This is a genomic window from Dactylosporangium salmoneum (assembly GCF_039532525.1).
Classification (GTDB): Bacteria; Actinomycetota; Actinomycetes; order Mycobacteriales; family Micromonosporaceae; genus Dactylosporangium; species Dactylosporangium salmoneum.
Genome location: NZ_BAAARV010000120.1, coordinates 1 through 45,844 on the forward strand (window position 1 = coordinate 1; position 45,844 = coordinate 45,844).

Here is a 45,844-nt window from a genome sequence, read left to right on the forward strand (position 1 = left end):
TGCTCCCCTCCGCCCCGCCCCGCCCCGCTCCGCCCCGGCCCCGCCCCGCTCCGCCCCGGGCCTGCTCCCCTCCGCCCCGGCCCCCTCCGCCCCGGCCCGCTCCGCCCCGGCCCGGCATTGCCGCGCCCGACCCGTCGGCCTTCGTCAGTTGCCCGGGTTCGGGTTCCGCTTCGGACCCGGGCTGTCGGCGTCTGGCAGATCGGGTTCGAGCGGGGCTGGGGGTTCGGGGAGCTCTTGCGGACCGCGTCGGCCTCACGTCGTCGGTTGTCCGGGTTCGCGTTCCGCCTCGGACCCGGGCTGTCCGCGTCTGGCCGATCGGGTTCAAGCCCGGGCGCCTGAACCCGATCGGCCCTGAGGCTCGCCGCTGGCCCCTTGCGTCACTCTGCCGTAGGCGCCCGTTCTTGCCGGTCCTGGTCAGCGGGCTGTGCGTTCTTGCTTGCCGTTCCTGGACGGTGGGCGCGTTCTGCCCACCGTTGGCCGGAGCCGCCAAGCGCAGGGCGTAAGGCCTCACGATAAGTCGGGCGCTCCGCGCCACGACTTATCGGATTTTTCGCCTGTCGGGTTTTATGTTCGAAAAGCCAGACTGACGGCTCGGGCGCTCTCATGCCTCCCTTATGCCGCCTGTCAGAGGATAAATCCGACATGTCTGCCTGACGGTGGGGATCTGGATTCTTTGTTGGCGGTGGATGGGGGTTCGGTATACGGTGTATAGAGTTTGAGGTGAGGGAGGGGTTTTGCGGATCAGTGCTTCTGCTGTGTCGTTCAACGTTCGGGATGTTGCGGCGTCCAGCCGGTTTCTGCAGGAGTGGTTCGGGTTTCGGGAGGAGATGGCGGCGGACGGGTTCGCGTCGCTGAGCCGGGAGGACGTCGGGCACAACGTGGTCTTCTTGCGGCAGGGGTTGGGGACGCTGCCCGAGGATCAGCGGGACGTGCATGCCGCCGGGGTCATCCTCGCGTTCGTGGTCGACGATCTCGAAGGGGAGCTCGCCCGGCTGGAGCAAGGGGGAGTGTCGATCACGATGCCGCTGACCGTTGAGGAGTGGGGGGAGCGGGCGTTCCAGGTCCGCGATCCCAACGGCGTGATCGTTCAGCTCGTGGACTGGAACGGGGCGGCGGGGTCGTGATGCCGGGTCAGACCCGCCAGATCCAGACGTCCATGACGTGCTCGGCGGGGCGGCCGAAGAGCTGATCGCCGGCCTGGTGGATGGCGTCGCTGTTGCCCTGGCGGTCGGGCAGGATCACGAAGTCGGCCTTCCAGTAGTCGGCGTCCGCGCGGGCCTGGGCCTGCTGTTCCGCGGTGATCTGCGGGACGTTGCCGTCGTTGCCGACGCTGCCGAGGAGGCTCAGCGTCGGGCGGCCGACGGCGCCGTACATGGCTGTGCCTTTCGGGTCGTTCGGGTCCGGGGCCAGGAAGTAGCCGCCGACGATCTTGATGTTCAGGCCGGTCTCGGTGGACCACTGCATCGCGTCCAGGGCGGTGTACCAGTCCAGCGGGGCCGGCACGACCGTCGAGCCGGCGGGGATGGTCTTGCGCCAGGCGCCGCTGGTGAAGAACGCCGGCACGGCGCCGCGTTCGGTGGCCGGCTGCGGGGTCGGGATCAGCGGGAACAGGGCCACCGCCAGGGCCACGGCCCACAGCCAGCGGGCCGCGGGCGTGGTCTCCCCGTCGTCGTCCGGCCGGGACGGCGAACCCAAACCCAAAGTCGAAGCCGAACCCAAACCCAAAGTCGAAGCCGAAGCCGAAGCCGAATCTGAAGCCGAAGCCGAATCTGAAGCCGAAGCCGAAGCCGGAGCTGAATCTGAAGCCGGAGCTGAATCTGAAGCCGAAGCCGAAGCTGATATGTCCGAGATGTCGGCGCCCGTGCCCCTAGCGCGGTGGGCGGGTTCCAGGGAGCCGGCACGGGCGAGGTCGGCGGCGGAGGGCGGCGTAGCCGTGGCCGTCGCGGCAGAGACGAGGGCGGGCCGTGGGCCGACCACGTACCGGTCGATGAGCAACGCCAGGAAGACGCCGAGCAGGGGCGTGACGACGAGGGCCAGGCGGGTCGGCACGACCGAGTCGAACAGGGGCAGCTCGTGCACCCAGCGCCACGGCCCGCTCCAGCCCGTCTCCTGGCCCTTGTACCTGATGTCCGTGCCCAGCGACAGGGCGGCGAAGACCAGGGCGGTGATGATGACCGCGCGGGCGGCCCGGACGCGGAAGAGGGCGACCGCGGCGGCGGCCAGGAGGCCGACCAGGGGCAGGCCGAGGAAGGTGTTCTCCTCCGTGAGGCCGCCCATCTTGTCGGTCCAGTCGACCTTGTCCGGCGCGAAGATGGACCGGCTGCTGAACCGGGTGAACGACGCCAGGTCGGTGCTGAAGGTGTGCACGAAGTCCGGCAGGCCGTGATACGCCTCCGGGCCCGCGAACTGGTGGTACAACGGGTAGGCCAGCAGCACCGCGGTGAGCATCACCCCGATGCCGAGAGCGGGTGCGGCGTTGCGGATCGCCGCGGCATAGTCGCGCGGGTGCAGGTACGCCAGCAGGAAGATCAGCAGGGCGACCGCGGTGAAGAAGAGGATCTCCTCGTTGATGAAGCATTGGGCGAGCACCACTGCGCCGAGTGCGAGCCCGCGCCGCAGCGGGGGGCCGGGGTCGCGCAGGCGCAGGACGTTCCACACGATGAACGGGATGAGGAACTGGCCGGCGATGTTCGGGTGCGAGGTGCTCTGCGAGATCATCGATGGGGCGAAGCCGCAGAACAGGCCGCCGACGTACGCGGCGATGCGGGAACCGACCACGTGCCGGGAAAGCACGAAATACCACGCGCCGGCCGTGGCGGCGAGCGCTATGGTATCGATTAGCACAAATGTCGTACCGGCGCCGAACAATAGCGTGATCGGGGCCAGGGGCAGGCCGAGCCCGAGCACGGAAGTGTTCGCCATGAGATTGACGCCCAGCGGTGCGTTGAGCTGGTCGGTGAAGAACGGGTTGTCGCCGTGCGTGAACAGGCGGGCCGCATGGGTCAGTACCCATTCGAAGAACACCTGGTCCTGGCCGTTGTCGGTCATCAGGCGCCGTTGGGGAGCGGCCCAGAGGTGCTGGAGGACCACCACGGCGAACGCCACATAACTCAGCAGCGCGGCCGACAGCCAGCGGCGATCGACGGCCTTCTCCCCAGAATTCACCGTGTCACCATAGTCGCTGCTGGTGGCCGATCCCAGGAGTGGCGTGGGGCCTATCGGCGCCGATACACTACGCCAGTTCCCGCCAGACACGATCGGCTTTCACGTAGGGGTGCGACAGTGCCGGACCCGAACGCGGCCATCCTAGGTGATCAGGGCATCCAGTCCGAGGTGCTCGAAGGCCTCGCGATGGCCAAGAACCACCGGAAGTGGTTCGTCGCCTTCGCGACGCCCTACCTGGGCGACGACCCCATCGAGGTCAGCGCCGGACTGGGCGACTACGCCGCGGAGTGGCTCGAGCACACGTCCCGGATGACGCTCACCGAGGCGGACGCGGGGCGGATCGTGGCGCTCAAGGAGCGCTTCGCCGACCACCCCGGCGTCACCGTGCGCGAGCTGCTGCTGCCCAGCGAGGTCAGCGGCGAGCACAGCGCGGCCATCTCCTACAACGTGCTCGAGCACATCGACGACGACATCGGCGGCCTGCGCACGATGCGCTCCCTGGTGCGCCCCGGCGGCCACCTCGTCATCGTGGTGCCGGCCTTCCCGTTCGCGATGGGCCCCGCCGACATCGCCACCGGCCACGTGCGCCGCTACACGAAGAAGACCATGCGCGAGGCCCTCGGCGCGGCCGACCTGGAGATCGTGAAGCTGCACTACGCCAACTCGCTGGGCCTCATCGGGTACTACGTGTCGACCTGCCTGCTCAAGCAGATGCCCGGCCCCGGCCCGATGGTCAAGTTCTACGACACCACGGTCGCCCCGCTGACCCGGCTCATGGAGCGCGGCTTCCGGCCGCCGTTCGGCCAGTCGGTCATCGCGATCGCCCGCCGTCCGCTGGAGTCCTGACCGATAGCTGGCCGCGCGGCTGGTGCAACTTTCAGGCTGGCACCTCCAGCGCGAGGCGAAGTTCCACGCCGAGCGGGCGGGGCAGACCAGTCGCCGCGTGCCGGGGTAGCAGCGGCCGCTCTCGGGCGGCCGTGCCGGCGGGCGTCTGAAGATCCCGGCGGCCGTCTCCCGGTTCGCGTACTTCTCGGTCGTCATACCTCGGGGTACGAGCCGGACTGCGGCCGGGATCAACGACCCGCCGCCTTCGGTGACCGCCGACGAGTCAGTCCGCCGCCAACGGCAGGCTGACGTGGAGGACAAATCGCCCGGCAGCCATGCCCGCCGCAAACCGGCCTCCCGCCGACTCGGCGCGTTCCCGCATGCCGATCATGCCGTGGCCCGTGCCCGGCCCCTGCACGCCCGGCCGGGCCGGATTGGCGATTGTGATGTCGAGCGTGCCGGCGCTGTATGTGAGGTCCAGGTCCACGGCTCCCTCGCCATGTTTGCGGGCGTTGGTCAGTGCCTCCTGCACGATCCGGTAGGCGGCGAGGTCGGCGGTGCCGGTGAGCGGTCGCGGGTCGCCGGCAAGGGTCAGGCGGACCTGGAGCCCGGCCTGGCGGAATCCGTCCAGCAACGCGTCGAGCCCGGCGAAGGTGGGTGCGGGTTGCCGGTTGTCCGGCTCGTCGTCGGCACGCAGCAGGCCGACCGTCGCCCGTAGCTCGTCCAGGGCCGCCCGGCTGGTGTCCTTGATGCCGGCGAGGGCCTGGTAGGCGCGATCCGGGTCGGTGAGCAGCAGGTGGTGCGCGACGCCCGCCTGCGCGTTGACCAGCGTGATGTGGTGGGCGACGACGTCGTGCAGGTCGCGGGCGATACGGACGCGCTCGTCGCGGACCTGCCGCCGGGCCTCCGTTTCACGGTCTCGTTCGGCCTCTGCCGCCCGCCGGCGTTCCTGAGTCAGGAGCTTGCGCTGGTTGCGCACCGAGTCGCCGATCGCGACCGCGGCGGCGACGTAGTTCAGCGGCAGGACGTTGCGGATGTCGAAGAGATGCCCCGGAAGCCACCACATGGAACTGCCGGTGAGCAGCAGCACGGCGCCGGCACCGTACGCCGCCGCGGTGCGCCTTCCGGCCTGCAGCGCGAGGGTGTACAACGCCACCATGGTCGGCACGTCCGCCAGCACGAGGTGCGGCGGAAACGCCGGCAGGGCCGCACCGCACAGCACCGTGACGACCACGACCGCGCGGGGGTAGCGCCGCCGCACCAGCAGCGCCCCGGCCCCAACCAGCACGAGCACGACCTGGGGAATCGTCGGCTTGAACAACCCCGGGCCGTGGCCGTAGGCGATCTCCGCCATCCCGATCAGCGCGACCACCAGCGAGAGCCCGACGGCTCGCAACCCGCGCACGGTCAGCTCCGCCCGGGTGTGACGAGACCCGTCTCATAGGCAAACACCACGAGCTGGGCGCGGTCTCGCGCGCCGATCTTCATCATGGCGCGGTTGACGTGTGTCTTGGCGGTCGCGGCGCTGATCGACAGCCGCCGGCCGATCTCGTCGTTCGACAGTCCCGTGCCCGCCAGCGCGACGATCTCCCGCTCTCTGGTGGTGAGCTCGTCCAAGCGGGCGTCGGCACCGACGGCGGCCTGATCCGGGACCGCGAGGAACCGGCCGATCAGCGCGGTCGTCGCGGCCGGTGACAGCAACGACTCACCCGCGGCGACAGTGCGGATCGCCTGCAGGAGGTCGGCGGGGTCGACCCCCTTGCCGAGAAAGCCGCTGGCCCCGGCGCGCAGTGCGGCCAGGACGTGCTCGTCGGTCTCGAACGTGGTGAGGATGAGGACCCGGGTGCCGGTCAGGGCCTGCGCCCCGGCGATCCGACCGGTGGCGGCGATACCGTCGCTGCCGGGCATCCGGATGTCCATCAGCACCACGTCCGGGCCGCTCTGCAGCGCTTTCGCGACGGCCTCGTCGCCCGTGGACGCCTCGGCGACGACCTCGATGTCCGGGGCGGCGTCCAGCAGCAGCCGGAAGGTGGCCCGTAGCAGCGCCTGGTCGTCGGCGAGGAGGACGCGGATCGTCACGTGCGATGCCTTCCCTGTCATACGGTCGGTTCCATCATCCGTCGACGGCAGGGTGCCCGGGCACTGGCACGCCCGGGCACCCTGCGCTGGACTCATCCGACGGCGGCCGGCTCCCGCTCCTGTGCCGGGTGCGCCTGCGGGGTTCCCTCGACCGCCACACGCGGCGTGATCTTCTGCGCCCAGCGCGGATACCACCAGTTGTACCGGCCGAGCACCGTCATCAGCGCGGGGATGAGGGTCATCCGCACGACGAAGGCGTCGATCAGCACGGCGACCGCCAGGCCGACGCCGATGGCCGAGACGATCCGCTGCCCGCCGAACGCGAAGGAGGCGAACACACCGACCATGATCAGCGCAGCGGTGGCGATGACCCGGCCGGTCTCGGTCACGCCGACCCGCACGGCCCGGCGGTTGTCGCCGGTGTGCGTCCACTCCTCATGCATCCGGCTGACCAGGAACACCTGGTAGTCCATCGACAGACCGAACACGATTCCGACGATCATCACGGGGACGATGTACATGATCGGCGCACCGGAGCCGACCTGCATCAGCTCGCCGCCCCAGCCGAACTGGAACACGGCGGTGATGGCGCCGAGGCCGACAAGGATGCTCGTGATGTTGCTCAACGCCCCCACCAGCGGCACCAGGAGGCTGCGGAACGCCACGGCCAGCAGCAGGAACCCGAGGATCGCGATGATGCCCAGGTACAGCGGAAGCCTGCCCAGCAGGGCGTCGGCCAGGTCCTGGCTCGAGGCCGCCTTCCCTCCGACGTACGCGCGCAGTCCGGTTCCGGCTTGCGCGGCCGGGATGACGTCGCCGCGCAGACGCTCGATGAGATCCGCGGTCTCCGCGGCCTGCGCGCTGCTGGCGGGGACGATCGTCGTCATACCGACCGTGCCGTCCGCCGACGCGTGCACCGGAGTCACCGAGACCACACCGGGCACCGCGACGAGCCGGTCAGCCAGCTCCGCGAACGCTCGCTTCGACGGGGCGTCAGGGGTGCTCGCCGCGACGACGAGCGGGTTGTCGAAGCCGGCGCCGAATGCGGACGATGTCATCACGGCGTACCGGTGCGACTGCGATCCGGACGGGTCGCTGCTCGCGTCGGCGTCACCGACGCGCATGTGCAGGACCGGTGCCGCGAGCACCACGACCGCCACCAGCGCGAGCGGAACCACCAGCCACGGCGCCCGCTGGACCAGCCGAGCCCACCCGGCGGCAAGGCCGCCCGGCTGGTGGTCCTCGACGACACCGTCGGCCCGCTGCGCGCGCTGCCGCTTCGACAGCACCTTCGCCCCCAGCTTGCCCAGCAACGCCGGCAGCAGCGTCAAGGCGGCCAGTACCGTGCACGCCACCGTCACCGCGGCGGCCTCGCCCATGCCGGTGAGCACCCCCATGCCGACGACTCGGATCCCGAGCAGCGCCACGATGACGGTCAGCCCGGCGAAGACGACCGCCCGGCCGGAGGTGTCGACCGCCCGCGTCACCGCATCCGCGACCGACTGACCGGCGAGCAGTCCCTTGCGGGTGCGGTTGACGATGAACAGCGCATAGTCGATGCCAACGGCCAGACCCATCATCGACGCCATGGTGATCGAGGTCGAGTCCAGCGTGACGACGTGCGAGCCGACCGCGACGAGCAGCAGCGACACGACCACACCGGCGATCCCGGTGATGAGCGGCAGCCACGACGCCCACCACGACCGGAACATCAGCATCAGCAGCACCAGCGCCACGATCAGGCCGACGGCCTCACCGCCGTGGCTGGGCTTCGGCTGGTGATCGAACGCGGTACCGCCGTAGGTCAGCTCCACACCCTTGAGCTCGGCCTGGTCCAGCACCTTCTCGACGCCTGCGACATCTGCGTCGGACCGCAGGATCACCTGGGCAAATGCCGTATTCGCGGACGATGCCACCTGTCGAGCGCCGGCCTCGCTGTACGGACTCACGACGGAGACCACGCCCGGCTGCTTGCCGACCTCGTCCAGCAGACCACCGATCTCCTGCCGCACCTGCGCCGACGTCACCGAACCGGCCGTCGCGTGCCATGCGACCTTGCCCGTGGACGTGGCCTCACCGGCACCGCCGGACATCCGGGCGAGCAACGCATACGCCTTCGACGACTCGCTGTCGGGCATCTCGGCAGAGGTCTTGAACGCCGTCCCGCCGGCGACTACCAGGGCGAGCAGACCCGCCACCAGCAGCAGCCAGCCGGCGAATACGGCCTTGCGGTGCCTGACGCACCAGCGTGCCAGAACAGACACGGAGCGGATCCCTTCGTCACCACGGTGGAGCAGAACGCCTCCACTGTCGCGACCGGACCCGTCCCACGTCGTCGGCCAACCACGGTGATCGCACGTACCGCGGTCGCCGCAGCCGGACCCGGCGTACCGCCGATGCGGTACCTGGCGTGTCCTTTCAGGGGGTGGGTTGCCAGCCCAGGGCCGGGCCGAGGCGGGTGGCGATGTCGGTCAGGATCTGCACGTAGTCGTCGGGCTCGAAGGTGAAGGGCAGCGCGAAGGCGACCTCGTCGACTTCCTGGTACCCCGCGTGCGCCTCCAGCTGCTCCGCGATCCAATCCGACGGCCCGACCAGGTCCGGTGCGAACATCATCCGGCCCGGGCCCTGCGGCGTGGCGGTCCGCGGCAGCCGCTGGGCCACGTACGCCTCGTACCTGGCGCGCTGGGCCGCGGAGGCGCCGTCCGTGGGAATGACCACGAGGCCCTGCGAGACCCGCCCGCCGGGGTGGGCCGCGCCGAGTGTTTCATGTGGACGGTGTATGGGCATCGATCGGACCATGTCGACTCAAGCCGTGCTCTACATCATCGCCATCATCCTGCTCGCCGTGGCGGCGCTGCCCGTGCCGACCCGCGGCGTCAACACCGCGCTGCTCGGCGCCGCCGTCGCCCTGCTGGCGTTCGCGTGGCCGGTCGTGAGCGCCTAGCCGAGCCCCGGGCCGGCCGGGAGCGAGACCCGGCCGGTCGTGAGCGCCTAGCCGGGCCCCGGGCCGGCCGGGAGCGAGACCCGGCCGGTCGTGAGCGCCTAGCCGAGCCCCAGGCCGGCCGGGGGATGAGGCCCGGCCGGTCGTGAGGGCGCCGGGAAGCGTTCACGGACGGGGTCGGCCCGAGGCGTCGTAGGAGGCCCGGGCCGCGTCCACGGTGGACAGATGCTCGGTGGCCCATTCGGACAGCGAGGCGAACAGCGGGCCCAGGCTGCGGCCCACCTCGCTGATCTCGTACTCCACCCGCGGCGGGATCTCGGGCGTGTAGGTGCGCACCACCAGGCCGTCGCGCTCCAGCTGCCGCAGCCGCTGGGTCAGCACCTTCGCCGTGATGGTGCCGATCCGCCGTTCCAGCTCGCTGAACCGCATCCGCCCGTGTCCGTGCAGGGTCCACAGGATCGGGGTCGTCCACCGGCTGAAGACGATGTCGACGACCGGGGCGATCGGGCACGCCAGCTCCGGCGTGGTCTCTTCACGCATAGCCACTTTCCTCTAGGTACCTACTGTCTCCCCGATGCTAGCTTTCCCTTCGAAAGCAACGCAACGGCACAAAGGAGCAGGTCATGATCGTGGTGACAGGGGCGACGGGCAACGTCGGGCGACCCCTCGTGGCGGGGCTGGTCGAGGCCGGCGCCGAGGTGACGGCGGTTTCCCGCAATGCACCGGATGTCGTACCGCGAGGAGCCCGCCACGTCCGCGCGGACCTCGCCGACGCGGGGAGCCTGGTGGAGGCGCTCGACGGCGCCAAGGCCTTCTATCTGCTGGTCGCGGGGGCCGGCGCCCACCTCGACGGCAAGGCCATCGTCGCGGCAGCGAGAGCCGCGGGCGTACGGCGCATCGTCCTGCAGTCGTCCCAGGCCGCCGGCACCCGCCCGGACGCCCCCTCGCACGCCCCGCTGCGGGCGCTCGAGGACGTGGTCAAGGACAGCGGGATGGACTGGACGATCCTGCGCCCGGGCGGCTTCGCCAGCAACGCGTACGCCTGGCTGCCGTCCATCCGGGCCGAGCGGGCCGCCTATGCGCCGTACGCGAGCGTCGCCCTGCCCATGGTCGACCCGGACGACATCGCGGCCGTCGCCGCGGCCGCCCTGCTCGACGGGCGGCACGCCGGGCAGACGTACGTGCTCACCGGCCCCGAGGCGACCACACCGCCGCAGCGGGCGGCGGCCATCGGCGAGGCGATCGGCGCGCCGGTCCGGTTCGTCGAGCAGACGCCGGAGGAGGCCCGGGCGCAGATGCTGCGGTTCATGCCCGCGCCGGTCGCCGACGGCACCCTGGAGATCCTCGGCCGGCCGACCCCGCAGGAGCGGGCGGTGAGCCCCGACGTCGAGCGGGTGCTGGGTCGCGAGCCCGGCTCGTTCGCGCACTGGGCCCGGCGCAACGCCGGGCTGTACAGCGCCACGTAAGGCCTTCGGCTGGTCGGGCCGCCGATCAGGCGATGTCATATGCCCGACTTGCCGATCATGCCTACGGTGAGCAACAGGTACAAAAAAGGTTGTACGCCGAGTTGCTCTTCGATAGGGGTCGTCTGCCGATGGCTGGCATGGTGCCGTTCACCAACAACTACTCGGACCACTCGACCCGAGAGGGTTATCAGTTCGAGTTCAACTGCATGCGATGCGGGAACGGGTACTCCTCGTCGTTCCAGCACTCGGTCACCGGCTTCGGCGGGCGCCTGCTGCGCATGGGCGGTGACCTGCTCGGTGGCGAGATCGGCTCCAAGGCCTCGCAGATCGGCTGGGACGCCGAGTGGATGCGCGACGGCACGCGCGGCTCGACCCGCGACAAGGCGCTCGCGAAGGCCGCTCAAGAGATGCAGGTGCACTTCAACCAGTGCCACCGCTGCGGCCAGTGGGTCTGCCAGCAGGTCTGCTGGAACAACGAGCGCGGCCTGTGCACCAGCTGCGCCCCGCGCCTGGACCAGGAGATCGCCGGCATGCAGGCCGCCGCGCAGGTCAACCAGCTGCACGACAAGATCCAGCAGGTGGACTGGACGCGGGACGTCAACTACCGCGACCAGGCCGTGGGCCGGTGCCCGTCGTGCATGAACGAGACCGGCGGCGGCAAGTTCTGCCAGCACTGCGGCACGCCTCTGGCCGCGGCCCCGGCGCAGCAGAGGAAGTTCTGCGGCAACTGCGGCACGCCGACCGCACCAGGCTCGATGTTCTGCGCCGAGTGCGGCCAGTCGACGGCCTGACGTGCACTTCCGCCTCATCGCCGACGGCGGTGCCTTGCTCGACGAGGGCGACGGCACCGCCGAGATGGCCGGCGGCGCGCTGATCGTGACGCCGCAGGCGGGCGCCGTGCTGCGGGTCGCGCCCGGGGACATCGTCCAGATCGACGAGCCGCAGCCGTACGTCATCGGCCTGCACCTCTCCGACGGAGCCCGGCTGGAGCTCAGCCGGCTCGGCAACATGCGCACCCAGGTCCTCGCCGAGCTGGCCGAGGCGCGGGTCACCGACACCGAGCAGGTCCTGCTGCTCGACGGCGTCGGCACCCCCGAGTCCTTCCCGGGCGCGGCCGACGGCGCCCCGGCCGACCTGCGCCTCTACGACGACGCCCTCGTCATCGTGCCGGCCGGCGGGCTGGCCGAGAAGATCCCGTACCCGTTCGTCCGGGGCCTGACGACCGACGCGTCGGGGTACACCATCCTCGTCGAGGTGCCGGGGCGGCCCCCGATCGCGCTCGGGCGCCTGGCCCGCCGCACCAGCGAGTTCCTCGACCTGCTGCGGGCCCGGGTCGGCGCCGCCTCCGGCCGCACCGCGCATTTCCTCGCCGCCCTCCTGCCCGGCCTCGGCCCGGTCGCGCTGCGCTCGGTCGCCGCCCAGCTGCGCGACGGCCTGGCCGCCGCCCGCCCCGACCTCGAGGCCGTCGAGCCCACCGTCTTCCCGGCCCTGCTCGACGCGGCCTGCGCGCCCGACCGGGCCGCGACCGCCCGGCAGCTGCTCGGCCGGGGTCAGACGTGGCTCGGGTTCAAGCAGACGGTTTCGGTACAGCGGGAAGGCTCCGGCGCCGGCCCGTGGCGCGACTCCGCCCGCCCGCCGGTGTTCGACCACGATGGTGGCGGGGGCTACTTCGCCTCCGGGGCGTCCGGCATGTTCGCCGCCGGCATGATGTCGGCCGGCCCGCCGTACGCCATGGGCTTCGACGGCCCGTTCGCCTCCCTCGGCCCGGCGCTGGCCTACGGCATGCTCGGCATGGGCGGCCTGCAGGGCGTGTCGGCCGGCGGCCCCCACGTGCCGCGCTCCGTCTTCCCGCACGAGAACGTGACCCCGGCCCACACCGACTACGCCGCCCTCACCGCCGCCGACGACCCGGCGGTGCTCGCGTTCCTGCTGTGCCTGACCCCGTCGGGGCACCTGGTGTACGAGGTGCTCAACGCGCCCGACCACGCCACCTACGTGTTCGGCTGCCGCGACGCCGACCAGGCGGCGCAGCTCAACCGGGCGCTGGACCTGCTGGGCTTCCGGGTCGAGGGCATCTACGCCGACGCCTCCTCGGCCGGCTCGCAGTACCGCAAGGCGGCCGAGCGCCTGCCCGCGCTGCGCATCCTGCGGGAGCGGTTCGTGGGCCGGGTCATCCACACCGACGGCTGGGACGCGAAGCTCGCCGACCTGCTGCGGTAGCGGCCGCCTCAGGCCGCCGTCACGGCGTGACCAGCCGGTCCCGGAGCCGGTAGACGTAGTCCTCGCGGTCGCGTCGCCCGGCGGGGCCAGGTCCCTCGCGGGGCACGAACAGGCCGGCCTCCGCGCGCGTCCACTCGCGGGAGGCGTACCGCTCCAGGATCCGCCATTCGCCGTCGCGGCGCTCCACGATGTCGACGTAGCGGAAGCCGCTGGTGAAGTTCAGCTGCGGGCTGTCCGACGGCGTGCCCCAATGCACCGCCATGCCGTACGTCTCCGACAGCGCCCGGTCGCCCACGACCTCCACGAGGTGGTTGGCGACCAGGTGCATGGTGCCGTCGAAGCCGCGCAGCTTCGGCTCCACCCAGGCGATGTACTCCTCGACCGGGCCGTCGAAGCCGGTGTGGTGGTCGATCGCCCCGGCGTGGTAGCAGGACCGGACCAGCTCCATGTCCAGCCGGTCGATGCCCCGGCAGTACCGGCACACCAGCTCGCGGATCGCATCCTCGTTCGTCATGAAACCTCCTCGGCGGCGAGCCTGGTGCGATCCGGGCTCGCATGGATAAGCTACCAAGCACTTGCTTGGTTCTGAATCGGTTGGCTGGCAACGGAAGCGGGGTCGCGATGGCGCGGTTGGGCTTCAACCTCATGGGTCTCGACGAGCTCTACGGCGGCCGGTTCGCCGGGCTGCTCGAGGCGGCCGTGCTGGCCGACGGGATGGGTGTCGACCTGCTCGTGCTGCCTGACCACGTGACGATGAGCGAGCGCGCGCACCGCGAGCGGGTCACCCTCGGCTTTCCATACCCGATCACGACCAACTGGTACGAACCCCTGACCGCACTCGCGGCCGTCGCCGCTGTCACCGGACGCGCCCGCCTCGGCACGAACGTGCTCGTTGCGCCGGTCCGGCCCGCGGTACTGCTGGCCAAGCAGCTCGCCACCCTCGACGTCATCTGCGGCGGGCGCCTCGACGTGGGGCTCGGGGTCGGCTGGCAGGAGGAGGAGTACCGCACCACCGAGCGCGCGTTCGAGGGCCGCTTCGGCTACCTCGAGGAGCAGGTCGCCGTGTGCCGGGCGCTCTGGGCCGGCGGGCCCGCGGCGCATGCCGGGAAGCGGCTGGAGTTCACGGACCTGCACAGCATGCCGGTCCCGGTGCAGGGCGCGGATCTGCGGCTGTCGTTCGGCTTCAACCCGACGCCCCGGGCGATCGAGCGTATTGTCCGGCTCGGGCTGGGCTGGTGGGCGGCGCCGATGCCGATCGAGGCCGTCAAGGCCGCGATCGCGGGCCTGCGCGCGGAGTGCGAGCGGGCCGGCCGGGACCCGGGCTCGGTCGTCGTCACCGCGGCCACGACCCTGGTGGCGCACGGGACGACGGCCGAGGAGGCCGGCGTCATGCCGGTCCTGGAAGAGGCGCGGGCGCTGTGGGACGCGGGCGCCGACTGCGTCATCGTCCACCCGCTCGCGTTCATCCGGGCGCCGCAGGAGCTGCCGGCCTTCCTGCAGCCCCTGCTCGACGCTCGGGATGAGCACGAGGCTCACGCCGCCTCGACGACGACCTTGAGCTGACCCGCGCGCGGCGCGGCCGCGAGATCGTAGGCCTCCTGGACGCGGGTCATCGGCAGGCGGTTGGTGACGTAGGCGTCCAGGATCGCCGGGTGGTCGCGCAGGTACTGCTGCGCCAGCCGCAGCACCCGCGGCCGGTCCTTGGTCGTGCCGGCCCGCAGCGTCAGATCCTTGCGGAAGAACGCGTGCATCGGCACCGGGTACACCAGGTCGTCCGGCACCCCGAAGTAGTACACCAGCCCGCCGCCCGCGGCCGCGTCGATCGCGCAGGCCAGGGTGCCGACCTGGTGCCCGATGGACTCGACGACGACCTGCGGCCGGTCGGCGGGGCCGAGCGACTCCGCCCACCGGTCGCAGGACGCGTGCACGAACTCGTCGACGCCGAAGGCGGACGCCTCGGCCGAGCGGTCCACGCGGTCGACGCCGATCACGTGGGCCGCCCTGCCGAGCGTCTTGAGGACGTGGCTGAACAGCACACCGATCGGGCCTTGGCCGAGAACAGCGACCCGCTGCCCGGACACGTCGCCCATCCGCTCGACCGCGTAGATGACGCAGGCCAGCGGCTGGGCCACGATCGCCTCGGCCGGGGGCAGCCGGCCGTCGTCGGGGACGAGCGAGTCGCCCTCGGTGACGACCAGTTCGGCGATCGCGTCCTGGCCCAGTGCCCAGCCGACCGCGGTGGCGCCGGGCTCGAAGCCGGGATGGCGGGAGGCGAGCACCTCGCCGACGACCTCGTGCATCGGACAGCCCACGCCCGGGGGCGCGCCGTCGGGATGATTGCCCAGGCCGCCCTGGCGCTGGATGGCGCCCTTGAACAGCGGCATGTCGCTGCCGCAGATCGCGCCGGCGCGCACCCGTAGCAGCACCTCGCCGGGGGCGAGGGCCGCCGCGAGCGGCGCCGGCACGCTCACGTGGGCGAACGTCGAGGGAGCCACGAGCCGGGCCGCCCACATCTCGCGCATGACAGCACTCCTAGGTTCGCATCGATTCGACGTACCGCCGGATGACCTCGATGCCGTCGAACAGTTCGGTGAACGTCCACTCGCGGGGCGCGTCCGGGGCCGCCCGCAGCATCGCCAGCAGCGCCTCCTCACTGGCCGCGTTCGCGACGATCATCCGGCCGCCGCCGGCCATCGAGTACAGGCAGTCGAACGTTCCGTCGGCCAGCCGCGCCGAGATCCAGCCGACGGCCTCGTCGGCGATGCGCAGGCCCAGCTCCGGATCGACCGGCCCATGGTGCCCGATCGCCAGGTACTTGCCCATCGCTACGCCGACACCGCGGTCTGCCGCGGCCGGTCGTCGAAGATCTGGGCGTCCGAGAGCGGCTTGTCGAAGTTGACGATCCCGCCGATCCCGGCCCAGGCCGTCTCGATCGGCGCGATGTTGCCGACCGGGAACTTGAAGTCCGGGTCGAAGATCAGGCTGGAGGGCCCGGACAGCGACTCCTCCTTCGCCTCCATCGACTTCACGAGACCCGCCTTGACCTCGGGGTTGCTGCGGTAGTCGCCCTGCAGGTACGTGCGGCTGGTGCGGACCAGCGCGCGCAGGACGGCCGCGGCCACGTCGGGCTTCTCGGTGCGGATCTTGCCCATCCAGTAGCTCGTGATCGAGGCGGTGAACGGGATGATGAGCTTGTGCCCGTTCTTCTCGGCGGTGGTCCAGACCGGGTCGCTGAGGTTGCCGGCGTCGACGGAGCCGGACTCGAGCCCGGCCAGCAGGTCGGCGCCGCCGAGCGGGACGATCTGCACGTCCTTCACGGTGAGGTTGCAGGTCTTGAGGTACGCGGCCAGCTCGACCACGGCCGGCGAGCCCAGCCCGGTGGCGGAGCCGGTCGACACCTTCTTGCCCTTCAGGTCGCAGGCGCTGAAGGTGCCGTCGGGCTTGAGCAGGGTCTTGCGCACGTAGTAGCCCTGGTGGTTGGCCGGACTCCAGCTGACGCCGCCGCCGATGCCCTTGATGTCGGCGCCGCCGGCGATGGCGTTGAACAGACCTGCCGAGGGCGCGGCCGGGGCGAAGTCGATGTCGCCCTTCTGCATGAGCACGACCAGGTTGTTCGTCTGGACGAGCTGGATATTGATCTTGATGTTCTCCTTCTTGAACTCGCCGAAGTACTCGGCGAGCAGCAACGGCGCGTACGCCTCGATGTTGCGGAAGGGGATCGAAGCGTTGACCGTGACCTCGTTCGGCAGCGGCTTCGGCGCGGGGGTGTTCGGCCCGGTCGGGCCGGCGCTGAGCGCGGTCGTGGGCTGGTTCGCGGTCGAGTTCGCGGCCGGGGTCGTGCCGCCGTCGCCACACGCGGACAGCAGCGTGGCGGCGAGCGCGGCGACGGCGACGAAGGATCTGGCGGCTAATCGGTGCACGGCGGATTCCTTTCGCGGAAACGGGGGTGTGGGGGAAAGTCAGAGAAGGTTGCGGTCGCCGCCTTCGATCTCGACGCGCGCCCAGGGCAGCACGAGCAGCGACACCCACTTGACGATGTTGCTCAGCAGCAGGCCCATGAGGGCGACGGCGACGATCCCGACGTACATGCGCGGCGCCTGGAAGAGCGTCCAGGAGTACCAGATGAGATAGCCGATGCCCTTGTTCGCCTGGGTGAACTCGACGCCGACCATCATGAGCACGGCGACGCTGACCGACATCCGCAGGCCGATGAACATCTGCGGCAGCGCGGCCGGGAACATCACGTGCCGGAAGGTCTGCCACGGCCCGGCGTCGAAGCTCTGCGCCACCTCCCGGTGCCCGGGACTCACGGCCAGGAACGCGGTCATCGTGCTGACCCACATGAAGAAGAAGACCGTCATGCCGATGGCCACGTTCAGGGCGGTGTCGGTGAGGCCGAAGATGAGCAGCAGCAACGGGAACACGGCCAGCTTCGGCACCGTGTACAGCGCCGAGAGCAGCGGCTCGAGCGTGGCCCGGACCCAGCGGGAGGCGCCGAGCGCGACCCCGGCGGCCACGCCCGTCACCACGCCCATGCCGCAGCCGATGAGCACCCGGGTCAGGCTGACCCACAGGTGCTCGAACAGCTCGCCGCTCTTGATGAGCTCGACCGCGGCGTCCCAGACCTTGGTCGGGGCCGGGAAGAACAGCGGGTTCACCGCGCCGCTCGTCGCGGCCACCTGCCACAGCACGAACAGCACCACCGGAGCGCCGAAGCCCAGCACGATCTCGGCGATGCGGCGCCGCCGGCGGCGGCCCGCGGCCCGCTCCGGGGTCGTCGAGGCCTCGCGGCGCACGAGCCGCCCGTTGGCCTGTTCGTCCGGCGGCACGATTGCGGTCACCTGGGTCATGGCTACTCCTCTCCCGCCGCCAGCGAGGCCCGGACCTCGTCGCGCAGCACATCCCAGACGTTCTGGTGCAGCGCCGCGAACTCCGGCGTCGCGCGCAGGTCGCTCGGGCGCGGACGGCCGAAGGGGACCGTGATGTCGCTGACCACCCGGCCCGGCCGGGCCGACACGACGACCACGCGGTCGCCCAGCACGAGGGCCTCCTCGAGGCTGTGGGTCACGAAGATGACGGTGCGCCGGTCCTCCTCCCAGACCTTGAGCAGCACCTCCTGCAGCACGACGCGCATCTGGGCGTCGACGGCCGCGAACGGCTCGTCCATGAGCAGAATCTGCGGTTGTACCGCGAGAGCGCGCGCGATCGATACGCGCTGCCGCATGCCGCCGGAGAGCGTCGCCGGGTACGCCTTCTCGAAACCGGCCAGGCCGAGCCGGCGGATCCAGTCCATCGCCCGCGCGTTGGCCTCCCGGCGCGGCACCTTCGCCATGTCCAGCCCGAACCGCACGTTGGCCAGCACCGTCTTCCAGGGCAGCACGCCGTAGTCCTGGAAGACCATCGACGTCGCGGCCCGGCCCTCGTCGAGCCAGAGGTCGAGCGTGCCGGCGGTCGGCGGCAGGAGGCCGTTGACGATGCGCAGGAACGTCGACTTGCCGCAACCGGACGGGCCGACCAGGCAGACGAACTCGCCGTCGGCGACCGTCAGGTCGAGCGGGCCGAGGGCGTGGACCTTCTGCTTGCCGGAGATGAACTGCCGCTCCACGCCCGATGCGAGCAGCTTGGCGCCGGTGGGTCGGGCCGGCGCAGGCGGGGGCGGCGCCGTGGGCCGTGTCTGTGTGTCCACTGTGCTCCAGGTGTCTTCAGGGGTGGGCGGATAAGCGGGCTCAGCCGAACCACTGGCCGGCGTTCACGTCGAGCGTCTGCCCGGTCACGCCCGTCGAGGCCGGGGAGCCGAAGAAGGCGACCACCTCGGCCACCTCCCGCGCCGTCACGAACCGGCCCAGGCAGGTCGCGGCCTCGGCGTCATGGCGCGCCTGTGCGGTGCCGGCGCCCGAGCGTGCGCCGGCGTCGGCGAAGAACGCTTCCAGGTTGTCGGACTCGATGTAGCCGGGGACCACGGCGTTGACCCGGATCCCGTGCGGGCCGAGCTCGCGGGCCATGACCTGCACGAGGGTGAGCATGGCCGACTTCATGGCCGCGTAGATGCCGGACTCCGGGTAGGGCTGGCGGGCGGAGATGGAGCTCACCAGGACGACTGAGGCCGAGCGGCCCTTCATGAGCGGCAGCAGCTCGTAGAGCAGGTTGGTGGCCGACAGGAGGTTGCCGTCGACCGCCGCGTGCCATTCCGCGGGCGTGCGCTCGCCCAGCGACCCGAGCGGCGGGCGGGCGAACGCGTTGTGCACCAGGACGTCGAGCGCACCGTAGTGCTCGCCGACACGCCGCGCGGCCTCGGCGCAGCGGGCCCGGTCGGTCAGGTCGGCCGGCAGGCACAGCGCCGCCCGCCCGGCCGCGGTCACCTCGCCGGCGACCTGCTCCAGGTAGGAGGCGCGGCGAGCGAGCAGGGCAAGGTCGGCCCCGGCCGCGGCGAAGGTCACGGCAAGCTCGCGGCCCAGCCCCGGGCCGACGCCGGCGATGGCGGCGTAACGTCCGCTCAGGTCCATGCCGCGACCACCTCGTCCACCGTGGACAGCCAGGCCAGGTGGCGCAGGCTGTACCGCAACACGTCCGCGGCGTACCCGGCCGGGGAGCCGGCCACCGCGTCGGTGGGGACGACGACGCGGTACCCGAGCCCGACCGCCTCCACCGAGGCGCCCGGGATGCCCATGTTCAGCGAGACTCCGACCAGCACGATCGTGCGCACGCCGAGGCCACGCAGGGTGGCGTCGAGCTCGGTGCCGGTGAACGGGGTCACGCCGTGGTGCCGCTCGACCGTGACATCGCCGGGCTCCGGCCCCAGCTCGGCCAGCACCTGTGCCGAGACCGAGCCGATGCGCAGGTTGCCGGGCATCGCCTCGGCCCGCTGCAGGATCGGGGCGTTGGCACCCGCCGGGCGGCCGCCGGGCCGGTGGGCCACGGTGGCGTGGACGACCGCGACCCCGGCCGCGCGGGCCGCGGCCAGCAGGCGGCGCACGGCGTCGACGCCGCCGACGGCCCGCAGTTCGTTGCCGAGGTCCGGCACCAGGCTCTCCGGGCCGACGATGCCGCGCTGCAGCTCCATCGTCAGCACGGCGGTGTCGGCGGGCCGGACGAGGCCGGGATCGAGTCGTCGGCTCATCGCGCTCCTCCGGCGGTGACGGTGACGGTGCGGCGCTGCTCGGCGGAGGCCTGGACCGCCTCGATGACGCGCAGGACGGACAGGCCGTCGGCGAACGTCGCGGGGCGGGGGAAGCCCGGTGCCGGCGGCTCGTCGGGGTTGTCGAGGCGGTGGTGCAGCCAGCGGGCGAGGCCGGTGTAGGCGGCGATCTCCAGCGCGGTCCAGGGCCGCGGGTCGGCGGCGTCCGTGGGCGGCGGTGCGGGCGGTTCCGGGGTGAGCCGTCGCGTGCCGTCCGCGGTGGCGAGGAACGTGTGACCATCCACGATGGACACGGTGCCGGCGGTGCCGGCGACCCGGGTCACCTCGACCGGTTCTCCCCAGACCGCCGCGCACTCCTGGAGCACCCCGGTCGCGCCGGTGGCGGTGCGCAGCAGCACGCTGTAGCCGTCGTCGGCGTCGCCGGCCGGCCGGGGCACCGCCTGGCCGAGCGTGGCCGACACCTCGGCGATCGGGCCGAGCCACAGCTGGATCTGGTCGAGCAGGTGGGTGCCGTTCGCGCGCAGCCAGCCGCCGCCGCGCGCCGGGTCGAACCACCAACCGGGGGCGCCCGCGTCGGCGGCGGCGAGGATCGGGTACGAGCGGATGACCGTCGCCGTGTGCGGGCGGCCGACGAGACCCGCGGCGAGCGCCGCCCGGACCGCCTCGACCGCCGGGTCCCAGCGGAACTCGGTGCCGACCAGGGCCGTGAGCCCGGCCGCGGCGGCCGCCTCCGTCACCGCCTCGGCCTGCGCGACGGTGAGCGCCAGCGGCTTCTCGCAGATCACGTGCCGGCCGTCGGCGATCGCCAGAGCGGCCAGCTCGGCGTGGGTGTCCGGCGGGGTGGCGATCGTGACGACGTCGGCGGCGGTGGCCCGCAGCGCCGCCGGCAGCGAGTCGAACCCGGCCGCGACGCCGATCCGCTGCGCGCGGCGGGTGGTCCGCTCGGCGTCGCGGCCGACGAGCGCGGCAACCTCGAACCCGGCCGCGCGCAGGGCCGGCACGTGCACGCGCAGGCCGAAGCCGGTGCCCGCGACGATCGCCCGGCGGCCCACGTCAGGCCCCGTCCGCGGCGAGACCGAGCACCCGCAGGGCGTTGGTGCGCAGGAACTTCTCCCACACGTGCTCGTGCAGCGGCAGGTCGTCGAGCTCGGTGAAGATGCGCTCCAGGGACAGGCCCATCGGGAAGTAGCCGGCGTAGAGCACCTTGTCCGCGCCGCGGGTGTTGGCGAAGTCGAGGATCGCCTTCGGGTAGTAGCGCGGGGCGAAGGCGCTCGTCGAGTAGTACAGGTTCGGCCACTTCAGCAGCAGCTTGACGGCCAGGTCGACCCACGGCTCGCAGCCGTGGCGGGTGACGAAGCGCAGCTCGGGGAAGAACCAGCAGACCTCGTCGATGAGGGCGACGTCCTGGGCCGCGAACGGCACCCGGGGCCCGGGCACGCCGGCGCAGACGAAGATCGGGATGTCCAGGTCGATGCAGGCGGCATACAGCGGGTAGAAGCGCTTGTCGTTGATGGGCACCGGCGGATTGCAGCCGCTGGGCATCGCGCTGGCGGCGACCACACCCAGTTCCTCGACCGCCCGCCGCAGCGCGCGCACGCCCTCCATCCCGGCGTTGGGGTCGACCGGGTAGGCCCCGAGAAATCGGTCGGGGTGCTCGCGCAGGGCCGCGACCGACAGCGGGTCGTCGAAGCTCACGGTGATCATGCCGCGCTCGACGCCCCATCGGTCCATCTCCAGCAGCACGGCCTTTGCCCCGTCGGCGCTGAACCGCTCGCCGGGCAAGCTCTTGTACATGTACTCGGCGGGAAACCGGTATGTCTCCCGGCTCTCCTGGTCCCGCAGCTGGCTGCCGAGGAAGCGGCGCCAGCTGTCGTCGCCGGGTCCCTTGGGGATTCCCATCATCAGGTCGACGACGCCGATGTCGGTGGGCCTGGGCATCGCCTCACCACCCCCGGAAGACCGGGTCGCGCTTCTCGGCGAAGCTGCGCAGCCCCTCGGCGCTGTCCTCGGTCCACACGTTCATGGCCACAGCCATCTCCTCCCGGTCGAACGCCGCGACCCGGTCCGAGTCCAGCGACTGGTTCAACAGGCGTTTCGCCAGGCCGATCGCGACGGTCGGCCCGGCCGCGAGCCGGGCCGCGAGGGCACCGGCGGCGGCGTCGAGCTCGTCGGGCTCGACCACCTGGTGCACGATGCCGAGCCGCTCGGCGTCGGCGACGGACAGGTCGCCGCCGAGCAGCAGCAGGCGCTTCGCCCGGTGCAGCCCCAGGACACGGGGGAGCAGGTAGGCCGCCGCGGCGTCGGGCACGATCCCGCGGGTGACGAACAGCTCGGCGAAGCGGGCCCGGGCGGAGGCCACGACGAAGTCGGCGGCGAGCGCGAGCTGGGCGCCCATGCCGGCGGCGACGCCGTTGACGGCGGCGATGACCGGCTTGGGGCAGTCGAGCACGGCCGCGATGAGGGCCTGCGCGCTGCGCACGGCGGGCCCGGTCGCGCCGACGATCCGGGCCGGCCGCCCGTCCGCGGCCGGCGGAGGGCCGGGGCGGCTGAGGTCGCCGCCGGCGCAGAAGGCCCGGCCGGTGCCGGTGAGCACGACCACGCGTACCTCGACGGTCGAGCCGGCCTCGTCCAGCAGCGCGATGAGCCGCTCGCGCTGGGGCGGGCCGAGCGCGTTGAGCTTCTCGGGGCGGTCGAACACGATGCGCGCCGTACCGTCGGCGACCGTGTAGCTGATCTGCCGGGTGACGTCCTCGGTGGCGGTCATGCGCGGGCCTGCCGTTCCCGGGGCAGCCCGAGGTGCCGCTCGGCGATGATGCCGCGCTGGATCTCGCTGGTGCCCGCGTAGATGGTGGTCACGACCGAGTGCCGGAACTCGTGCTCGATCCAGCCGTCGGCCGGCGCCCCGGTGCCGTGCCCGGCCAGCAGCCCGTCCGCGCCCAGCACGTCCTCGAAGGACGCCGCGGCCCGCATGAGCGCCTCGGAGCTGAACAGCTTGGCCAGCGAGCCCTCGGTGTGGGGCAGGACGTCGCGGGCGGTGAGCCAGGTCATGCGGTAGCCCATGAGGCGGCTCACCTCGAGGTCGGTGGCGGCCCGGGCCAGGGCGGCGCGGACCTCGGGTCGCTCGATGGGCGGGTGCCCGTCGGCGCCGGGCGTGCGGGCCCAGGCGACCGCCCGCTCGACCAGGTGCAGCAGGTGCCCGGCAGCGGCCGGCTGCCGCTCGAAGGCGAGGGCCACCATCATGACGTCCCACCCGCCGTCGACCTCGCCGACGCGGGCGCTGTCGGGGACGCGGACCCCCTCGTAGAAGGTCGCGTTCGTACGCTCGCCGCCGAGCGTGGGCACCGGGCGGATCTCGACGCCCTCGGCGTCCAGCGGCACCAGGAACATGGTCAGGCCGCGGTGCTTGGGCACGTCCGGGTTGGTGCGGGCGAGCAGGAAGACGTGGCTGGCCTCGTGGGCCATCGTGGTGAACATCTTCTGGCCGTCGATGACCCAGCCGTCGCCGTCGCGGATGGCGCGGGTGCGGGCCGCGGCGACGTCGGAGCCCGAATCCGGCTCCGAGTAGCCGAGACTCATGAGCGCCGCGCCGCTCAGGATGGCCGGAATCACCTCGCGCCGCTGCTGCTCGGTGCCGACGATCTGCAGGGTCTTGGCGACCAGCTCGGAGATGAGCCAGCCCTCGATCGGGATGCCGGCCCGGGCGAACTCCTCGTTCAGCGTGGCCATCTCGAACGGATCCCGGCCCTGCCCGCCCTGCTCGACCGGCCAGGCCGCGGCCAGCCAGCCGCGCTCGGTCATGGCGCGGTGCACGTCCCAGCTGTGCAGGGTGCCGGAGTCGTGCACGGCGGCCGAGGTCGACGGCGGCAGCGCGGCCAGGAAGTCGCGTACCTCGGCCCGGAACCGCTGTTGCGCCTCGGAGAGCTCGAAGTCCATCAGCCCAGCCCTCCGTCGACGTCGGCCAGGGCGAGGTCCACGACGTCGGCGACGGCCGCGCGCTCGCCGCCGGTGAGGAGGTCCAGGGCCTTGGCGCGGCGGAAGAACAGCTGGATGTCGTACTCCATCGTGTAGCCGTAGCCGCCGTGGGCATGCAGGCTGCGGTCGGTGGCTCGGCGGGCGGCCCGGCCGGCGAACGCGGCGGCCATCGCGGCCAGGCCGCGGCGGCGCCCGCTGCCGGAGTCGCCGGCCCACGCCGCCTCGAGGACCAGCAGCTCGGCCCCGTCCACGAGGGTCGCCGCGTCGGCCAGCTGGTGGGCCAAGGCCTGGAACGAGCCGATCGGGCGGCCGAACTGGTGGCGGGTCTTGGCGTAGTCGACGCCGAGGCGCAGCCCCGCCGCCCCGATGCCGGTCAGCGCGGCGGCGGTGAGGACCCGCCAGTCGGCGAGGGCGTCGGCGAACCCCTCGGCCGCGTCCGGCCCGGCGGCGAGCACCGTCGCGCCGGCCAGGTCCACGTGCCCGATGGCCAGCCCGGCCAGGGTCTGCTTCGGACGGTCGACGTCGTGCCCGGGCGCCGATGCCACGATCCGGCCGTCGTCCCAGGCGAGGACCCGGTCGGCCACCGCGGCCCACGGCGCCGTCCGGGCGATGCCGGCCACGGCCGGCCGGGGCGCGAACGTGACCAGGCCGGTGACGTCGGTGCGGCCGAGGCGGTCGAGCAGCCGGGTGGCGACCAGGGTCTCCACCAACGGGGCGGAGGCGAGCGCGGCCCCGGCGGCCCGGGCGGCGATGGCGAGCTCGGCCAGCCCGGCCGGCGTCGCCTCGCGGGCGCCGGCCAGGTGGGGGAAGCCGAAGTCGCCGAGCACGGCCCACAGCGCCGGGTCGAAGCCGAGCGGCTCTGCCGCCCGCACCCGCTGCGGGGTGGAGTGGTCGGCGAGCAGGGCGGTCAGGCCCGCGCGCAGGTCGAGCTGCTCCGTCGAGAGGGAGAAGTCCATCATCGCAGCCGCCACCGGGGCCGGTCGCCGGAGCGGAACGTCTCCTGCCCGGCGGCGAGGGCGGCCGGGTCGGTGCCGGCGGCGACCAGCGCGTGGGCGACGCCGAGCGCCTGCCCCGGCGCCATCTCCGAGCCGATCCAGATGGCGCGCAGGGTCGCCTGCACCGCGAGGGGCGGCAGCGCGGCGATGCTCCCCGCGATCGCCCCGGCCGCGGCGCGCAGCTGGTCGCCGGGCACCACCTCGGACACCAGGCCGATCTCGAGCGCGCGCCGGGCGGACATCCGCTCGGCCGAGCCGAGCAGGGTCAGGCGCAGCACCTCGCCCAGCGGCATGCGGCGCAGCAGGTGCAGCGGCTCGAACACGGCCGGCATGCCGAACGTGGTGTGCGGGTCGAAGAACGTGGCGGTGTCGGCGGCGATGATGATGTCGGCCTCGCCGAGCAGGTAGAAGGCGCCGCCGCAGGCGATGCCGTTGACTGCGGCGACGACCGGCTTCCACAGGCCGCACGACTTGGGGCCGAGGAAGTCGCCGACGTCCGCGCGCAGGAACGGGCTGGCGGCCTTCAGGAGCGCGCTCGACTCGTCGTCGGCGGTCTCCCCGGTCCCGTCGCCATCGGCGGCGTCGAGGCCGGAGCGGTCGTACCCGGTGCAGAAGGCCCGGTCGCCGGCGCCGGTGACGACCACGGCCCGGACCTCGTCGTCGAGCCGCAGGCGCGCCCAGAGGCCGGCGATCTCCCGCAGCATCGTGTCGTTGAAGGAGTTCAACACCTCGGGCCGGTGCAGCTCGACCCACGCGACCCCGGCATCGACGGAGACCCGCAGCGTCGAGAGCGCCGCGTCGTCGTTCGAAAGGGGTGTGTTGTGCATCACAGCCCGAAGGTTATAAGGTTATACCCTTAGCGTCAAGGGAGGTGGTCGAGGTGCGAGTGTTCACCGATGCGGCGCTGCGGGACCTGTCCCTGTCGCCCCGCGCCCGCCTGCTGCGCCGGCTCGGGGCCCGCGACGGGGCCGGCCTGCGTGACGAGCTGGCGGCGCTCGAGCGGGAGCACCGCGGCCAGCGCGAGCGCTACCTCGACTGGGTCACGACGATCCTCGCCACGGCGGCCGAGCGCCACGGCCGCGCAGGCCTGCGCCTCCTGACCGTTCGAACCTTGACGTTCTTCGCCGCCTACCCCGGCGTCGAGCCGGTGCACGACGACCTGCCGGCCCCGATGGCGGACGAGGTCGCCGCGGCCGCCGACCGGGGCGACACCGAGGGCGCGCTGGCCGTCTTCGACCGGCGGGAGGCCGAGTGGCGCTCGGTCATCGACGTGCTGCGGGACTGGCTGTCCGCCCTGCTCTCCCGGGTGTACGCCGAGTGGGGCCCGGACGAGCTCGAGGCGTTCCATCGCCGGCGCGGCGAGGACGCCCTGCGCGGCCTCATGGCCGACATCGACCGGTCCGCGGGCGAGCGCCTGGTGAACCTGGTCCGTCTGCTGCAGGGCCACTTCACCGAACTCGTGGTCAGCGAGGACGACGAGAAGTTCACGATCGTGCAGGACCCGTGCGGCACCTGCACCCGGCAGGTCCTCGACGGCCGGTTCGCGGCCGGGCTCGGCCTCGCCGTCGTCGACGACGAGCACCCGGTCGCCTGGGGCGGGCGGCCGACCACCATCTACCGCACCCACGTGCCGATCTGGCACGTGGAGATGGCCCGCGAGCGGCTCGGCGCGCCCTGGCCGGTCAACCTGTGCCCGTCCGGCCTGGACGGCGGCGCCTGCACCATCCTGCTCTACAAGGACCCGCGCGACCCATCCGCCGCGGCCCGGGTGCCCAGCGCACCCGCCGAGCCCGCCTGACGCGACGTCGAACATCCCCCTGCAACGAAGGGCCCGAGACACCCATGACCGAAGTGGTGAGCGCGGAGACGCCGGCCGGCCGGCGCGCCGGCTATCGGCTGGCGGACCGCTACGACGCCGACGACGGCACCGTCGTCCTCACCGGCACCCAGGCGATCACGCGCATCCTGCTGGACCGGCACCGGATGGACCGGGCGGCCGGGCTGCGCACCGGTGGCCTGGCCTCCGGCTACCCCGGATCGCCGCTGGGCGGGTTGGACCTCACGCTGCACCGGGCGGCCGAAACCCTCGCGGCCGAGGACATCCGGCACGTGCCCGGCGTGAACGAGGAGCTCGCGGCCGCCGTCGTGTTCGGCACCCAGCAGCCCTCGCCCGGCGGGCTCCGCGACGGGCTGCAGGGCGTCTTCGGGCTCTGGTACGGCAAGTCCCCGGGCGTGGACCGCTGCGGCGACGCGTTCAAGCACGCCAACCAGTTCGGCGTGCACCCGCTCGGCGGCGTCATCGCGGTGGCCGGCGACGACCCGGCGGCGAAGTCCTCGTCGCTGCCGAACCAGAGCGAGACCGCGTTCTACGACGCGCTCATGCCGGTGCTCGTGCCCGGCTCCACCCAGGAACTGCTCGACTTCGGGCTCATCGGTCTGGAGCTGTCGCGGTACTGCGGCTGCTGGGTCGGACTGAAGGTGGTGACCAACGTCGCCGACTCGGTCGGGTCGGTGAACCTCGCCCCCGACCGGCTGTCCCTGCACCGTCCGGCGCTGGAGATCGACGGCGAGCCGTGGCAGCACCGGCAGCGCATCGACCTGGTCCCCACCATCCTCGTCGACCGGGAACGGGACCTGCTCGAGCGCCGCCACCTCGCGGCCGTCGCCTTCGCCGCCGCCAACGGCCTCAACCGCATCGAGGGCGCCACGACCGGCGCCCGGATCGGCATCGTGGCCGCCGGCAAGACCTACTACGACGTCCGGCAGGTGCTCACCGACGCCGGAATCGACGACGCCGGCCTGCGCGAGCGGGGCATCCGCCTGCTGAAACTCGGCATGATCTACCCGCTCGACCCGGACGTTGTGGAACGCTTCGCCGACGGCCTCGAGCACGTCGTGGTCGTCGAGGAGAAGCGCGACTTCATCGAGTCGGCGCTGCGCGGCGCGCTGTACCCGACCCCGCACCGCCCCACCGTCGTGGGCAAGCGCGACCGGGCCGGCCGGCTGCTCGTGCCGGCCCACGGCGAGCTCGGCGTCGACCGGCTCAAGCCCATCCTGCGCCGCGAACTCGGCCTGACCGAGCCGGTCCGGGCCGGCGCGCCTGCCCGCGGCCCGATCGCCCTGCCGCTGCTGACCCGCACCTCCGCGTACTGCAGCGGCTGCCCGCACAACCGCTCCACCGTGCTGCCCGCCGGCGCCGTCGTCGGCGGCGGCGTCGGCTGCCACGGGATGTCCTACTTCGACCCGCGGCTGGCCGACAACCAGAAGCTGCCGGTCGTGCCGATGGGCTCCGAGGGCGTGCCCTGGATCGGTATGGCCCCCTTCGCCCGGACCGGGCACATCTTCCAGCACCTCGGTGACGGAACGTTCTCCCACTCCGGCCTGCTCGCGGTGCGGGCCTGCGTGGCGGCTGGCGTGAACATCACCTTCAAGATCCTGTTCAACGGGTACGTCGCGATGACCGGCGGCCAGTCGATCGCGGGTGGCATGCCGGTCCCGGCGCTCACCCGTGAGCTGGCCGCCGAGGGCGTCAAGCAGATCATCGTGTGCGCGGACGACCCCGGGCGCTACCGCGGCGTGCGCGACCTGGCCCCGGGGACCACGGTCCTGCCTCGCGCGGACGTGCTGGCCGCGCAGGAGCGCCTCGGCGCGGTCGAGGGCGTCACCGTGCTCATCTACGACCAGGTGTGCGCGGCCGAGGCCCGGCGAGAGCGGCGCGCCGGCCGGCTGCCCCGCCCCGACCGCCGGGTGATCATCAACGAGCGCGTCTGCGAGGGCTGCGGCGACTGCGGTGTGAAGAGCAACTGCCTCTCCGTCCAGCCGGTCGACACCGAACTGGGCCGCAAGACACAGATCCACCAGACGTCGTGCAACGCCGACTTCAGCTGCCTCGACGGCGACTGCCCGTCGTTCGTCACCGTCCGCACGACCGTGCCCGCGACCCGGCGCTCACCCCGCCCTCGCCGCGCGGACCCGGACGCGCCGCTGCCCGAGCCGACGGACAAGGCGGCGGTCGGCAACCGGACCTACGGCATCTACCTGGTCGGCATCGGCGGCACCGGCGTCGTCACCGTCAACCAGGTCCTGGCCACCGCCGCCCTGCTCGACGGGCTCCACACGGCCGGCCTCGACCAGACGGGGATGAGCCAGAAGGCCGGCGCGGTCGTGTCGCACCTGCAGATCGGCGCCGCACCGGTCGACGCCCGCACTGCCGCGGTCTCCGACGGCCAGGCCGACCTCTACCTCGTGTTCGACGCGCTCAGCGGCGCGGCCCCGCAGCATCTGGCGCGCACCGATCCACAGCGCACCGTCGCCGTCGTCGCCTCCTCACTCACGCCGACGTCGGCGGTGGTGACGAACACGGCGACCAGCCTGCCGCCGGCGGACACGCTGCTGGAACGCATCCGGGCCGCCGCCGGGCGCACCACCGCCGTCGACGCCGCACAGCTCAGCCGGGCCCTGCTCGGCGACGAGACGACCGCCAACGTCCTGCTGCTCGGGGTGGCCTACCAAGCCGGGGCGCTGCCGCTGTCGGGCGCCTCGATCGAGGAGGCGATCCGGCTCAACGGCGTCGCGGTCGAGGACAACATCGCGGCGTTCCGGGCCGGGCGCCGCCACGTGGTCTCGCCGGCCGCGATCGGGGCGCCGGCCGCGGCGATCCGACCGGGCGCGGCCGGGCTCGACCCGTCGCCGGGCGCGCGGGCGGCCGCCGGCCGGCTGCTCGACGCGGTGAGCCTGCCGGACGCGGTGCGGGAGATCGCCGAGCCGCGAGCCGGGGAACTCGTCGACTACCAGCACGCGCGGCTGGCCGAGCGGTACGCGGACACGGTGCGCCGGGTCGCGGCCGCCGAGGCGGAGCGGTTCGGGACGGACGCGGTGTCCGCGGAGTTCGCGCGGTACCTGTACAAGCTGCTGGCGTACAAGGACGAGTACGAGGTCGCGCGGCTGCATCTGAAGGTCGACATCGGCGCGCAGGCGTCCGCCGGCGGCGGGCGGGCGCGGGTGCAGTACCACATCCATCCGCCCTTCCTGCGAGCGCTCGGGCTGCGCCACAAGCTCGCGCTCGGCGGCTGGATCCGGCCGGTCTTCGCGGTGCTGCGGGCGATGCGGCCACTGCGCGGCACGGCGTTCGACCCGTTCGGCCGGGCCGAGGTCCGCCGGGTCGAGCGGTCGCTGCCGGAGGAGTACACGACCGCGGTGCTGGCCGCGCTTCGCACCGACGACCGGGAACGTTGCCTGGCCGTGGCGCGAGCGCCGGACCTCGTTCGCGGATATGAGACCATCAAGCTCGCCAATGTGGCCGAGTTCCGGGCGGTGCTGGCCCGCCCGTCCGAGGTGACTGCATGACCAAGGGGGAGATCATGGCGGAGTCCGTCGCGGGCCGCGGCACGAGGGGTCCGCTGCTGCCGCGCCGCCGCGTCGGCGAACGCCTCGCCGACGAGTTGCGCGACCAGATCCTGCGCGGCGAGCTCACGACCGACAACGGGCTGCTGAAGCAGGACGAGCTGTTCGAGCAGTTCAAGGTCAGCATGCCGTCGGTCCGCGAGGCCATGCGCACGCTGGAGACCGAAGGGCTCATCACCATCCGCCGCGGCAACCGCGGCGGCGCCGAGGTGCACCCGCCGCAGCTGGAACGGGCCGGCTACGTCTTCGGACTCGTGCTGCAGTCCCGCACCGTCAGCGTGCGGGACCTGGGCCTGGCGGTCCGCCGCCTCGACCCGATGTGCGCCGAGATGTGTGCGACCCGGCCGGACCGCATGGAGACCGTCGTGCCGGCGCTGCGCGAGATCCACCGCCGCACCGAGGCGAGCCTCGGCGACTTCGCCAAGTTCGTGGCCTGTATGAAGGAGTTCCACGAGGCGCTGGTCCGCAACTGCGGGAACCAGACCTTCGAGCTGCTCTTCGGCATGCTCGAGGGTTTGTGGTACGCGCACGAGGAGGAATGGGCGGCCCGCACGGCGAGGGAGGGCGAACTGCCCGGCACCGAGGCGACCCGGCGCAGCATCGAGAGCCACGCCGAGTTGATCCGGGCCATCGAGCAGGGCGACGGACCCGGAGCCGCGATCCTGGCCCGCCGCCACCAGGAGGACACACAGCCGCAGGCCAACCTCGGCGTCGACCCCGCCGTGGTGGTCAACGCCCAGCTCATCCGGCCCCCGGACTAAATGCTGCCTGCTCGACCCGCACCCGCGCCGGGTTCGAGGTCTTCACCACCTGGGATGAGGAGATCCGCTCGGCCGCGACGCTGACGGTCGTTGCTCCGGGCGCGGCGTTGTCCGCGAGGTGTCCTGATCATTCCCGGCGGGTGCGGTGGCGTTCGGGCGCATCCGGAACCGTGGTGGTGTGGTGAGCCTCCGTTGGTGGGCCGTCGTCGCAGCGGTCGCCGTCTCGGCTTCCATCGGCGTTTCGGCGGCAGCCGTCTCGCTCGGCGTCGGTGTCGGCGATCCACCGAAGAACGACCTCCGGCCGGGTGAGGTCCGCACCTTGGTCACCGGCCTGCAGATCCCGTGGGGCCTCGCCTTCCTCCCGGACGGCTCGGCATTGGTCACGGAACGGAACACCGCACGGGTCCTGGCGGTGAGCAAGCGCGGTGCGGTCGAGGAAGTCCAGCGGTTCGCCGACGTGCACGCAACCGGCGAAGGGGGTCTGCTCGGCATCGCGGTGTCGCCGTCGTACCGGACCGACCATTGGGTGTACGCCTACTATTCGACCGCGGTCGACAACCGCATCGTACGGTTCCACCTCGGCGGCACCCCCGTTCCGGTGCTCGCCGGCATTCCGCACGCCGACCAGCACAACGGGGGCCGGCTCGCGTTCGGGCCGGATGGGATGCTGTACGCCAGTACCGGCGACAGCGCCAACGGCGCGAACGCCCAGAACCGCCAGACCCTCGCCGGCAAGATCCTCCGCATCACCCCCGACGGCAAGCCGGCTCCCGGCAACCCGTTCGGCGACAGCGCCGTCTTCAGCCTGGGCCATCGCAACGTGGAGGGTCTCGCCTTCGACCCCAACGGCACGCTGTACGCATCCGAACTGGGCTTGGAACGCTTCGACGAACTCAACCGCATCGAGGCCGGGAAGAACTACGGCTGGCCGGTGGTGGAGGGCAAGGGCAGCGACACCCGGTTCGCGAACCCGATCGACGTCTGGGCACCCGAATACGCATCGCCGAGCGGCATCGCGGTCGCCGGCGGCCACGTGTACGTGGCCTGCCTGCGCGGCAAGCGACTGTGGAAGGTCGGGCTGAACGGACAGCAGCCACGGGCGCTGCTCGTCGGCTCGTACGGGCGGCTCCGCACCGTCGCCTCCGCGCCCGACGGGACGCTGTGGGTGATGACGTCCAATCGGGACGGCAGCGGGGCACCGGCCAGCACCGATGACCGCATCCTGCAACTGCTGCCGTAGGCTCGGCGGTCCCGGTTGCTCCTTGCCGCGGTTGGGTCAGCGTGGGGCCATCCGGAGGGCGCCGTCCATGCGGATGACCTCACCGTTGAGGTCGAGGGCGTGAACGCCGTTGCGGCCGAGGATCCGCATGGACGGACCGATTCCCGCGCAGTTGACGACCGTACGCAACGGCGAGCCCGCGCAGGCGGTCGCGACCGCGGCCCGAACCTCGTCAGGGTTGGTGACGTCGGTAGGAAGGTACTCCACGTTGGGCATCCGGTCGGCCTTGTCGATGCTTTGCTGGAGGTCGAGTGCGAAGACCCGCGCGCCCTCCTTCGCCAGCGCTTCGGCGGTCGCGGCGCCGAGGCCGGAGGCGCCACCGGTGACGATGGCTGCGGTGTTGGCGACGTGCATCAGTGAGGCTCCCTGTTGACGGCGGTGATGGTCATGGCCTGCGCCGAAGGACTGTCCAATATGGAGGTTGCCGGGCGGATCGGGTGCGCGGCTGTGGCGGAGCCGGCCGCTTCATTCGGCCCGCCAGCTGGGTGACCCCGCTGAGCTCAGCGCCGCCCCTGCAGGTACACCGTCCGCATGGAGGTGAAGAAGTCGCGAGCGGCCCGACCCTGTTCCTTCGGGCCGAACGCGCTCGCCTTGGTACCACCGAAGGGCACGTGCGGGTCGGCGCCGCCGGTCTCGCTGTTGACGTGCAGCACGCCGACCCTCAGTTCGGCCATCGCGTGCAGCGTGACGGCGAGATCGCTGGTGAACAGTGCGCAGGACAGCCCGAAGGGGCTGTCGTTGGCCAACCGCAGCGCGGTGTCGACGTCCGGCACCCGGGTCACCGTGAGCACTGGCCCGAAGATCTCGTCGGTCCACAGCGGGTCGCGGGTGTCGGAGACCTCGATCAGCGTCGGCCGCACGTAGTAGCCGGCGTCGATGTCGGGCAGCAGATCGCCCGAGGTGAGCAGCCGGGTGCGGGCACCGGCCGCGCGTACCGCGGTGGCGATCGAATCGCGTGCGTCGCTGGTGATGACCGGGCCGACGTCGGTGCCCGCAATCGTCGGATCGCCGAGCACCATCGACTCGATGCGTGCGCGGATGCCGTCGATGACCTGTTCGGCGACGTCGGCCTGCACGATGAGCCGCGAAGTCGCGGTGCAGCGCTGACCGCTGGCGCGGAAGGCTCCGGCGACGACGTCGTCGATCGCGGCCGGAAGGTCGGCGTCGGCCAGTACGATCGCGGCGTTCTTGCCGCCGAGCTCGGCCTGGATCGGCTTCGCGGCGGCCCCGCATGCCGCGATCAGCGAGCGGCCGACGGTGGTGGACCCGGTGAACGTCACCGCGTCGACCAGCGGGTGGTCGACGATCGCCTGGCCGAGGGAGCCGGCGCCGACGACCAGGTTGAGCACCCCGTCGGGCAGGCCTGCGTCGGTCAGCGCGCGGGCCAGTCGTTGCGCCAGCAGCGGGACGACGCTGGCGGGCTTCCAGACGACGGTGTTGCCGTGCGACAGCGCCGGGGCGATCTTCCAGGCGGGGATGGCGATCGGGAAGTTGAACGGCGTGACCACGCCGACCACGCCGACCGGGTGCCGGCTGACGACGATCGACTCGCCGGCCCGCGGTGAGGCGTACAGCTCGCCCGCCTCGCGGTCGGCCTCGGCGGCGAAGAAGTCGAGGATCTGCGCGGCGCGGCGTACCTCGCCGATGCCTTCGGCCCCGAGCTTGCCTTCCTCGCGGCTGAGTTCCACGCCGAACGCGTCGGCCTCGGTCCGTAGTGCGGCGGCGGCCCGGGCGAGGATCGCGCCGCGCTCGTGATGCGGCGTGCGTCGCCAGCCTTCCGCCGCGGCAGCGGCAGCGGTGACCGCGCGCTCGACCTCGGCGCCGGTGGCCGTCGCGCCTTCGGCGACCGTCTCGTGTGGGTGGGCCGGATTCACCGACCGCAGCAGCGGGCCGCTGCCGGCCAGCCAGTCGCCGTCGATGAGCAGCTGCAGGTCTTCGGGCATGTCGGCTTCGTTCCTTGTCGTCAGCGGAAGGCGGCGATACCGGTGAGGGCCTGGCCGATCACGAGCTGGTGCACCTCGCTGGTGCCCTCGTAGGTCAGCACCGACTCCAGGTTGTTGGCGTGCCGCAGGATCGGGTACTCGAGGGTGATGCCGGAGCCGCCGAGAATCGTGCGGCAGGTGCGGGCGATCTCGATGCTCTCGCGGACGTTGTTGAGCTTGCCGAGGCTGACCTGTTCGGCGCGCAGCTTGCCGTCATCCTTGAGCCGGCCGAGGTGCAGGGCGAGCAGCAGGCCCTTGTGCAGCTCCAGCGACGCGTCGGCGAGCTTCGCCTGGGTCAGCTGGAACCCGGCGATCGGCCGGTCGAACTGGATCCGCGTGGTCGCGTATTCGATTGCGGCGTCGAGACAGTCACGGGCGGCGCCCAACGCGCCGAACACGATGCCGAACCGCGCCTCGTTCAAGCAGCCGAGCGGGCCGGCCAGGCCGCGGGCGTGCGGCAGCATCGCGCTCTGCGGCAGCCGGACGCCGTCGAGCGTCAGCTCGGAGGTGGTCGAGGCGCGCAGCGACAGTTTGTGGCGCACGTCCGACGCGGTGAAGCCGGGTGTGCCCCGCGGAACCAGGAAGCCGCGGATGCCGTCGTCGGTCCGTGCCCAGACCGTCGCCACGTCGGCGACGCTGCCGTTGGTGATCCACATCTTGTTCCCGGTCAGCACCCAGTCGGTGCCCGAGCGTTCGGCACGAGTGCGCATGCCGGCCGGGTTCGAGCCGAAGTCCGGCTCGGTGAGCGCGAAGCAGCCCAGCGCCTGGCCGGCCGCGAGTCGCGGAAGCCACTCCTGCTTCTGCTCCTCCGACCCGTACTTCCAGATCGAGTACATCGACAACGACCCCTGTACTGAGACGAGGCTGCGCAGTCCGCTGTCGCCGGCCTCCAGCTCCAGGCACGCCAGGCCGTAGCTCACCGCGTTGGTGCCGGAGCAGCCGTAGCCGGTCAGATGCATGCCGAGCAGCCCGAGCTTGCCGAGTTCGGGGGCGAGCTCGACCGGCGACACGCCCTGCTCGAACCACTCCGCGATGGCCGGCCGGACCCGGTCGGCGACGAAGTCGCGCACCGTGTGCTGGATCAGCCGCTCCTCGTCGGTCAGCAGGCTGTCAAAGTCGAGCATCGAGACAACATCGTTCGGCACAGGTACCTCGTGGTGGTCAGGGCGCGTGCTCGTGCACAGGCCGGGCTTGCATGGGTCGTTGCGTCGGGCGGCAACCTGTCTTAGATTTTAGAAGATCGTAGGATGAGGCGCCTCGGCTGACAAGGGAATCGCTGTGACATCGAGCAATCTGACCTCGGACGAGCACGGCGGAGCGCTCGCCGGTGTGGTCGTCGCTGACTTCAGCCGGGTGTTGGCCGGCCCGCTGGCCTCGATGATGCTGGCCGACCTAGGGGCCACCGTGGTCAAGGTCGAGCGGCCCGGCAGCGGCGACGACACCCGGGCGTGGGGACCGCCGTACGTCGGCACGATGAGCACGTACTACTCGTCGGTGAATCGCAACAAGCGCAGCGTCACGCTCGACCTCGACGACCCGGCCGACCTCGAGCTCGCCCGTCGGCTCGCCGCCCGCGCCGACGTGTTCCTGGAGAACTTCCGGCCGGGCCGCCTCGCGGCCTTCGGCCTCGACGCCGACACGCTGCTGGCCGCGCATCCAGGCCTGGTCTACTGCTCGATCACCGGCTTCGGCAGTGGCGCCGGTGCCGACCGCGCCGGCTACGACTTCGTCGCGCAGGCGGTGGGCGGGCTGATGAGCATCACCGGCGCGCCCGGCGGTGAGCCGACCAAGGTCGGGGTCGCAATCGTCGATGTGATCACCGGACTGCATGCGACCATCGCGATCCTCGCCGCGCTGCGGCACCGCGAGCACACCGGCACCGGGCAACGGGTCGAGGTCAATCTGCTCTCCAGCCTGCTCGCCTCGCTGGCCAACCAGGGCGCCGCCTACATCAACAAGGCGGGCGTGCCGGCGGCGATGGCCAACCGGCATCCGAGCATCGCGCCGTACGAGACGGTGCGGACGAAGGACGCGACGCTCGCCCTCGCCGTGGGGAACGACCGGCAGTTCGCCGCGCTGTGCGTGGCACTCGATCGGGCGGAGCTGGCGACCGACGCCCGGTTCGCCACCAACCAAGACCGGGTGGTGCATCGGGCCGAGTTGGTCGCCGAACTGGAGGCGGCACTCGCCGGCGACACCGCCCAGGCCTGGGCCGCGCTGTTGCAGGCGCGGGGCGTCCCGTGCGGGCCGGTGAACGACCTGGCCGGCGCGTTCGACCTGGCCGGACAGCTCGGCTTGGACCCGGTGGCGACGCTACCCGGGAGCGGCGGAATCGACATCGCGACCCTGGCCAGTCCACTTCGGCTGGCCGCGACGCCGGTGCGCTACCACCGGGCCCCGCCGGAGCTGGGTGCTGACTCCGGGGATGTCCGGCGCTGGCTGGAATCGTGCTGACGGCCGGCGCGTCAGGGCGTCTCCGCGAGTAGCCGGGCGAGCGCGGCGAGCGCGTTCTCGCGATGCGCCGCCGAGAGCTCGACGGCGGCCTCCACGTCGCCCTCGCGCACCGCGCGCAGGATCTGCCGGTGCTCGGTGTTGATCAGCCGCAGGTGTGCGGCATCGGCGAAGTACAGCGACCGGTAGGCGTCGGTCGAGTCCCACAGCATGCGGATGAAGTTTGTCATCCGCGGCATCTCGGCGGCCTCGAAGAGTGTGAAGTGGAAGCGCCGGTTCGCGGCCGTGACCGCCGCGATGTCCTGACTCCGGGTGAACGTGGCGATGTCCCGGATCGCCTCGCGGAGCCGGTCCAGGTCGTCGCGCCCGATGCGGGTGACCGCCCGCGCCACCGCCTCGCCCTCCAAGAGCGTCCGGATGCGATACGTCTCGGTCAGCTCGTCCAGGTCGAGCTGCGCGACGAAGTAGCCACGGTGCCGGTAGTAGCTGACCTGCCCCTCGACCTCCAGTGTCTTCAATGCCTCGCGCACCGGCACCACGCTCAGCCCGAGTTCGGCGGCCAGCACCTCCTGGCGGATCTGGTCGCCCGGCCGCAGCACCCCGCGGGCCAGCCGATCGCGAAGCCGCGCCAGGGCCGCGTCCTGTGCCGTCACCACGCCTCTGGCGGCGTCTGCCATGCTGGTCTCCCTCGCAGCGGGCCGGATGCAGGCCCGTGCTGCACGATACCCGACCGCGCCGAGCGGACATCTGCAATCTTCTAAGACCGCGGCGATCTGCGGGCCGGAGACCTCGGCGTGCGCTCGACGCGAACGCCGGGCATGGAGCAGCGCCGAACGTGACGAGTGTGGGCGGCGCGGTCAGGACGCGACGAGCCCGCCGGCGGTGCGGATCGCGGTGGCGAGTTCGGCGAGGCCGTCGTCGCTCGCCGGTGCGTCGAGCAGCGCCAGCCACCGCTGTCGTAGCAGCGATTCGTAGGCCGGCCGGACGGCCTGCTCGCCGGTCGCGTCGAACCGAACGCTCCGGCCTGGGATGTCGGCCGGGTCGGCGGGCAGCCGAACCGTCCACCGGGTTTCGGGGTCGACGGCTGTCACGGTGAACTCAGCCGGCCCGAGCCGGGACACCACACCCGACACGTTGATCGCCGGCGCGTCCGCGACGCCGGTCAGGTGGTACCCGTGCTCGTCGAACGCGGTCAGGCGCAACTCGCCGGCGGTCAGCCGGCGCAGGATCACCAGGTGCTCGACCAACGCCGCACGCACGTCGGACGACGGGTCGATCAGCTGGCAGCTGTCCAGCAGGGCCGGCGATTCCGGGGCGGTGAGGTCCGCCAGCAGCGGGCTGTCGGCGAACATCCAGGACACCACCACCTGCAGCCCGATGCCGCGTGCCCGGTCGGCCAGCTCCCCGACGTCGGCGGCGCGTGCAGCGCCGGGCGTGTCGAGCACGATCGTCCGGGCCCCGGCCGCGCAGGCCGACCGGACCTGGTCGAGCAGCAGCGGGCTCGCGGTCACGACCGCGATGTCGGCCCGCTCGTCCGCCGCCAGCCGCAGTCGCCCGCCGAGCGTCAGCGCCGCGAGCTCGTGGCGGCGCGCTGTGGCCGGTGCGCACCAGCGGGTGCTGACGGTGCGCCGGCCGGTCATGCCGCCACCAGCCGATCGGCCTGGTCGATGAGCCCGATTGCGAAGTCGATGTCGTCGAGCGCGGTCGCGACCGGGTAGCGCGGCGTGATCGCGCCGCCGGCCAGGTCGGCGAGGTGCAGCCATTCGCTCAGGTAGCCGTTGACCGGGGACTGCCAGGTCTGTGCCAGGTCCGGGTGGTTCGTGGAGCGGATGGTCGCGTGCGACGAGCCGGCCTGCACGTAGGAGGGCGGGAAGCTCAGGTCGAGCCGGTGCTCGCGGCCCCAGGCCGTGAGGGTCCACGAGGGCTGCCAGCGCCCGGCGGCGAGGGCCAGCAGCTCCATCCGGCCGGCCGGTCCGGTGAGCACCAGCTGGTAGCCGAACGGTGGCACGAAACGCGCCGTAACAAGCCGGTCGACGTTCGGCAGCAGCGACCGGGCCAGCGGCAGAACATGCGTCGCCAGGCCGAGAATCGCCCGCGACAACGGCGTTGCGGCACTCGGCGCAGGCGTCTGGGCGGAGCCCGGAGCGAGCTCGGCGGCGGCCAGCACGAACTCGTCGTTCGGCGGCACCAGCACGACGGAGCGCAGGATCGTGCACGACTCGGCGAGCTCGGCCCATCGCTGCCGGGCGGCGATGTATGCGGGATCGAAGGCGTGCATCGCGCCCACGACCAGCGGCACCGGATGGGTCGCGAGCGTGTCGCGGATCTGCTGCACGTCGGCCGTCGAGGTCGCCAGCGGCTTCTCGCACAGCACGGCGATTCCGTGGCGTGCGGCGGCCGTGATCTGCTCGGCGTGGAAGCGGTGCGGGCTGCAGATCACCGCGGCCGTGACGCCGTGGCGGGTCAGCGCGTCGTCGAGGTTGGTCGATGGTGCGGCGCCGAACCGGCGCGCCACCTCGTCGGCCAAGGCGGCGTCGGGATCCATGACGACCACGACGCGGAACCGGTCGGCCAGCGTGACGAGGGCGCGCAGGTGCACCGCCTGGGCCACCGCGCCCGCGCCTATCACCGCGACTCCCACCGGCTCGTCGCTCATGCCGGGCCGTCCCCGATCAGCCGGTTCAGCTCGGCCGTCAGCGTCCCGGGCAGGGATCCGGCGAACGCGTGGACGTTGGCGGTCACCTGCGCGGCGCTGTTCTGGCCGACGACGACCGAGGCGACGGCGGGGTGGCTGAGCGGAAAGCGCAGCGCGGCCGACGGCAGCGTGGTGCCGAACCGGGTGCAGGCGGCGGCGAGCGACGTGGTCAGCTCGATCAGCGCGGGATCGCTCGCCCGGTAGTTGAAGCGGGCGCCCGGCTCCGGCCGGTCGGTGCTCAGCAGGCCGGAGTTGAACGGTGCGGCGGCGAGCACCGAGACGCCGCGTTCGGCGCATTCGTCCAGCAGCGGCAGCGCCGAGCGGTCCAGCAACGTCCACCGGCCGGCCACGAGCACACAGTCGAGATCCGTCGTGCGCACCAGGTCGAGCGGTGCCTGCCATTGGTTCATGGCGACGCCGATCGCCCCGACCAGGCCCTCCTCGCGGAGTTCGGCCAGTGCCGGGAGCGCCTCGGCGGCACACTGCTCCAGGTGCCGATCCGGGTCGTGCACCAGGGCGATGTCGAGACGGTCGATGCCGAGGCGCTCCAGGCTGGCGGCGACGCTGCGGCGGACGCCGTCGCGGCTGTAGTCGGGTTGCTGCTCGACGTCGTCGGGCACGTCGAAGACCGTCGACGTGAGTGCGGAACCGGTGGGGTTGCGGTTGGGGACGAGTAGCCGGCCGACCTTGCTCGCGATCACGTAGTCGGCCCTATCACGCCGGGCGAGGGCCGCGCCGAGCCGCCGTTCCGACAGGCCGAGGCCGTACTGCGGCGCGGTGTCGAAGAACCGGATGCCCTGCTGCCAAGCTTCGTCGACAAGGGCGGTGGCGGCCTCGTCGGACATCCGGGTGTACCGGTTTCCCAGCGGCGCCGCGCCGAGACCGAGGTCGGTGACCAGCACGTCGGTCCGGCCGATCGGCAGCCGGCGCAGCGCGGTCACTCGGTCACCTCGTTGACGAGCTGACCGGCGGCGAACGCGCGCATGTTCTCGATGCCGATGCGCAGGGCCACACCGAACGTCTCGGCGGTCACCGACGCGGCGTGCGGGGCGAGCACCAGGTTGGCGTCGAGTGGAAGTGCGGAGAGGTCCGGCGGCTCGGAGTCGAACACGTCCAGGCCGGCCCCGAAGATCGCCTCGCGGCGGAGCAGGTCGTACAGCGCGGCCGTGTCGACGAGCTCGGCCCGGGCCGTGTTGACGAAGATCGCGTCCGGCTTCAGCGTGCCGAGCAACTGCGCGGAGATCAGCCCGTCGGTGGCGGGGGTGTGGCTCAGGTGCAGGCTGACGACGTCTGACTCCGCGAACAACGCGGGCAGTTCGACGAACTCGACACCGAGTGCCGCCGCGCGCTCAGGCGTCGGGCGGCGGGTCCAGCACACCGGCCGCATGCCCAGGCCGCGGGCGCGGCTGATCACCTTCGCGGCGATCGGTCCGGCACCGACGACGCCGAGTTGCTTGCCGATCAGCTGCCGCCCCGGCCGGCGCGCCCATTCGCCGGCCCGGACGGTGCGATCACCCTCGGTGAGCCGGCGGGCGACCGCGAGCAACAACGCGACGGTCAGCTCGGCGACGCTGTCACTGGCGTAGTCGGGCACGTTGCACACGGCCACCCCGCGGGAGCGGACGGCGGGCACGTCGACGGCGCGGGCGACTCCGGTGCCGAGGTACCCGACGATCTTGATCGTCGGGCAGCGGTCGAGCACCTCGGCGGGGAACCGGCCGCGCAGGCCGTACAGCAGCAGCCCGTCGGCGCCGGCGGCCAGCTCGGCGAACCGGTCGGCATCCGGTGCGGCTTCCTCGTACCAGACGAGATCATGGCCGTACGGCCGCAGAATCGTGGCGGCGAAGGTCGCGGCGAGGTCGCGGTAGCGGGGGACTCCGTCGACACAGACGAATTTCATGGCTGCTCCGATCGAGCGGACGGGGTCAGGTCAGGTAGCCGACGGTGATCGCCTGCGCGAGCGCGGCCGTCTGCCGCAGCGGCGCCAGTGTGTGATCGGGGGCGAGGCGGAAGGTCTCGAGCCAGCCGGTGTCCTCGTTGGCCACCGCGAGTAGCCCGCCGGGCGAGGTCGACAGGTCCCGCGGCCAGCCATGGGTGGCGGTCCAGCGCGGCCGGCCGCCGGCGAGCGGCAGCGCAGCCACCGAGTTGTGCCCACGGTTGCCGACCAGGACCGTCCCGGCGTCCACGATGATGTCCGAAGTCTGGTTCGCGCCACGGTAGTCGGCCGGCAGGGTGCTGACCGGCGCGGCGAGCTCGGTGAGCGAGCTGACGTCGAGGCGGTGCACGGTGCTGGCGAGCTCACAGACGACGAGCACACTCGTGTCGCCGGCGCGGGCGAGGTGGCGCGGGCCACTGCCGGGCGGCGCCGGCCAGCTCGCCGCCAGGTGCAGGCCGGCCGTGCCGAACCGGTAGCGGCGCACGGCATCCGCACCGAAGTCGGAGACGAGCACCCCGTCGGCGAGAGGGAGCGCACTGTGCGCGTGGCTGCTCTGCTGGCGGCTGGTCACGCTCCTGCCGCTGCCGACGATCGTCTCGTCAAGGTGTAGCCGGTCGCCGGTGAACGCCCAGCAGCAGGTGGCGCCGCTGCGGTAATGCGCGGTCACCACCCGAGCGGCATCCGCGGTCGCGGCGACGTGGACGGCAGCCGGCTCGCTCGCCGCCCGGTCGACACGGACGAAACCCGCGCCGTCGAGCCGGTAGGCGTCCAGGATCCCCCCGTCGCCCGCGGTACCGGCGACGAAGAGCACACCCGCGTCGGCTGCCCACGACAGGTAGCCGGGCGTGGCCGCCAACGGCGTGCTGGCGAGCAGGTCGGCGCCGTCCGCGCTGCGCAGTTGAAGAGCCGGTGCGCCGTCCGCGGCGACGCCGGCGAGCGCGAGCAGGGAGTCGGGCACGTCAGGTCCGCCGGCTCGGCGCCGGGTCGTATCCGCCCGGGTGGCGGGCGAAGTCGCTCGTCGGCTGCCGCACCTGCACCTGGCCCCAGCGGTTACCCGGACCGATGTCGTCGCCGCCGTACGTGGCCGGCAGCGGCATCCCGCCGTCGACCGGGATCGACGCACCGGTGATGTAGGACGCGTCGTCGGAGACCAGGAAGCGCACGGTCTTGGCGATGTCCGACGGTGTACCGGTGCGGCCGAGCGGGATGTCGCGGTCCAGCTCGCGGTAGCGGTGCGCCCGTTCCGGGAACACCTCGATCGCGCCGGGGGCGATCGCGTTGACCCGGATGCGGTGCACCGACAGCTCCAGCGCCCAGGACCGCATCGCCCGGTCGAGCGCGGCCTTCAGCCCGCCGTAGACGGCATCGACCGGATCGACCCACCGGGCGCGGATCGAGGTGACGAAGACGATGCGGCCGGCGATCCGCTCGTCGATCATGTGCCGCGAGACGAGCTGGGTGAGCAGCAGCGGGGCGCGGAAGTTGATGGCGTACACGTCGTCGACGTCGGTGAGCCGGGTGTCGTAGAGCCGCTCGGAGTAACCGCGGCCGGCGTTGTTGACGAGCACCTGCACCGGACCGAAGTCGCCGATGGCCCACTCGGCGAAGTGCCGGACCTGGTCCGGGTCGCGGAAGTCGGCCTCCACGGGCTCGACCCGCCCGCCGTATCGGCGGGCGGACTCAGCGACGTCGCGCGCCTTCGCCGGCTCGCCGCGATGGGAGAAGACCACGTCGTAGCCGGCGGCTGCCAGCTCGTCGACGACTCCGGCGCCGATCCCGCGGTTTCCGCCGGTGACCACGGCTGTCTCTCTGTTGGTCATGCTGTGTTCACCTTTCATGCCCGCGAGGGTGCGCCGATGGATCGGTGACTCAGTCCTCGGAGGAGGGACTGAGTGATTCGAACTCCTGGTCGATGATCTTGGTCATCGCCGAGGTGGACAGCCGTGTGCCGTAGAGCAGGCTGTGCAGGCTCAGCCCGTCGATCAGCGCGAGCAGCCGCTCGGTGACAAGGTCCGGGTTGAGCCGGCGCTTCACTTCGCCGGCCACCTGAGCGTCGACGACCAGTTCGCGCATCGTGCGGAACAGGTCGGTCTCCTCGCTCTGCTGGACCTCCATGAGGAATGGTGCGTTGAGCGCCTGTCCCCAGAAGATGATCTCCAGCCGGGTCTCGGACGACCGCTCGGCGTCGAGCGGCAGGTTGTCCAGGACCAGCTCGCGGAGCGCGGCGAGGCCGGCCAGCCCTTCCATCTTGCGGGCCCAACGCTCGCGGATCACGCGGTGCGAGTAGCGCAGGGCCGAAGCCAGTATGTCGTCGCGATCGGAAAAGTAATGTGCGAGCGACCCGGTCGACCAGCCTGACTCGTCGGCGATCACCCGCATGGTGGCGCCCTCGATGCCGGAGCGCGCGATCACGCGGGTCACCGCCTCGAGCAGCTCTTCACGACGCTTACCGTGGTCCACTATCTTCGGCACTGCTGTACTCCCTGTTCGCCTGGGGATCCGTCGGTGAACGAGCGACGCGGGCCGGAGAGCGCAGCGGTGACCCGCTCCGCGGAAAGCCGGCCGCCGTCAGAACCTAGCGCCTGCACGGTCAGTGCTGCGGCGGCGTTGCCGAAGTTGACGCAGCGCTCGAGGTCCCAGCCGCTGACCAGGCCGGCGAGCACTCCGGCGGAGAATGCGTCGCCGCAGCCGGTGCTGTCAACCACCGGCACGTCGTACGCCGGTATCCGCCACACGCCACGGGAATCGGCGACGACGCAGCCGTCCGCGCCGGTGGTCACCACGACCGCGCCCGCGCCCATGTCGCGGAAGACGGCCGCGGCGTCGCTGACCCGGTCGGCTCCCGTGATCTTCAACGCCTCCAGGTCGTTCGGCAGGAACACGTCGACATAGGGCAGGTAGCGGCCAAGCAGGTCGGCCGCATCGGCCCGCTTCACGCCCAGGCAGTCGGCGGTCACGATGCAACCGGCCTGCTTGGCCGCGGCCATCAGCTGCACGCATGTGTCGCCGTCGAAGCCGGGCAGGGCATTCACGCCGCCCACGTGGACCGCGGCGAACTCGTCGAGCTCCGCCCACGGCAGGTGCTCGGCACCGAAACGGGCGTTGGCGCCCCGCACGTGCCAGGCCGGCCGTGAGCCGTCCGGCGCGATCGGCAGCATGGTGCATGACGTCTGCACGTCGGCGAGCGTGGCCAGCCAACGGGTGTCGACCCCGGCCTCGTCGAGCAACGTGCGGACGAACCGGCCCGCCGCGTCGTCGCCGAGCGCGCCGGCGGCCGAGGTCGGGATGCCGAGCCGGGCCAGGTCGACCGCCGTACCGCCGGCCGTGCCGGCCACCGTCAGCCGGATCTCTTCGATGAGCTGGCTGTTCTGCGTATCGGGCAGGCGGCTGATCGGCCGGCCGAGGATGTCGAGAATGTAGGCGCCGAGGCACAGCACGCGGCGCGCCTCGGAAGCGGGATTCCCAAGCGTCATAAGGCCATTCCAGGAGCAGGAAGACTTGCTGGATCGGGGCCGAGGGTGCCTTGACGGGCCCACGCGCCGAACCCTAGCATTTATTTCGCTTGTTCACTATACCATCGGCTCGGGCGCTGTTCTCCAGCCGTCGCGAGCCGCTCGTTGCCCGGTCGATCCGATGAAGGAGCCGCATGTACGTGCAGATCTCCCTGCTGCGGTGGAAGGACATCGCCACCGAACAGTCGGCGCAGGAAGTGCTCGCCCGCTATCGCGAGCTGGCCGACATCGACGGTGTCGTCGAGGTCACCGTCGGCAAGAACCAGTCGCCCTGGTCGGCTGGCTACACCGACGTGATCCTGGTGCGCGCCGAGGACAAGGCGGCGATCGAACGGTACCGCACGGACCCGCGCCGCAAGCAGTTGGCCGCGACCGTCGACGAGCTCGAGGAGCACGGCATCGGTGTCGTGCTCGGGCCCGTCTGACCGCACCCGGATGCGTTTTCTCAAAGGAGACAGCTCATGACCACGCCCGCCATCACGCCGGCCGTCCGGCACACCCAGGTCCAGTCCGCCGACCTGCCGGAGAAGTCCGTCGCCGGCAGCGCACCGGCCGGCGACGTCTACGAGGTGTCGTTGCCGATGTGGCCCGACGAGCGCAAGGGCATCATGAAGTCCGGGATCTGGGAGGCCACTCCCGGCCTGCTGCGCGGCAAGCGCGAGGGCTGGGCGGAGATCTGCCACATCATCTCCGGCCGGGCCACGGTCACCACCGAGGGCGGTGACGCGGTCGAGCTCGGCCCGGGTGACGTGCTGGTGCTGCCCGACGGGTGGCGCGGCACGTGGGAGATCCACGAGACGGTGCGGAAGTTCTACGCGCTGCAGCGCTTCGACACCTACCGGCCCTGACGTGTCGCGCATCGTCCACCTCGGGCTCGGCAGTTTCCACCGCGGCCACCAGGCCGTCTACACGCAACTGGCCGGTGACGGCTGGCGGATCACCGGGGTCGCCCGCAGCAACCGGGCACTGGTAGAAACGTTGCGGCGGCAGGAGATGCGCTACACGGTACTGACCATCGACGGGGAAC

Annotated in this window: 47 protein-coding genes; 15 read left to right on the forward strand and 32 right to left on the reverse strand. The window is 72.2% G+C overall.

What is annotated here, in order from left to right:
• Window positions 1-734 precede the first annotated feature (734 nt).
• The gene (locus ABD352_RS50955) at window positions 735-1,124 is read left to right on the forward strand and encodes a VOC family protein (protein ID WP_344619897.1); all 390 of its coding nucleotides are present in this window, start codon (window positions 735-737) and stop codon (window positions 1,122-1,124) included.
• Window positions 1,125-1,131: 7 nt separating this feature from the next.
• Here ABD352_RS50955 and ABD352_RS50960 read toward each other — a convergent pair whose 3' ends face one another.
• Window positions 1,132-3,165, reverse strand: a complete 2,034-nt coding sequence (locus ABD352_RS50960) for a DUF6311 domain-containing protein (protein ID WP_344619898.1) — start codon at window positions 3,163-3,165, stop codon at window positions 1,132-1,134.
• A gap of 186 nt (window positions 3,166-3,351) precedes the next feature.
• On the opposite strand from ABD352_RS50960, the gene ABD352_RS50965 reads away from it, so the two are divergent.
• Window positions 3,352-4,011 carry a class I SAM-dependent methyltransferase gene (locus tag ABD352_RS50965; RefSeq protein WP_344620002.1) on the forward strand — a complete coding sequence of 220 codons (660 nt, stop codon included), beginning with the start codon at window positions 3,352-3,354 and terminating at the stop codon, window positions 4,009-4,011.
• A gap of 262 nt (window positions 4,012-4,273) precedes the next feature.
• Here ABD352_RS50965 and ABD352_RS50970 read toward each other — a convergent pair whose 3' ends face one another.
• The 4 genes from ABD352_RS50970 to ABD352_RS50985 all read right to left on the reverse strand — a co-directional run bounded on the left by ABD352_RS50970 (window position 4,274) and on the right by ABD352_RS50985 (window position 8,856).
• A complete protein-coding gene (locus ABD352_RS50970; RefSeq protein WP_344619899.1) occupies window positions 4,274-5,395 on the reverse strand; it encodes a sensor histidine kinase in 1,122 nt (373 codons plus the stop codon).
• Window positions 5,396-5,397: 2 nt separating this feature from the next.
• Window positions 5,398-6,069 carry a response regulator gene (locus ABD352_RS50975; protein ID WP_344619900.1) on the reverse strand — a complete coding sequence of 224 codons (672 nt, stop codon included), beginning with the start codon at window positions 6,067-6,069 and terminating at the stop codon, window positions 5,398-5,400.
• A 92-nt stretch (window positions 6,070-6,161) separates the two neighbouring features.
• A complete protein-coding gene (locus ABD352_RS50980) occupies window positions 6,162-8,333 on the reverse strand; it encodes an MMPL family transporter (protein ID WP_344619901.1) in 2,172 nt (723 codons plus the stop codon).
• Between the two features lie 154 nt (window positions 8,334-8,487).
• A complete protein-coding gene (locus ABD352_RS50985) occupies window positions 8,488-8,856 on the reverse strand; it encodes a hypothetical protein (protein ID WP_344619902.1) in 369 nt (122 codons plus the stop codon).
• A 10-nt stretch (window positions 8,857-8,866) separates the two neighbouring features.
• Between ABD352_RS50985 and ABD352_RS50990 the strand changes: the two genes are divergently transcribed.
• Window positions 8,867-9,013 carry a hypothetical protein gene (locus ABD352_RS50990; RefSeq protein ID WP_344619903.1) on the forward strand — a complete coding sequence of 49 codons (147 nt, stop codon included), beginning with the start codon at window positions 8,867-8,869 and terminating at the stop codon, window positions 9,011-9,013.
• A gap of 162 nt (window positions 9,014-9,175) precedes the next feature.
• Here ABD352_RS50990 and ABD352_RS50995 read toward each other — a convergent pair whose 3' ends face one another.
• Window positions 9,176-9,550 carry a winged helix-turn-helix transcriptional regulator gene (locus ABD352_RS50995; RefSeq protein WP_344619904.1) on the reverse strand — a complete coding sequence of 125 codons (375 nt, stop codon included), beginning with the start codon at window positions 9,548-9,550 and terminating at the stop codon, window positions 9,176-9,178.
• An 83-nt stretch (window positions 9,551-9,633) separates the two neighbouring features.
• Here ABD352_RS50995 and ABD352_RS51000 point away from each other — a divergent pair, with 83 nt between their 5' ends.
• From ABD352_RS51000 to ABD352_RS51010, 3 genes are all read left to right on the forward strand, one after another.
• The gene (locus ABD352_RS51000; RefSeq protein WP_344619905.1) at window positions 9,634-10,476 is read left to right on the forward strand and encodes an SDR family oxidoreductase; all 843 of its coding nucleotides are present in this window, start codon (window positions 9,634-9,636) and stop codon (window positions 10,474-10,476) included.
• A 128-nt stretch (window positions 10,477-10,604) separates the two neighbouring features.
• The gene (locus ABD352_RS51005) at window positions 10,605-11,267 is read left to right on the forward strand and encodes a zinc ribbon domain-containing protein (protein WP_344619906.1); all 663 of its coding nucleotides are present in this window, start codon (window positions 10,605-10,607) and stop codon (window positions 11,265-11,267) included.
• A 1-nt stretch (window position 11,268) separates the two neighbouring features.
• Window positions 11,269-12,696 (forward strand): hypothetical protein, encoded by a 1,428-nt coding sequence (locus ABD352_RS51010; RefSeq protein WP_344619907.1) that lies wholly within the window; start codon window positions 11,269-11,271, stop codon window positions 12,694-12,696.
• Window positions 12,697-12,715: 19 nt separating this feature from the next.
• On the opposite strand, the gene ABD352_RS51015 is transcribed toward ABD352_RS51010, so the two are convergent.
• Window positions 12,716-13,210, reverse strand: a complete 495-nt coding sequence (locus tag ABD352_RS51015) for a nuclear transport factor 2 family protein (protein ID WP_344619908.1) — start codon at window positions 13,208-13,210, stop codon at window positions 12,716-12,718.
• A 107-nt stretch (window positions 13,211-13,317) separates the two neighbouring features.
• Here ABD352_RS51015 and ABD352_RS51020 point away from each other — a divergent pair, with 107 nt between their 5' ends.
• Window positions 13,318-14,259, forward strand: a complete 942-nt coding sequence (locus tag ABD352_RS51020) for a TIGR03619 family F420-dependent LLM class oxidoreductase (RefSeq protein ID WP_344619909.1) — start codon at window positions 13,318-13,320, stop codon at window positions 14,257-14,259.
• Here ABD352_RS51020 and ABD352_RS51025 read toward each other — a convergent pair.
• From ABD352_RS51025 to ABD352_RS51085, 13 genes are read right to left on the reverse strand one after another with little or no spacing between them, the layout of a single operon-like run.
• Window positions 14,229-15,218 carry an alcohol dehydrogenase catalytic domain-containing protein gene (locus ABD352_RS51025; RefSeq protein ID WP_344619910.1) on the reverse strand — a complete coding sequence of 330 codons (990 nt, stop codon included), beginning with the start codon at window positions 15,216-15,218 and terminating at the stop codon, window positions 14,229-14,231. The two genes, ABD352_RS51020 and ABD352_RS51025, sit on opposite strands and share 31 nt — an antisense overlap.
• A gap of 10 nt (window positions 15,219-15,228) precedes the next feature.
• Window positions 15,229-15,519: a hypothetical protein gene (locus ABD352_RS51030; RefSeq protein WP_344619911.1), complete on the reverse strand. Its 291-nt coding sequence runs from the start codon at window positions 15,517-15,519 to the stop codon at window positions 15,229-15,231.
• Window positions 15,520-15,521: 2 nt separating this feature from the next.
• Window positions 15,522-16,616, reverse strand: coding sequence for an ABC transporter substrate-binding protein (locus ABD352_RS51035; protein ID WP_344619912.1), 1,095 nt, complete (start codon window positions 16,614-16,616; stop codon window positions 15,522-15,524).
• 39 nt (window positions 16,617-16,655) lie between these two features.
• On the reverse strand, window positions 16,656-17,546 hold the full coding sequence (locus ABD352_RS51040; RefSeq protein WP_344619913.1) for an ABC transporter permease: 891 nt from the start codon (window positions 17,544-17,546) through the stop codon (window positions 16,656-16,658).
• 2 nt (window positions 17,547-17,548) lie between these two features.
• Window positions 17,549-18,382: an ABC transporter ATP-binding protein gene (locus tag ABD352_RS51045; protein WP_344619914.1), complete on the reverse strand. Its 834-nt coding sequence runs from the start codon at window positions 18,380-18,382 to the stop codon at window positions 17,549-17,551.
• 40 nt (window positions 18,383-18,422) lie between these two features.
• Window positions 18,423-19,199, reverse strand: a complete 777-nt coding sequence (locus ABD352_RS51050; RefSeq protein WP_344619915.1) for an SDR family oxidoreductase — start codon at window positions 19,197-19,199, stop codon at window positions 18,423-18,425.
• The gene (locus tag ABD352_RS51055; protein ID WP_344619916.1) at window positions 19,190-19,813 is read right to left on the reverse strand and encodes an isochorismatase family protein; all 624 of its coding nucleotides are present in this window, start codon (window positions 19,811-19,813) and stop codon (window positions 19,190-19,192) included. Before ABD352_RS51055 ends, ABD352_RS51050 begins: the two co-directional genes overlap by 10 nt.
• Window positions 19,810-20,883 carry a Gfo/Idh/MocA family protein gene (locus tag ABD352_RS51060; RefSeq protein ID WP_344619917.1) on the reverse strand — a complete coding sequence of 358 codons (1,074 nt, stop codon included), beginning with the start codon at window positions 20,881-20,883 and terminating at the stop codon, window positions 19,810-19,812. The genes ABD352_RS51055 and ABD352_RS51060 overlap by 4 nt, the downstream gene beginning before the upstream one ends.
• 1 nt (window position 20,884) lies before the next feature.
• Window positions 20,885-21,769 (reverse strand): amidohydrolase family protein, encoded by an 885-nt coding sequence (locus tag ABD352_RS51065; protein WP_344619918.1) that lies wholly within the window; start codon window positions 21,767-21,769, stop codon window positions 20,885-20,887.
• 4 nt (window positions 21,770-21,773) lie between these two features.
• The gene (locus tag ABD352_RS51070; protein WP_344619919.1) at window positions 21,774-22,595 is read right to left on the reverse strand and encodes an enoyl-CoA hydratase/isomerase family protein; all 822 of its coding nucleotides are present in this window, start codon (window positions 22,593-22,595) and stop codon (window positions 21,774-21,776) included.
• Window positions 22,592-23,764, reverse strand: a complete 1,173-nt coding sequence (locus ABD352_RS51075) for an acyl-CoA dehydrogenase family protein (RefSeq protein WP_344619920.1) — start codon at window positions 23,762-23,764, stop codon at window positions 22,592-22,594. The genes ABD352_RS51070 and ABD352_RS51075 overlap by 4 nt, the downstream gene beginning before the upstream one ends.
• Window positions 23,764-24,762, reverse strand: coding sequence for an acyl-CoA dehydrogenase family protein (locus tag ABD352_RS51080; RefSeq protein ID WP_344619921.1), 999 nt, complete (start codon window positions 24,760-24,762; stop codon window positions 23,764-23,766). The genes ABD352_RS51075 and ABD352_RS51080 overlap by 1 nt, the downstream gene beginning before the upstream one ends.
• A complete protein-coding gene (locus tag ABD352_RS51085; RefSeq protein WP_344620003.1) occupies window positions 24,759-25,625 on the reverse strand; it encodes an enoyl-CoA hydratase/isomerase family protein in 867 nt (288 codons plus the stop codon). Before ABD352_RS51085 ends, ABD352_RS51080 begins: the two co-directional genes overlap by 4 nt.
• 44 nt (window positions 25,626-25,669) lie before the next feature.
• Between ABD352_RS51085 and ABD352_RS51090 the strand changes: the two genes are divergently transcribed.
• From ABD352_RS51090 to ABD352_RS51105, 4 genes are all read left to right on the forward strand, one after another.
• Window positions 25,670-26,596, forward strand: coding sequence for a hypothetical protein (locus ABD352_RS51090; protein ID WP_344619922.1), 927 nt, complete (start codon window positions 25,670-25,672; stop codon window positions 26,594-26,596).
• 44 nt (window positions 26,597-26,640) lie between these two features.
• The gene (locus ABD352_RS51095) at window positions 26,641-30,144 is read left to right on the forward strand and encodes an indolepyruvate ferredoxin oxidoreductase family protein (protein ID WP_344619923.1); all 3,504 of its coding nucleotides are present in this window, start codon (window positions 26,641-26,643) and stop codon (window positions 30,142-30,144) included.
• Window positions 30,141-30,962: a FadR/GntR family transcriptional regulator gene (locus ABD352_RS51100; protein ID WP_344619924.1), complete on the forward strand. Its 822-nt coding sequence runs from the start codon at window positions 30,141-30,143 to the stop codon at window positions 30,960-30,962. Before ABD352_RS51095 ends, ABD352_RS51100 begins: the two co-directional genes overlap by 4 nt.
• Window positions 30,963-31,143: 181 nt before the next feature.
• Complete coding sequence (locus ABD352_RS51105; protein ID WP_344619925.1) at window positions 31,144-32,202, forward strand: PQQ-dependent sugar dehydrogenase; 1,059 nt, start codon at window positions 31,144-31,146, stop codon at window positions 32,200-32,202.
• A 36-nt stretch (window positions 32,203-32,238) separates the two neighbouring features.
• Here ABD352_RS51105 and ABD352_RS51110 read toward each other — a convergent pair whose 3' ends face one another.
• The 3 genes from ABD352_RS51110 to ABD352_RS51120 all read right to left on the reverse strand — a co-directional run bounded on the left by ABD352_RS51110 (window position 32,239) and on the right by ABD352_RS51120 (window position 35,347).
• Window positions 32,239-32,595 (reverse strand): SDR family NAD(P)-dependent oxidoreductase, encoded by a 357-nt coding sequence (locus tag ABD352_RS51110; protein WP_344619926.1) that lies wholly within the window; start codon window positions 32,593-32,595, stop codon window positions 32,239-32,241.
• A 146-nt stretch (window positions 32,596-32,741) separates the two neighbouring features.
• Entirely contained in the window at window positions 32,742-34,184 is a 1,443-nt protein-coding gene (locus ABD352_RS51115; RefSeq protein WP_344619927.1) for an aldehyde dehydrogenase family protein, read from the reverse strand.
• A gap of 20 nt (window positions 34,185-34,204) precedes the next feature.
• Window positions 34,205-35,347 carry an acyl-CoA dehydrogenase family protein gene (locus tag ABD352_RS51120; RefSeq protein WP_344619928.1) on the reverse strand — a complete coding sequence of 381 codons (1,143 nt, stop codon included), beginning with the start codon at window positions 35,345-35,347 and terminating at the stop codon, window positions 34,205-34,207.
• 154 nt (window positions 35,348-35,501) lie between these two features.
• Between ABD352_RS51120 and ABD352_RS51125 the strand changes: the two genes are divergently transcribed.
• Window positions 35,502-36,677 carry a CaiB/BaiF CoA transferase family protein gene (locus ABD352_RS51125; RefSeq protein WP_344619929.1) on the forward strand — a complete coding sequence of 392 codons (1,176 nt, stop codon included), beginning with the start codon at window positions 35,502-35,504 and terminating at the stop codon, window positions 36,675-36,677.
• An 11-nt stretch (window positions 36,678-36,688) separates the two neighbouring features.
• Here ABD352_RS51125 and ABD352_RS51130 read toward each other — a convergent pair whose 3' ends face one another.
• The 9 genes from ABD352_RS51130 to ABD352_RS51170 all read right to left on the reverse strand — a co-directional run bounded on the left by ABD352_RS51130 (window position 36,689) and on the right by ABD352_RS51170 (window position 44,778).
• A complete protein-coding gene (locus tag ABD352_RS51130; protein WP_344619930.1) occupies window positions 36,689-37,351 on the reverse strand; it encodes a GntR family transcriptional regulator in 663 nt (220 codons plus the stop codon).
• Between the two features lie 180 nt (window positions 37,352-37,531).
• Entirely contained in the window at window positions 37,532-38,314 is a 783-nt protein-coding gene (locus tag ABD352_RS51135) for a hypothetical protein (RefSeq protein ID WP_344619931.1), read from the reverse strand.
• Complete coding sequence (locus ABD352_RS51140; protein ID WP_344619932.1) at window positions 38,311-39,330, reverse strand: Gfo/Idh/MocA family protein; 1,020 nt, start codon at window positions 39,328-39,330, stop codon at window positions 38,311-38,313. Before ABD352_RS51140 ends, ABD352_RS51135 begins: the two co-directional genes overlap by 4 nt.
• Entirely contained in the window at window positions 39,327-40,310 is a 984-nt protein-coding gene (locus tag ABD352_RS51145; RefSeq protein ID WP_344619933.1) for an aldo/keto reductase, read from the reverse strand. The genes ABD352_RS51140 and ABD352_RS51145 overlap by 4 nt, the downstream gene beginning before the upstream one ends.
• Window positions 40,307-41,269, reverse strand: a complete 963-nt coding sequence (locus tag ABD352_RS51150; RefSeq protein WP_344619934.1) for a 2-hydroxyacid dehydrogenase — start codon at window positions 41,267-41,269, stop codon at window positions 40,307-40,309. Before ABD352_RS51150 ends, ABD352_RS51145 begins: the two co-directional genes overlap by 4 nt.
• 25 nt (window positions 41,270-41,294) lie before the next feature.
• Complete coding sequence (locus tag ABD352_RS51155; protein WP_344619935.1) at window positions 41,295-42,263, reverse strand: lactonase family protein; 969 nt, start codon at window positions 42,261-42,263, stop codon at window positions 41,295-41,297.
• A 1-nt stretch (window position 42,264) separates the two neighbouring features.
• Window positions 42,265-43,125 (reverse strand): SDR family NAD(P)-dependent oxidoreductase, encoded by an 861-nt coding sequence (locus ABD352_RS51160; protein ID WP_344619936.1) that lies wholly within the window; start codon window positions 43,123-43,125, stop codon window positions 42,265-42,267.
• A gap of 49 nt (window positions 43,126-43,174) precedes the next feature.
• Window positions 43,175-43,777, reverse strand: a complete 603-nt coding sequence (locus tag ABD352_RS51165; protein WP_344619937.1) for a TetR/AcrR family transcriptional regulator — start codon at window positions 43,775-43,777, stop codon at window positions 43,175-43,177.
• Entirely contained in the window at window positions 43,765-44,778 is a 1,014-nt protein-coding gene (locus tag ABD352_RS51170; RefSeq protein ID WP_344619938.1) for a carbohydrate kinase family protein, read from the reverse strand. The genes ABD352_RS51165 and ABD352_RS51170 overlap by 13 nt, the downstream gene beginning before the upstream one ends.
• 173 nt (window positions 44,779-44,951) lie before the next feature.
• Here ABD352_RS51170 and ABD352_RS51175 point away from each other — a divergent pair, with 173 nt between their 5' ends.
• From ABD352_RS51175 to ABD352_RS57955, 3 genes are all read left to right on the forward strand, one after another.
• Complete coding sequence (locus ABD352_RS51175) at window positions 44,952-45,242, forward strand: Dabb family protein (protein WP_344619939.1); 291 nt, start codon at window positions 44,952-44,954, stop codon at window positions 45,240-45,242.
• A 36-nt stretch (window positions 45,243-45,278) separates the two neighbouring features.
• The gene (locus tag ABD352_RS51180) at window positions 45,279-45,665 is read left to right on the forward strand and encodes a cupin domain-containing protein (protein ID WP_344619940.1); all 387 of its coding nucleotides are present in this window, start codon (window positions 45,279-45,281) and stop codon (window positions 45,663-45,665) included.
• 1 nt (window position 45,666) lies between these two features.
• Window positions 45,667-45,844 (forward strand): mannitol dehydrogenase family protein (locus tag ABD352_RS57955; RefSeq protein ID WP_486303858.1); only part of this gene is annotated, 178 nt, incomplete at its 3' end.

Excerpts from the sequence above, each read along its gene's own strand:
- ABD352_RS50965 (WP_344620002.1), top strand. The coding sequence starts at position 3,352 with ATGGCCAAGAACCACCGGAAGTGGTTCGTCGCCTTCGCGACGCCCTAC.
- ABD352_RS50985 (WP_344619902.1), bottom strand. The coding sequence starts at position 8,856 with ATGCCCATACACCGTCCACATGAAACACTCGGCGCGGCCCACCCCGGC.
- ABD352_RS50990 (WP_344619903.1), top strand. The coding sequence starts at position 8,867 with ATGTCGACTCAAGCCGTGCTCTACATCATCGCCATCATCCTGCTCGCC.
- ABD352_RS50995 (WP_344619904.1), bottom strand. The coding sequence starts at position 9,550 with ATGCGTGAAGAGACCACGCCGGAGCTGGCGTGCCCGATCGCCCCGGTC.
- ABD352_RS51000 (WP_344619905.1), top strand. The coding sequence starts at position 9,634 with ATGATCGTGGTGACAGGGGCGACGGGCAACGTCGGGCGACCCCTCGTG.
- ABD352_RS51005 (WP_344619906.1), top strand. The coding sequence starts at position 10,605 with ATGGCTGGCATGGTGCCGTTCACCAACAACTACTCGGACCACTCGACC.
- ABD352_RS51015 (WP_344619908.1), bottom strand. The coding sequence starts at position 13,210 with ATGACGAACGAGGATGCGATCCGCGAGCTGGTGTGCCGGTACTGCCGG.
- ABD352_RS51020 (WP_344619909.1), top strand. The coding sequence starts at position 13,318 with ATGGCGCGGTTGGGCTTCAACCTCATGGGTCTCGACGAGCTCTACGGC.
- ABD352_RS51025 (WP_344619910.1), bottom strand. The coding sequence starts at position 15,218 with ATGCGCGAGATGTGGGCGGCCCGGCTCGTGGCTCCCTCGACGTTCGCC.
- ABD352_RS51030 (WP_344619911.1), bottom strand. The coding sequence starts at position 15,519 with ATGGGCAAGTACCTGGCGATCGGGCACCATGGGCCGGTCGATCCGGAG.
- ABD352_RS51040 (WP_344619913.1), bottom strand. The coding sequence starts at position 17,546 with ATGACCCAGGTGACCGCAATCGTGCCGCCGGACGAACAGGCCAACGGG.
- ABD352_RS51050 (WP_344619915.1), bottom strand. The coding sequence starts at position 19,199 with ATGGACCTGAGCGGACGTTACGCCGCCATCGCCGGCGTCGGCCCGGGG.
- ABD352_RS51055 (WP_344619916.1), bottom strand. The coding sequence starts at position 19,813 with ATGAGCCGACGACTCGATCCCGGCCTCGTCCGGCCCGCCGACACCGCC.
- ABD352_RS51065 (WP_344619918.1), bottom strand. The coding sequence starts at position 21,769 with ATGCCCAGGCCCACCGACATCGGCGTCGTCGACCTGATGATGGGAATC.
- ABD352_RS51070 (WP_344619919.1), bottom strand. The coding sequence starts at position 22,595 with ATGACCGCCACCGAGGACGTCACCCGGCAGATCAGCTACACGGTCGCC.
- ABD352_RS51075 (WP_344619920.1), bottom strand. The coding sequence starts at position 23,764 with ATGGACTTCGAGCTCTCCGAGGCGCAACAGCGGTTCCGGGCCGAGGTA.
- ABD352_RS51080 (WP_344619921.1), bottom strand. The coding sequence starts at position 24,762 with ATGATGGACTTCTCCCTCTCGACGGAGCAGCTCGACCTGCGCGCGGGC.
- ABD352_RS51085 (WP_344620003.1), bottom strand. The coding sequence starts at position 25,625 with ATGCACAACACACCCCTTTCGAACGACGACGCGGCGCTCTCGACGCTG.
- ABD352_RS51095 (WP_344619923.1), top strand. The coding sequence starts at position 26,641 with ATGACCGAAGTGGTGAGCGCGGAGACGCCGGCCGGCCGGCGCGCCGGC.
- ABD352_RS51100 (WP_344619924.1), top strand. The coding sequence starts at position 30,141 with ATGACCAAGGGGGAGATCATGGCGGAGTCCGTCGCGGGCCGCGGCACG.
- ABD352_RS51110 (WP_344619926.1), bottom strand. The coding sequence starts at position 32,595 with ATGCACGTCGCCAACACCGCAGCCATCGTCACCGGTGGCGCCTCCGGC.
- ABD352_RS51115 (WP_344619927.1), bottom strand. The coding sequence starts at position 34,184 with ATGCCCGAAGACCTGCAGCTGCTCATCGACGGCGACTGGCTGGCCGGC.
- ABD352_RS51120 (WP_344619928.1), bottom strand. The coding sequence starts at position 35,347 with ATGCTCGACTTTGACAGCCTGCTGACCGACGAGGAGCGGCTGATCCAG.
- ABD352_RS51130 (WP_344619930.1), bottom strand. The coding sequence starts at position 37,351 with ATGGCAGACGCCGCCAGAGGCGTGGTGACGGCACAGGACGCGGCCCTG.
- ABD352_RS51135 (WP_344619931.1), bottom strand. The coding sequence starts at position 38,314 with ATGACCGGCCGGCGCACCGTCAGCACCCGCTGGTGCGCACCGGCCACA.
- ABD352_RS51140 (WP_344619932.1), bottom strand. The coding sequence starts at position 39,330 with ATGAGCGACGAGCCGGTGGGAGTCGCGGTGATAGGCGCGGGCGCGGTG.
- ABD352_RS51150 (WP_344619934.1), bottom strand. The coding sequence starts at position 41,269 with ATGAAATTCGTCTGTGTCGACGGAGTCCCCCGCTACCGCGACCTCGCC.
- ABD352_RS51160 (WP_344619936.1), bottom strand. The coding sequence starts at position 43,125 with ATGACCAACAGAGAGACAGCCGTGGTCACCGGCGGAAACCGCGGGATC.
- ABD352_RS51170 (WP_344619938.1), bottom strand. The coding sequence starts at position 44,778 with ATGACGCTTGGGAATCCCGCTTCCGAGGCGCGCCGCGTGCTGTGCCTC.
- ABD352_RS51175 (WP_344619939.1), top strand. The coding sequence starts at position 44,952 with ATGTACGTGCAGATCTCCCTGCTGCGGTGGAAGGACATCGCCACCGAA.
- ABD352_RS51180 (WP_344619940.1), top strand. The coding sequence starts at position 45,279 with ATGACCACGCCCGCCATCACGCCGGCCGTCCGGCACACCCAGGTCCAG.